Here is a 57,671-nt window from a genome sequence, read left to right as displayed (position 1 = left end):
GACAAGCGGCCCAACCCGAACGACGGGCGCGGGACGCTCGCCTCGATCACCGAGAAGGGTCGCGAGGTCGTCGAGGCGGCCACCCGCGACCTGATGGAGATGGACTTCGGCCTCGGCGCGTACGACGCCGAGGAGTGCGCCGAGATCTTCGCGATGCTGCGGCCGCTGCGGGTCGCGGCGCACGACTTCGAGGAGGGGTAGGCTCGTCGCGCGGGTCAGGCCGCTGTTCCCCGCTCCTGCGGGGATGATCCGATCACTCGGAACGTGCCCTTACGCTCGACGGCGTGCTCCCCGCGTCCGCGGGGATTTTTCGGGCGGTTACGCTCGTAGCCATGAAATCCAGCGTGCTGACCCGCTACCGCGTCATGGCGTACGTGACCGCCGTCATGCTCCTCATCCTGTGCGCGTGCATGGTCGCCAAGTACGGCTTCGACACCGGCGAGGATCTGACCTTCGCGGTCTCCCAGGCCCACGGCGTCCTCTACATCATCTACCTCGTGGTCGCGTTCGACCTGGGCTCCAAGGCCCGCTGGTCGTTCGGCAAGCTGCTGTGGATCCTGCTGTCCGGGACGATTCCGACGGCCGCCTTCTTCGTCGAGCGCAAGGTCGTCCGCGAGACGCTTCCGCTGGTCAGCGGCGCGCAGCCGGCTCCCGCCAAGGCCTGAGCCGAGGCTCACGGCGCACCTCCGCACGCATGTGCGGAGGTTTGCCATCGACATTTACTAGGACGTCCTAGTAAATTCGAAGCATGGACGCTGACGCCATCGAGGAAGGCCGCCGTCGCTGGCAGGCCCGTTACGACAAGGCCCGCAAGCGCGACGCCGACTTCACCACGCTCTCCGGGGACCAGGTCGACCCGGTCTACGGGCCCCGGCCGGGCGACACCTACGAGGGGTTCGAGCGCATCGGCTGGCCCGGTGAGTACCCCTTCACCCGTGGCCTGCACCCGACCGGCTACCGCGGCCGGACCTGGACCATCCGCCAGTTCGCCGGCTTCGGCAACGCCGAGCAGACCAACGAGCGCTACAAGATGATCCTCGCCGCCGGCGGCGGCGGGCTCTCGGTCGCCTTCGACATGCCCACCCTCATGGGCCGCGACTCCGACGACCCGCGCTCCCTCGGCGAGGTCGGCCACTGCGGCGTCGCCATCGACTCCGCCGCCGACATGGAGGTCCTGTTCAAGGACATCCCGCTCGGCGACGTGACGACCTCCATGACCATCTCCGGGCCCGCCGTGCCCGTGTTCTGCATGTACCTGGTCGCGGCCGAGCGCCAGGGCGTCGACCCGGCCGTGCTCAACGGCACGCTCCAGACCGACATCTTCAAGGAGTACATCGCGCAGAAGGAGTGGCTCTTCCCGCCCGAGCCGCACCTGCGTCTGATCGGCGACCTGATGGAGCACTGCGCGGCGGGCATCCCCGCGTACAAGCCGCTCTCCGTCTCCGGCTACCACATCCGCGAGGCCGGGGCGACGGCCGCGCAGGAGCTCGCCTACACCCTCGCCGACGGCTTCGGCTACGTCGAGCTCGGCCTCTCCCGCGGCCTCGACGTGGACGTCTTCGCGCCCGGCCTCTCCTTCTTCTTCGACGCGCACCTCGACTTCTTCGAGGAGATCGCCAAGTTCCGCGCCGCCCGCCGCATCTGGGCCCGCTGGATGAAGGAGGTCTACGGCGCGAAGACCGACAAGGCGCAGTGGCTCCGCTTCCACACCCAGACCGCCGGTGTCTCGCTCACCGCCCAGCAGCCGTACAACAACGTCGTGCGCACCGCGGTCGAGGCCCTCGCGGCCGTGCTCGGCGGCACCAACTCCCTCCACACCAACGCCCTCGACGAGACCCTCGCGCTCCCCAGCGAGCAGGCCGCCGAGATCGCCCTGCGCACGCAGCAGGTGCTGATGGAGGAGACCGGCGTGGCCAACGTGGCCGACCCGCTGGGCGGTTCCTGGTACATCGAGCAGCTGACCGACCGGATCGAGGCGGACGCCGAGAAGATCTTCGACCAGATCAAGGAGCGCGGGCTGCGGGCGCACCCCGACGGCAAGCACCCGATCGGGCCGATCACCTCGGGCATCCTGCGCGGCATCGAGGACGGCTGGTTCACCGGCGAGATCGCCGAGTCCGCCTTCCGCTACCAGCAGGCGCTGGAGAAGGGCGAGAAGCGGGTCGTCGGCGTCAACGTGCACCACGGCTCGGTCACCGGCGACCTGGAGATCCTGCGGGTCAGCCACGAGGTCGAGTGGGAGCAGGTCCGGGTGCTCGGCGAGCGCAAGGGCCGCCGCGACGAGGCGAAGGTCCGCGCGTCCCTGGACGCGATGCTGGCCGCGGCGCGTGACGGCTCCAACATGATCCCGCCGATGCTCGACGCCGTACGGGCGGAGGCCACCCTCGGCGAGATCTGCGACGTGCTCCGCGACGAGTGGGGCGTGTACGTCGAGCCGGCGGGCTTCTAGCCGCAAGGGAATCCTGCGCGCCGGCCGCTCGCAACGGCCGCGCGTATCCGGCCAAGACGCCCCCGTACGACCTGCCGGTCGTGCGGGGGCGTCGTCGTCGGTCGCTGCGACTGCGCGACGGCGGTCACGTGTCCACGGCTACGTGACGGCGGTCACGTGTCCACGGCTGCGTGTCCGGCGCTCGCCGCCTACAGTTCCGCCGCCGCCGTGAGGCCGCCGAGCAGCAGGGCCGTGAGCCGCCGCACCCACGCCTCGTCCACCGGCTCGGCGCTCACCAGGGCGCGGTGGACCACCGCGCCCGCGACCACGTCGAAGATGAGGTCGTCGACGGCCGCCACGGTGGCCGGATCGCGCTTGTCGGGGAGCTCGCCCCGCTCCTGCGCGCGCTGGCGGCCCTCCAGGACCAGGCGCTTCTGGCGGTCCACGATCGAGGCGCGGATGCGTTCGCGCAGCGGCTCGTCGCGGGTGGACTCGGCGACCACCGCCATCAGGGCCGTCCTGGTCTCGGGGCGTTCGAGGAGCGCGCCGAACTGCAGCACGACGTTTTCGATGTCGGCCTGGAGGGAACCCAGATCGGGCAGTTCGAGTTCATCGAAGAGGACGGCGACGGCGTCCACCACGAGTTCGTTCTTGTTGGCCCAGCGCCGGTAGAGCGTGGTCTTGGCGACTCCGGCCCTGGTCGCCACGTCGCCCATGCTCAGCTTGGACCAGCCCAGCTCCACGAGAACCGCCCGGGTCGCCTCCAGGATGGCCGTGTCGGCCTCCGCGGAGCGCGGTCGTCCGGTGCGGTTGCGGGAACGGGTGCGGCTACACATGGACGTCGACCATACCCGCCGGTAGGTATTGCGCCAGAGGCCGGTGATGTGAGGCAGTTCACGGCCCGACTCTCCCCGCGGGGCCGGGCTCGCCATTACGCTACGACCCGTAGCGAAAGGCTTGAGCGGCCCTCGCGACAACCACGGCGCCAGGTGGGGACCCGGCGCACACGAACAGCGGAACACGCAGGCGGAACCGTGCTGTCCGGCCACCGGGCGGCACGGTTCGGCCATGGCTTACCGGTTACGCGCGCGGAGGGGGGAGGATGTAGGCATGCAGCCCCGAAACATGTCCATGAGCGGCGTCGTCGACCTCGCCGCGGTGAAGGCGGCCGGCGAGGCCAAGGCGAAGGCCGAGGCGGCGCGCGCCGAGGCCGCCCGGCACGGCGGTACGCCTGCCGTCGCCCCATCCGCCCTGGTGATCGACGTCGACGAGGCGGGCTTCGAGCGCGACGTGCTCCAGCGCTCCGCCGAGGTCCCGGTCGTCATCGACTTCTGGGCCGAGTGGTGCGAGCCGTGCAAGCAGCTCGGCCCGCTCCTCGAGCGCCTGGCCGTCGAGTACAACGGCCGCTTCCTGCTCGCCAAGGTCGACGTCGACGCCAACCAGATGCTGATGCAGCAGTTCGGCATCCAGGGAATTCCGGCCGTTTTCGCGGTGGTCGCCGGTCAGGCGCTGCCGCTCTTCCAGGGCGCGGCCCCCGAGGCGCAGATCCGCCAGACCCTCGACCAGCTGGTCCAGGTCGCCGAGGAGCGCTTCGGCCTCACCGGCATCCAGGTCGACCCGGACGCCGCGGGCGCGCCGAGCGCCGGCGTCCCGGCCGGCCCGTACGACGCCCTCCTGGAGGCGGCCATGTCCGCGCTCGACGCGGGTGACCTGGCCGGTGCCGTCCAGGCGTACAAGAACGTGCTCGTCGACGACCCGGAGCACCCCGAGGCGAGGCTGGGGCTCGCCCAGGCGGAGCTGCTGTCCCGGGTGCAGGGCGTGGACCCGCAGGCGGTGCGGAAGAACGCGGCCGACAACCCGGCGGACGTCGCCGCGCAGATCGCCGCCGCCGACCTCGACCTGGTGGGCGGTCATGTCCAGGACGCCTTCGGGCGGCTCGTGGACGCGGTGCGCCGCACGTCCGGCGAGGACCGGGACGCGGCGCGGCTCCGGCTGCTCGAGCTCTTCGAGGTGATCGGTCCCGAGGACCCGCGCGTGACGGCCGCCCGGCAGGCTCTGGCGAGCGCTCTCTTCTGAGGCGTCCGCCGCTTGCCGCACGGGCTCCTGAGGGGCCCGCGGAACGGGACGATTTGGCGACACGGTGACATTCGGCGGCCGCGCTTTACCAAAACTTGGTAATCGCGGCCGCTGTTACTTGCAGTAAATCGAACCCGGAAATCTGTCCGTATTTCTCCGTCCTCATCATCCTTTGTCGCGTCACGCGGCGGCACCCTGCGTTGCCGGACGGTACCGGCCTGTCGTGCCGTGGTTATCAGGCCGTTACTAGCCAGTAACGAACCCCCTTGTGCGGGCGCCGGGAATGGACCACGATCGGCGACGCTCGGTCCGACACCGCACCAGCCCGGCCCACCCGCCGGCTGCGCGCGGCGGAGGGTCCCCACCGGGCGGGCCGGCGGCGACGTCGCCGGTCGTGGACAGGGGGGTTCCTGCTCTGATCGGCAGGGCCTGTCCAATCCGGCCGCGCGGACCGCGCGGCCAGTGGTTGTCGCTCGGGGGTGATCGCCGGTGATTCGGACGCGCGTCGTGCCGCCTGAGCCCTCGGCGCTCTCCTTCCCGAGGACGTAGCACTTCTCCCATCCCAGGACGGGCCCTGGGCCCATCCGGAGATGTACGTCCGAGAAGGAGGAATTCTCATGAAGTCCCAGGTTCGTGGCGGGACCAGATGGAAGCGGTTCGCCGTCGTCATGGTGCCGAGCGTGGCCGCGACGGCCGCGATCGGTGTCGGCCTGGCCCAGGGCGCGCTCGCCGCGTCCTTCAGCATCTCCGGCCAGGAGTTCAAGGTGAAGGCCGACAGCCTCGTCGGCAACGACTTCGTGCAGTACGGAAGCGTCGACGTCGGCAAGGACCTGGAGGGCAAGGACTTCGCCGCCCCGGTCGCCGTGTCCGGCTTCTCCGAGGCCTGGATCACCAAGATGTGCCAGTCCGTCGTGACGCCGAACGTCCCGTTCATCGGTGACGTGACGCTGCAGCTGACGGCCGGCACGGGCCAGGAGAAGGTCTACGCGAAGAACATCTACCTGGATGTCTCCTCGCTGAAGACCGACGCCGAGTTCGGCAACATCGACATCGGCGTGGCCGCCGGCGGCCTGGCGAAGGCCCCGGGCAAGCCGGGCATCCAGCCGGGCACCAAGGCCAACCCGTACGGCTTCGGCCAGCGCGCCGAGACCGCGAAGCTCTCCAACGTCGAGCAGAAGGCGTGGGCGACCACCGCCGGCACCTTCAAGCTGCCCGACCTCAACCTGTCCCTGCACCGGGGCAAGTCGGCCGAGTGCTTCTAAGGCAGACGTCCCTCCAGGACTGACGCCCCCAGGGTGAGGGGCCGTCGAGTGCGGCCCCCACCCGCTCCGGCTGTACGCCCTTTTCACCACTTCTCTCAGCAACACCGCTTTCAGGGAGCTGTTTCCATGAGCGCCGAGACCACTGCTTCCAGCGGAGTCCCCCACGAGAACCGGTTCCGGGTCTGGCGGCAGTCCCGGCCCTTCTGGGCGGGCCTGTTCACCATCATCGGCGGCATCCCGATCGCCTACCTCCCGTACGGGGACATGCGCCTCGGCAACGTCACGCTCGCCATGAAGACCACGGCCGGAGCCGGTGCGCTGATCATCGGCGCCCTGCTCATCACGCTCGGGCTCACGATGTGGTTCCAGCCCATCGTCCGGGTCTTCGCGGGTGTCGCGGCGATCGTTCTCGGGCTCATCTCCATCCCCGTCTCGAACTTCGGCGGCCTGGTCGTCGGCTTCCTCTTCGCGCTCGTCGGCGGAGGCATGTCCGTCTCGTGGGCACCGGCCGATCCGGCCGCGGCAGAGGCCGAGGCCGAGGAGCACGCCGGGGCGACCGTGCCGGAGCAGGCCCTCGCGGCGGGCCCCGTGGACGGCGCCGGGCAGCCGGAGACCGACCCGGGCGAGTACATGCACGACGGCACGACCGGCACGACGCAGCCCCTGATTCCCCAGCAGGGCTCCGAGGCACCGGTGGCCGGGAAGACGATCGAAGCCAACGGCGGGAGGAACAGTGCGGGGTGACGAGACACAGTCGGCGGCGCAGACGCCGAGAGGACCGCGCCACGCGGCCCCGCGCAAGTCGCTGCTGACCAAGATGGGCGTGCCCGCGGGCAAGGCGATGGCCCTCGCGGCCATGCCGACCGCGGTGCTCGTGGGCATGGGCCTGGCCCCCCGGCTCGCCCTCGCCGACGACGCCACGGACATCCCGTTCGCCCCCGGTCCGTGCGTGACCCGCTCGGACGAGCCGACGGCCGACGAGACCACCAAGCCCGCGCAGACCCAGAGCCCGAAGCCGACGGCGAGCGCGAGCGCCACCGAGAAGCCCGAGCCGGAGACCTCGGCCACCACCGAGCCCCGGCCGACGGCGACCTCCGGCGCGACCACGCAGCCGCAGGCGCCCGCGCCCAACGTGACCACCGCGGCGAGCCCGGCCCCGACCCCGACGGCGACGAAGTCGGCCAACCCGCTCGACCCGCTGGGCGTCGGCGACGCGCTCAAGGACCTCTTCGACGGACCGGACACGACCACGGCGGCGCCCACGCCGACCGCGACCACGTCCGCGCCCAGGCCGACGGCGACGGCGACGACCGGCACCCCGGACGCCCCGAAGGAGACGACGGCCCCGAAGACGGACACGGTCACCGACAAGACCAAGGAGGCCATCAAGGCCGCCGCGGACAAGGCCGGTGCCGCCACAGAGGAGCTGTCCGAGGACGCCAAGGGGCTCGACGCCAAGAAGGACGAGGACATCCCCGACGGCGCCAAGCCGCGCTTTCCGTGCCCCGAGGCCGACCCGGAGGCGCTCGCCGCCGCCGAGCTGGAGAGCGGCGTGCCGCTCCTCCCGGACGAGCCGTGGATCCTCCAGACCACCCGGCTGGAGCTGCGCGGCCTCAAGTACCACGGCATCGTCGAGGTGAAGACCGGCAGCGGAAAGATCAAGAAGGTCCTCAAGTTCACCGCGGACGAGGTGGACATCAAGGACCTGCACCAGCTGACGGTCCACTCCGACGGTCTGACCGGCCACGTCCGCTCGAACCCGGGCTCGACGTCGACCATGCGCGGCGGCACGGTGACCATGTACACGGAGGAGCTGAAGGGCAACCTCTTCGGCCTCATCCCGGTCACCTTCAGCCCCCAGACGCCGCCGCCGCTCGACGTGCCGTGGGCCGTGTTCACCAACGCCCGCATCGAGCAGGCCGGCCAGTTCGGCGGCACGCTCAAGGTCCCGGGTCTGCGCAACACCATCGAGCCGAGCTGACCGCCCGCTCACCAGGACCCTTCCGGGAGCCGCACATGACGAGGGCCCCCGTCCGGATCGGACGGGGGCCCTCGTCATGCCTCACTTCTTGTCGCCGCCACCGAGGTGGTGGACCCGCACCATGTTGGTGCTGCCGGGAACACCGGGCGGGGAACCGGCGGTGATGACCATCGTGTCGCCGGCGTTGTAGCGCTGGAGCTTGAGCAGCTCCGCGTCGACCAGGTCGACCATCGCGTCGGTGTTGTCCACGAACGGGACGAGGAAGGACTCGACGCCCCAGCTCAGCGTGAGCTGGTTGCGGGTGCTCTCGTCCGTCGTGAAGGCCAGGATCGGCTGGGACGCGCGGTAGCGCGAGAGCCGGCGGGCCGTGTCGCCGGACTGGGTGAAGGCGATCAGCGCCTTGCCGCCCAGGAAGTCGGCGATCTCGCAGGCCGCGCGGGCGACCGAACCGCCCTGGGTGCGCGGCTTCTTGCCCGGGACCAGCGGCTGCAGGCCCTTGGAGAGCAGCTCCTCCTCGGCCGCGGCGACGATCTTCGACATCGTCTTCACGGTCTCGATCGGGTACGCGCCGACCGAGGACTCGGCGGACAGCATGACCGCGTCCGCGCCGTCCAGGATCGCGTTGGCGACGTCGCTCGCCTCGGCGCGGGTCGGCCGCGAGTTGGTGATCATCGACTCCATCATCTGGGTGGCGACGATGACCGGCTTGGCGTTGCGGCGGCACATCTCGACGAGGCGCTTCTGCACCATCGGGACGCGCTCCAGCGGGTACTCCACGGCGAGGTCGCCGCGGGCCACCATGACGGCGTCGAAGGCGGCGACGACGTCCGCCATGTTCTCGACGGCCTGCGGCTTCTCGACCTTGGCGATGACCGGGACCCGGCGGCCCTCCTCGTCCATCACCTTGTGGACGTCCTTGACGTCGTCGGCGTCGCGGACGAAGGACAGGGCGACCATGTCGCAGCCCATGCGCAGCGCGAAGCGGAGGTCCTCGACGTCCTTCTCGGACAGGGCCGGGACGTTGACCGCCGCGCCGGGCAGGTTGATGCCCTTGTGGTCGGAGATGACGCCGCCCTCGACGACGATCGTCTTGACCCGCGGGCCCTCGACCTCGACGACGCGCAGCTCGACGTTTCCGTCGTTGATCAGGACCTGGTCGCCCTTGGAGACGTCGCCGGGCAGGCCCTTGTACGTGGTGCCGCAGACGGACTTGTCGCCGGGGACGTCCTCGGTGGTGATGGTGAACTCGTCACCGCGCACCAGCTCGACCGGCCCCTCGGCGAAGGTCTCCAGACGGATCTTGGGGCCCTGGAGGTCGGCGAGCACACCGACGGCGCGGCCGGTGTCCGCCACCGCCCTGCGGAGACGGTCGTACCGCTCCTGGTGCTCTGCCTGGGTCCCGTGGCTCATGTTGAATCGGGCCACGTTCATGCCGGCCTCGATGAGAGCCTTCAGCTGCTCATAGGAGTCGACGGCGGGGCCCAGCGTGCAGACGATTTTGGAACGGCGCATGAGGCGGATCCTATCGGTTTGTTTCACGGCGGAATATTCCGTCTGGTGGAAAGTACAAATGGGCGGGGTGCCGCTCAGGCGTTCACTCCTCCGGGCGACGGGCCGCTCACCTGTCGCTCACGAGCGCGTAGCTCTGCCGGGCGATCTCCAGCTCCTCGTCGGTCGGTACGACGGCCACCGCGACCCGTGCGTACTCCGGCGAGATGATCCGGGCCTCGTCCGACCGCTCGGCGTTGAGGCCGGCGTCCACCGCGAGGCCCAGCTCCTCCAGACCGGCGACGGCGGCCTCGCGCACGGGCGCCGCGTTCTCGCCGACACCGGCCGTGAACGCCACCGCGTCCACCCGGCCGAGCACCGCGTAGTAGGCGCCGATGTACTTCTTCAGCCGGTGGACGTAGATGTCGAAGGCGAGCGCCGCGCGCGCGTCGCCCTCGTCGATCCGCCGCCTGATCTCCCGCATGTCGTTGTCGCCGCACAGCCCGACCAGGCCGGACCGCTTGTTCAGCAGGACGTCGACGTCGTCCTCCGACATCCCCGCCACCCGCTTCAGGTGGAAGGTCACCGCCGGGTCGATGTCACCGGAACGGGTGCCCATGACCAGGCCCTCCAGCGGCGTCAGGCCCATCGAGGTGTCCACGCAGCGGCCGCCCGCCACCGCCGAGGCGGAGGCCCCGTTGCCCAGGTGCAGCACGATCACGTTCACCTCCTCCGGCGCCTTGCCCAGCAGCCTCGCCGTCTCCCGGGACACGTACGCGTGGGAGGTGCCGTGGAAGCCGTAGCGGCGGATCCGGTACGCGTCCGCGGTCTCCACGTCGATCGCGTAGCGGGCCGCCGCCTCCGGCATCGTGGTGTGGAAGGCGGTGTCGAAGACCGCGACCTGCGGCAGGTCGGGGCGCAGCGACATCGCCGTACGGATGCCCGTGAGGTTCGCCGGGTTGTGCAGCGGCGCCACCGGCACGAGCCGCTCGATCTCGGCGAGGACCTCGTCGTCGATGACCGTCGGCGCGGTGAAACGGAGCCCGCCGTGCACCACGCGGTGGCCGATCGCGGCCAGCTCGGGGGAGTCGAGGCCGAGCCCGTCCGCCGCCAGCTCCTCGGCGACCGCCTTCAGAGCCGCCGCGTGGTCGGCGATCGGGCCGCTCTTCTCGCGCTTCCCGCCACCGCCGCCCAGCAGCGGGGTGTGCACCAGGCGCGAGGTCTCCTCGCCGATCCGCTCGACCAGACCGACCGCGAGCCGGCCGCCGTCCTTCATGTCGAGCAGCTGGTACTTCACCGACGAGGAGCCGGAGTTGAGGACGAGGACGCGCGTGGGCGCCTGCGGGCCGGCGGTCGGGACGGGACGGGTCATGCGGTGGCCTCCTGACCCTCGGCGGGGACCTGGGACTGGATCGCCGTGATGGCGACGGTGTTGACGATGTCGCTGACGAGCGCGCCGCGCGAGAGGTCGTTCACGGGCTTGCGCAGACCCTGCAGGACCGGGCCGACGGCGACCGCGCCGGCCGAGCGCTGCACGGCCTTGTAGGTGTTGTTGCCGGTGTTGAGGTCCGGGAAGATCAGCACGCTGGCCTGGCCCGCCACCTCCGAGCCGGGCAGCTTGGTCGCCGCGACGGAGGGCTCGACGGCCGCGTCGTACTGGATCGGGCCCTCGATCTTCAGCTCGGGTCGGCTCTCCCGGACCAGCTTCGTCGCCTCGCGCACCTTGTCCACGTCGGCGCCGGAGCCGGAGGTGCCGGTCGAGTACGAGAGCATCGCGATCCGCGGCTCGACGCCGAAGCGGGCGGCGGTGGCCGCCGACTGCACGGCGATGTCGGCGAGCTGCTCGGCGTTCGGGTCCGGGTTGACCGCGCAGTCGCCGTACACGAGGACCTTGTCGGCCAGGCACATGAAGAAGACCGAGGAGACGATCGACGCGTCGGGCTTGGTCTTGATGATCTCGAAGGCCGGGCGGATCGTGGCGGCCGTCGAGTGCACCGAGCCGGAGACCATGCCGTCGGCCAGGCCCTCCTCGACCATCAGGGTGCCGAAGTAGTTCACGTCCGACACCACGTCGTACGCGAGCTCGACGGTGACGCCCTTGTGGGCGCGCAGCCGCGCGTACTTCTCGGCGAAGGCGTCGCGCAGCTCCGAGGTCTGCGGGTCGATCAGCTGGGTGTCGCCGAGGTCCACGCTCAGGTCGGCGGCCTTCTTGCGGATCGCCTCGACGTCGCCGAGCAGCGTCAGGTCGCACACGTCCCGGCGGATCAGCACGTCGGCGGCGCGCAGCACCCGCTCCTCGGTGCCCTCCGGCAGCACCACCCGGCGCCGGTCGGCCCGGGCCTGCTCCAGGAGCTCGTGCTCGAACATCATCGGGGTGACCCGGCCGCTGCGGGCGACCGAGAGCCGCCTGAGGAGGTCCGCGGTGTCGACGTGGCGCTCGAAGAGGCCGAGCGCGGTCTCCGCCTTGCGCGGCGTGGCCGCGTTCAGCTTGCCTTCCAGGGCGAAGAGTTCGGCGGCGGTCGGGAAGCTGTTGCCCGGTACGGAGATCACCGGGGTGCCGGGCGCGAGGCGGGCGGCCAGGGTGAGGATCTCGTCGCTCGGCCGCTCGTTCAGGGTCAGCAGCACACCGGCGATGGGCGGCGTGCCCGCGGAGTGCGCGGCGAGCGCGCCGACGACCAGGTCGGCCCGGTCCCCGGGCGTGACCACCAGACAGCCCGGCGTCAGCGCGTTGAGGAAGTTCGGCAGCATGGCGCCGCCGAAGACGAAGTCGAGGGCGTCACGGGCCAGGCCCGAGTCGTCGCCGAGGACGACGGTGGCGCCGAGCGCGTGGGTGATCTGGGAGACGGTCGGCGCGGCGAGGGCCGGCTCGTCGGGCAGCACGTAGCAGGGCACCGGCAGCCGGGCGGCCAGCCGCTCGGCGATCGCCGCCCGGTCGTCGCCCGCGACCCGGTTGACGACCATCGCGAGCACGTCGCAGCCGAGGCCGTCGTAGGCCCGGAAGGCGTTGCGGGCCTCGGCCCGCACGGACTCGGCGGGCTGGCCCTTGCCGCCGACGACCGGGATCACGGAGGCGCCGAACTCGTTGGCGAGCCGCGCGTTGAGCGCGAGCTCGTCGGGCAGCTGGGTGGCGGCGAAGTCGGTGCCGAGGACCAGGACCACCTCGTAGTCGCGGGCCACCGCGTGGAAGCGGTCCACCAGCCGGGAGACCAGCTCGTCGGTGCCCCGCTCGGCCTGGAGGGCCGAGGCCTCGTGGTAGTCCATGCCGTACACGCTGGCCGCGTCCTGGGTCAGCCGGTAGCGGCTGCGGAGCAGGTCGAACAGGCGGTCGGGTCCGTCGTGGACCAGCGGGCGGAACACTCCCACCCGGTCCACCTGGCGGGTGAGGAGCTCCATGACCCCCAGCTCGACGACCTGCCGGCCGTCCCCGCGGTCGATCCCGGTCACGTACACGCTGCGCGTCACGCCGTGCTCTCCTGTTCGCATCGCTACGGGTTGCCCGTCAAGCGAGTGTGTTCAAAAACCATCGATGGGGTGGCAATGCCCTCTTGACAATACCCCTGCGGCTGGATAGGGCGCCCGCTGGGCGAAAGGCCCGGAGGAGTGGGACCAAAGGCCCCGGAAGGCCCTTCCACGCCGGACGCGCGGAGCAGCAGCGAGCGCGCCCGCACCGCCGACCGTGTGAGAATCGACGCGGCTCACACGTACCACTACCGAGCAGGAGACAAGGCACGATGCGCATCGGAGTTCTGACAGCGGGCGGCGACTGTCCCGGCCTGAACGCAGTGATCCGGTCGATCGTCCACCGGGCCGTGACGCACTACGGAGACGAGGTCATCGGCTTCGAGGACGGCTACGCGGGCCTGCTCGACGGGCGTTACCGCCCCCTCGACCTGAACGCCGTCAGCGGCATCCTCGCCCGCGGCGGCACCATCCTCGGCTCCTCCCGCCTGGAGCGCGCCCGCTTCGCCGCCGCCTGCGACAACGCCAAGGAACTCATCGAGAAGAGCGGCTTCGACGCGCTGATCCCGATCGGCGGCGAGGGCACGCTCACCGCCGCCCGGATGCTGGCGGAGGCCGGCGTCCCCGTCGTCGGCGTCCCGAAGACCATCGACAACGACATCTCCTCCACCGACCGCACCTTCGGCTTCGACACCGCCGTCGGCGTCGCCACCGAGGCCATGGACCGGCTCAAGACCACCGCCGAGTCCCACCAGCGGGTGATGGTCGTCGAGGTGATGGGCCGGCACGCCGGCTGGATCGCCCTCGAGTCCGGCATGGCCGGCGGCGCCCACGGCATCTGCCTGCCCGAGCGCCCCTTCGACCCGGCCGACCTGGTCAAGATGGTCGAGGAGCGCTTCGACCGCGGCAAGAAGTTCGCCGTCATCTGCGTCGCCGAGGGCGCCCACCCGGCCGACGGCACCATGGACTACGGCAAGGGCGCGATCGACCAGTTCGGCCACGAGCGCTTCCAGGGCATCGGCACCGCCCTCGCCTACGAGCTGGAGAAGCGCCTCGGCAAGGAGGCCCGGCCCGTCATCCTCGGTCACGTCCAGCGCGGCGGCACCCCGACGGCGTACGACCGGGTGCTCGCCACCCGCTTCGGCTGGCACGCCGTCGAGGCCGTGCACCGCGGCGAGTTCGGCAACATGACCGCGCTGCGCGGCACGGACATCCAGATGGTCCCGCTCGCCGAGGCCGTCACCCAGCTGAAGACCGTCCCCGAGGACCGGATGCGCGAGGCCGAGTCCGTCTTCTGACGGCCGGAGGCGGCGGGAGGGCGGTCCGCGGCGGTACGGCCCTCCGGCCCGCGGTACGGGACCTCCGTCCCGAATCCGCCCGGTGATCCGCCCGGTGATCAGCCCCGTATTCCGTCCCGGGAAGCGCGCACACGACCAGCGGCCCCGATCGTCCCCCCGTGGACGATCGGGGCCGAATCCATGCTTGAGCCAGGCGCCGCGATCAACAAGGCTTGGGCCTGTCCCGGACATGTCGCAACCCCGTCCGGGCCGGTCGGACGAGGGGAGCGGGGCGCATGACGACGGGGGAGACGGCTCCCGGCCCGAGAGGGGCCCGGAACCCGGCCGAGTTCGTCGCGCGGCTGCAGCTGCTGAAGAACTGGTCCGGGCTCACCTACCGCGAGCTGTCCGCCCGCTCCGCCGCGCTCGGCGACGTGCTGCCCCGCTCGACCGTCGCGAACATGCTCGCCCGCGCCACGCTCCCGCGCGAGGAACTCCTCGCCGCCTTCGTACGCGCCTGCGGGGTGGACCCGGACGGACAGGCGGACTGGGAGGCGGTACGCAAGGAGCTCGCGGTGCGCGGGGCGTACGGGGCGGGGACGACCGAGGCGACCGCGGAGCCGACCGACACGGCCACGACGGCCGGCCCGCGCGCGGAGCCTGGCACGCGGGCCGCCGCGGGCGAGGCGACCGCGTGGGCGGGACCGCTTGAGGACGCGGGTCCTGGCGCGAGCACGCCACCCGGGGCCGAGGCGGCAGCGCACCCGGGAGCGGGACGGGACACCCACGGGGGAGCGCTCGCGGACGCGCGATCGGGCGCCGGCGGGCTGCCCCATGCGGCAGCGGGACCGGACACCGAGATGGGGGCGCACTCCGGCGCGCCACCCGGGGCCCAGGCGGCAGCGCACCCGGGAGCGGGACGGGACACCCACGGGGGAGCGCTCGCGGACGCGCGACCCGGCTCCGGCGGGCTGCCCGATGCGGCAGCGGGACCGGATACCGAGGCGGGGGCGCACTCCGGCGCGCCACCCGGGGCTGACACGGAAGTGCTCGCGGAGGCAGGGCTCGGCGCCGAGGGGGAAGCGCTCGGCGACGGCGGGCCCGGGGGCGGGGGCGGACCGCTCGTGTGGCCCGGCTCCGAGGGCCGTCCGGCGGCCGGGCCGCCGCCCCGCGAGGACGGGCCGGGCCCGGCCCTGGACCCGCGCTCCCGGCTGCGCCGCACCCTCGTCGGCGCGGTCGGTGTGGCCGCCCTCCTCCTCGCCGCCGTCAGCGTCATCGCCTTCGTACGCGAGGACGCCCCGACGCACGGCCGGGCACACGGCCACGCCCCCGCTCCCGCCCCGGCCCCCGAGCTCGCCGCTCCCGCCGAGGGGCCGGTCCGCATCCGGGTGATCGGCTCCGGGCTCTGCCTGGGCGAGCGGCGCGGCAGTCGCAGCGGCCAGATCCACCAGCGTGACTGCGCGGGCGCGGACGTGCCGCTCTACTCGCTGAAACGTCTCCCCGGCGACCGGTGGCGGATCGTCTCGGACCACCCCGACTACGGCCCCGGCTGCTCCGGGATACCCTCCGGCGGCCGGATGCCCGACGCCGCGCTGGAGGACTCCGAGTGCGGCGACCCCAGCCGCGTCGAGCGCTTCGCCCTGGAGCCGTACGGCACGCCGGTCGCCGGCTACCGCATCGTGCCGGCCGGTTCCGCGACCTCCGGCAGCTGCATCACGGTCACGGGCGACCGTACGGCCGAGTGGTCCCGGCTGGCCCAGGCGCCCTGCACTCCGGACGCCACGGGCCAGCTGTTCTCCTTCGACCGCCGCGCCTAGGCCGTTTCTTCCGGATCAGGGCCGGATAGGCCGCGGCGTCTGGTGCATGGGGTCTCCCCAGGCCCGCCAGGGCCGAGGGGAAGCATCGCAAGGCGCCGGAGCGTCGCGAATGGGGTCTCCCCTGCTCGAGCGAAGCCGAGAGCTTGGGGAAGGAGCTATCGGGGCGTTTCGGCAACGCGGCGAGGTGCCGTGCCAGGCGTCGCGGACCCGGCCAAGATCCGGAAGAGACGGCCTAGGGCCTGTCCGGCGACGGGAGCGCGCCGAGCTGGCGCAGCTGCGTGAGGACGTCGACGATGCCCCTGATCTCCGTGATCCGGCCGTCGACGACGCGGAAGATGAAGATCTCGCCGTAGCTGACGGTCCTGCCGGTGGGCGGCAGGTCCCGGTAGGGCCCGAGGTGGGTTCCGGTGACGGTGTTCCGTGAGACGACCGTGTCGCCTTCGGTCACCGTCTCCTCGACGGTGACGTGGATGTCCGGAAAGGCCCGCAGGAGCGCCTCCCACACCCGCTTCAAGGCCTCCGCCCCGGTCGCGCCCATGGGCACCGGCGCCCGGAAGTCCACGTCCGGTGCGACGAACTCGTCGATCGCCCGCGCGACGAGATGCGGGTCCCCGCTGTTCATCGCCGCGTGGAAACGGTCGAGCATCGCGATGTTCCTGCCGGCGGTTTCCGTTGCCGTCATGGCCTGTCTCCTCCTGTCGGATGGCGTCCCGGCATGAGGACGAGACAGCCATCCGATCTGTGACACGGGCTCAGGGGCCGACGGCGGCCCAGAAGTGCTCGGTGATCTCGTCGAGGTACGCCCTGCCCTCGTCGCCCGTCGCCCCCGAGGCGCCCCAGCTGCTCGTGGCCGCCATCCTGGCGTGGTAGTCGGTGTGCAGCCGCTGCAGCGCGTTCTCGACCGCCCGCCTGGGCAGCGGCAGCAGCTTCACGACGGGTTTCACGTAGGCCTGCCAGCGGGTGGTGGCGGCGTCGCGCAGCAGCTCGGCCAGTTTTCCGTCGCCGCCGGTCGCGGTGAGCAGCGCGCGCGGGTCCAGGCCGAGCGTCGCGGCGAGGGCGGCGGTCTGCCGTTCGTTGCCGCGCCAGGTGCCCGACTCCTCCATGCGGAGGTACGCGGCCGGGTCGAGGCCCACGCGGCGGGCCAGGTCCTCGGGGGCGAGGCCGCGGGCGATCCGGTGCTCGCGCAGGGTGGTCGCGGCGACGAGGAGGTCGACGGGCGAACACCACAGCACGCCGGCGAGGGCGCCGAGCTCCTGCGCGGTGGGCGCGAGGTGCCCGCGCTCCCAGCCGATGACGGTCTCGGGAGTGACGTACATGCCGTACTGGGCGCGGAGCCCGTAGGCGACGTGCTCGGGGGCCATGCCGAGCCCTTCGCGCAGTCGGCGCGCGGCGAGGGCGTTGAAGGGAGGGGAGGGTTGGTGCACCCGGCCACGGTAGGAGCGGAGGGTGACTCCTGGCTACGGTGCGTTCACCCAACGCTTCCGGTCGTAGGAACGTGGGAACCGCTCGGTAACCGCCGGACCGTCAGGCGCGCGGCGGACGACCGGGCGCGTCGAGCCAGCGGTACTGCAGCTCGGGGCGGCCGATCTGCCCGTACTGCGGGGCCCGGGCCGCCCGGCCCGCCGTGACCAGGTGCTCCAGGTAGCGGCGGGCGGTGATCCGGGAGATGCCGACGGCCGCGCCCGCCTCCGCAGCCGTGAGCCCGTCGGGCGCGGCCCGCAGCGACCGGGTCACCGCCTCCAGGGTGGGCCCGCTCAGTCCCTTGGGCAGCGCCGCCGGCTGCGGCGCGCGCAGCGTGGCGAGGGCCCGGTCCACCTCGTCCTGGCCCGAGGCCTCACCGGCCGCCGCGCGGAACTCCGCGTACCGGACGAGCCGGTCGCGCAGGGTCGCGAAGGCGAAGGGCTTGAGGACGTACTGGACGACGCCGAGCGACACGCCCTCGCGCACGATCGCGAGGTCACGCGCCGAGGTCACCGCGATGACGTCCGCCGCGTGGCCGGCGGCCCGCAGCGCCCGCAGCAGCTGGAGGCCGTGCCCGTCCGGCAGGTAGAGGTCGAGCAGCAGCAGGTCCACCGGAGTGCGGTCGAGCATCCGCACCGCCTCGGCGCGCGAGTGCGCCACCCCGACCACGCTGAAGCCGGGCACCCGCCCCGCGTACAGGGCGTGCGCGTCGGCGGCGACGGGATCGTCCTCGACCACGAGCACCCGGATGTCCCGGCCCGCCGTCGTCACGCGACCACCTCCGCGCGGGCCGGGGCCAGTGGCACCCGTACGGTGAACTCCGCGCCGCCCAGCGGGGACTGCGCCAGCGTCAGGGTGCCGGAGGCCCGGGTGACGGCCTGCTGGACCAGGGCCAGGCCGAGGCCCCGCCCCGGGCCGCGCGTCGACCAGCCCCGGTCGAGCACGGCGGCCCGGTCCTCGGGGCGCACCCCGGGCCCGCTGTCGCCGACCTGGAGCAGCAGCTCCCCGCCCTCGGCCAGCGCGGTCACCACCACACGGGCCCCCCGCGCCGCCACCTCGGCCCGCGGCTCGGCCGGCCCCCCGGCCGCACGACCGCCGACCGGCGCCACGCACGCCGGCGCCGGGATTCCGGGTGCCGAGGAAGTGTGCCCCGCGAGGGCCGGCTCCGCGTGGGCGGGTTCGGCGTGGGCCGGCGCCGGGATTCCGGGCTCCGCGTGGGCCGGCTCCGCGTGGGCCGGCTCCGGGAGGCCGGCTGCCGGGAGGCCGGGTGCCGTGGAGGTGGACTGCGCGAGGGCCGCTTCCGCGTGGGCGGGTTCGGCGAGGGCCGGCTCCGGGAGGCCGGGTGCCGTGGGTGTCGGCAGGTCGGGTGCCGTGACGGTCGGCGCCGCGAGGGCCGGCTCCGTCTGGGGCTGCGGTGCGAAGGCGGGGGCGCCGACCGCCGCCTCGACCGCGTTGTCGACGAGGTTGCCGAGGATCGTCACCAGGTCGCGGGCCGGCAGCGACACCGGCAGGACGCCGTCGTCTATGCGGCTGTCCTCCGTCAGGACCAGCTCCACGCCCCGTTCGTTGGCCTGGGCCGCCTTGCCCAGAAGAAGGGCGGCGAGGACCGGCTCGCCGACCGCGGTCACCACGCGGTCGGTGAGGGCCTGCGCCAGTTCCAGCTCGGCCGTCGCGAAGCCGACCGCCTCGTCGACGCGGCCCAGCTCGATCAGGGACACCACGGTGTGCAGCCGGTTCGCCGCCTCGTGCGCCTGGGAGCGCAGCGCCTCCGTGAAGCCGCGCTCCGAGTCCAGCTCGCCCGAGAGCGCCTGGAGTTCGGTGCGGTCCCGCAGGGTGACCACCGTGCCGCGACGCTCGCCGCCGACCACCGGGCGGGTGCTGAGCACCAGGACCCGCTCGTCCGTCAGATGCAGCTCGTCCACGCGGGGCTCCGAGGACAGCAGCGCCCCGGTCAACGGCGCCGGGAGCCCGAGCTCCGCCGCCGAGCGGCCCACCACGTCCTCCCCGGCCAGGCCGAGCAGCTCCCGCGCCCCGTCGTTGATCAGCGCGATCCGCCGCTGCCCGTCCAGCATCACCAGGCCCTCGCGCACCGCGTGCAGGGCCGCCTCGTGGTAGTCGTGCATCCGGCTCAGCTCGGTCGCGTTCATGCCCTTGGTGTGCCGGCGGAGCCGCGCGTTGATCACGTACGTGCCCGCCCCGCCGAGCGCCAGGGCCGCGCCCGCCATGCCGAGCAGCGCCGTGACCTGCTCGCGTACCTGCTGGCTGATCCGCTCGATGGTGATGCCGGAACTGACCAGGGCGATCACCCGGCCGCCGTCCCGGTCGTCGAAGACCGGCGCGACCGTGCGCACGGAGGGACCGAGCACGCCCATGTGGGTCTCGGAGAAGGTCTCGCCGCGCACCGCCCGGTCGATGTGCCCGAGGTACGTGCGGCCGATCTGCTCCGGCTCCGGGTGCGTCCAGCGGGTGCCGTCCGGCGCCATGATCACCACGTAGCTGACGCCCGCGTCGCGCCGCAGCGCCTCCGCGTACGGCTGGAGCGAGGCCGTCGGGTCCGTCGTGCCCGCCGCGCGTGCCGCCGCCACCACCGCCGGCGAGGCGGCGACGGCCGTCGCGGTCGCCGTCGACTGGCGGCGCGCGGTCTCCTCCGCCTGGGCGCGGTCCGTCACGTACGCGAAGACGGCGCAGCCGACGACGACCGCGGCCACGAGCACGACCTGCATCGCGAACAGCTGACCCGCGAGGCTGCGGGGACGGGGGAGGCGGAGACGCATGCGAGCAAGTGTGCCTGGGGCGGTGCACGAGCCCGTACGGCGTGCCCGAATCGTTCCGCTAACGAGACGAATGCCCTGCCCAGAGCCTGGCCGGCCGTCCGCCCGAGCCGGAACGGCCCTCCGCGGCCGGCCGGAACGGCAGTCCGCCCCGAGCCGGATTCGCGCCGTCGATCCGTCGGCCGTGAACGAAACGTACGCAAGCGTGACCCCGGTCACAGGCGTGATGGATAGTCGCGGGGATCCACCGGGACGTGGACACCCTGAGTACGAGGAGGACCCCGTGGCCGCAAGACGGGACCGCACCCACTATCTGTATCTGGCCGTGATCGGCGCCGTCCTGCTCGGCATCGTCGTCGGCTTCGTGGCTCCCGGCGTCGCCGTCGAGCTCAAGCCGCTCGGCACCGGCTTCGTCAACCTGATCAAGATGATGATCTCGCCGATCATCTTCTGCACGATCGTGCTCGGCGTCGGTTCCGTGCGCAAGGCCGCCAAGGTCGGCGCCGTCGGCGGCCTCGCCCTCGGCTACTTCCTGGTCATGTCGACCGTCGCCCTCGCCATCGGCCTGGTCGTCGGCAACATCCTGGAGCCCGGCTCCGGCCTCCACCTCACCAAGGACCTCGCCGAGGCCGGCGCCAAGCAGGCCGAGGGCGCGAGCGAGGGCACCGCCGACTTCCTCCTCGGCATCATCCCGAAGACGCTCGTCTCCGCCTTCACCGAGGGCGAGGTGCTGCAGACCCTGCTCGTCGCGCTCCTCGCGGGCTTCGCGCTCCAGGCGATGGGCTCGGCGGGCGAGCCGGTGCTGCGCGGCATCGGGCACATCCAGCGACTGGTCTTCCGCATCCTCGCCATGATCATGTGGGTCGCCCCGGTCGGCGCGTTCGGCGCGATCGCCGCCGTCGTCGGCGCGACCGGCGCCGCCGCCCTGAAGTCGCTCGCCGTCATCATGATCGGCTTCTACGTGACCTGCGCGCTGTTCGTCTTCGTGGTGCTCGGCACGCTGCTGCGGCTGGTCGCCGGCGTGAACATCCTGTCCCTGCTCAGGTACCTGGGCCGCGAGTTCCTGCTGATCCTGTCCACCTCGTCGTCCGAGTCGGCGCTGCCGCGCCTGATCGCGAAGATGGAGCACCTGGGCGTCTCCAAGCCGGTGGTCGGCATCACCGTCCCGACCGGCTACTCCTTCAACCTCGACGGCACCGCGATCTACCTGACGATGGCCTCGCTGTTCGTCGCCGAGGCGATGGGCGACCCGCTGTCGGTCGGCGAGCAGATCTCCCTCCTCGTCTTCATGATCATCGCCTCGAAGGGTGCGGCGGGCGTCACCGGCGCCGGGCTCGCGACCCTCGCGGGCGGCCTTCAGTCGCACCGCCCCGACCTGGTCGACGGCGTCGGCCTGATCGTCGGCATCGACCGCTTCATGAGCGAGGCCCGCGCCCTCACCAACTTCGCGGGCAACGCGGTCGCGACCGTCCTCGTCGGCACCTGGACCAAGGAGATCGACAAGGCGCGGGTCTCCGAGGTCCTGGCCGGCCGCGTCCCCTTCGACGAGACGACGCTGGTCGACGACGGCCACGGCGACCAGTCGGCCGTCCCGGACCAGCGGGCCGACGAGGGCGAGGAGAAGGCCCGCGCCGGCGTCTGACCTGACAGACCCCGGGTCCCGGGTCTTGAGCCGGATCCGGGCCCCGGCAGCGGAACGCCCCCCCGCGTGCGCGAGCGTGCGCAGGGGGCGTTCCGTGTGGCGGCGCCTGCCCGGCGGCGCCTGCCCGGCGGCGCCTGCCCGGCATCCGCCCGCCCGGCGTCCGCGCCGTCGCTCAGGCGTCCAGTTCCGCCAGCTCCTCGGCCGTGAGGGCGAGGTCGGCGGCCTGTGCCGAGTCGCGCGCGGTTTCCGGGCGGCTCGCGCCCGGGATCGGGAGGACGTGGCCGCCCGGGCGGGCCAGCAGCCAGGCGAGGGCGACGCGCTGCGGCGAGACGCCGTGGGCCCGCGCCACCCGGTGGAAGGCGCCGAAGCGCGGGTCCGCCTCCTGCGCGGAGCTTCCGTCGAGCGAGCTGCGGGAGATGCCGCCGAGCGGGCTCCAGGGCAGGAAGGCGAGTCCCAGTTCGGCGCAGAGCCGCAGTTCGGGCTCGCTGTCACGGACCGCCGGCGAGTACCGGTTCTGCACGGACACCAGGTGCTCGCCCAGGATCTCCCGGGCCAGCAGGATCCGGTCGCGGTCCACGTTGGAGACGCCCGCCATCCTGACCGTGCCCGCGTCGATCAACTCCCGTACCGCGCCGAGGGATTCGGCGTACGGAACGGCAGGGTCCGGCTTGTGCAGCTGGTAGAGGCCGATGGTGTCCCCGCCGAGCCGCCGGGCCGAGGCCTCGGCCGCGCGGCGCAGGTGTCCGGGCCTGCCGTCGACGGTCCAGCCTCCGTCGGCGCTCCTCCCGCGTCCGCCCTTGGTGGCGACGAGCACCGCGTCGCGGTCGCCGCCGTACGTGGCGAGGGCGCGGGCCACGAGCCGTTCGTTGGCGCCGGTCTCGCCGCCCGGCGGGTGGTACGAGTCGGCGGTGTCCAGCAGGGTCACGCCGGAGTCCAGGGCGGCGTGGACGGTGGCGAGGGCCCGGGCCTCGTCGGGGTGGCCCTCGATGGACAGCGGCATCGCGCCGAGTCCGATCGCGCCGACGGTCGTGCCGCCGAGCGTGCGGTACCGCATCACGCCTCCGCCTTCCGGTCCGCCGCGATCCCGGAGACCGTTTCGGAAATCGCCTGCCGCAGCCATTGCGAGGAATGCGAGAAGCGATATCCCAGGCTCTCCGCACGAGAATTGTCCATCGCGTACGAACGGGCGAAGGAGAACGGCGACACCTCGCCCACCTCCACCTCCTGGAAGACGGTCCGGCCGCCCACCAGTTCCTCGATCGCGGCGCAGATCTCCGCCGTCGTCAGCGGGCCGTGGGAATGCGCGTTCACCGGCCCGGTGAACGCGGCCTCCGCCGCCCACGCCAGGAACGCGGCGATCTCCTCCACGTACACATAGGTCGCCGCCCGGTTCGCCGCAGGCACCGCGATCGGCTCGCCCGCCGCGATCCGCCGCGCGTAGTGCCCGACCCGGCCGGTGAAGTCGTCCGCGCCGCCGAGGACGTGCGCCACCCGCACCGAGGCCCACGGGAACTCCGCGCCGGCCGCGAACACCGCCTCCGCCTGCCGCTTTCCCTCCCCGTAGTGCGCGTCGACGAACTCCGGGTCCTCCCACGGCAGTCCGAGGTCCACGGGGACGGTCGCCGGATCGACGGCGCCCTCGGCGACCGGAGCGGCCGAGTCCTCGTACTCGTACACCTCCACCGTCGAGGTCATCACATAACGCCGGGTCCTCCCCGCGAAGACCCGCCGCGCGATGTCCGCCTGGCGCGGGGTGTAGCAGACCTGGTCGATCACGACGTCGAATTCCCGCCCCGCGAGAACCCTTTCCAGCGCCGGTTCGTCATTGCGGTCGGCAATCAGCGGAACCGTCCCCGGCGGCGCGGGTACGGAACCGCGGTTGAGAACGGTCACGCGATGTCCGGCGGCGAGCAGCCGCGTGATCAGACGCTTTCCGAAATAGCGCGTCCCGCCGATGATCAGAATCTCCATGCCTCAAGTGTTACGTTGTCGCCTCGCCGACTGAAGGGGGAAACATGGGAGTCCAAGCGGTCGCACCGAAGGAACCACGGCCTGCGCGCCCGGCCACCGTCGAAACGACGGCAGGAGCCTTCGACCCCATCGACCGGCAGATCCTGGACCTCCTCCAGAGCGACGGCCGCATCAAGCTCAGCGAACTCGGCCGCCGCGTCCGGCTCAGCCCGGCCGCCGTCACCGAACGGGTCCGCCGCCTGGAGGCCTGCGGCGCGATCACCGGATACGGCGCGCAGATCGCCCCCGCCCGCCTCGGTTACGGCATCCAGGCCTTCATCCGCGTCAACCCGCACGGCGGCTACAACCTCAAGCACCCGCGCACCCTCGAACTGATCGCCCGCCCCGAGATCCGCGAGGTGCACCACGTGGTGGGCGAGGACTGCTGGATCCTCAAGGTCGCGGTGACCGACACCGTCCACCTGGAGGAGATCCTGGAACAGTCCTCCGCCCTGGGCCGGACCACGACGTCGATCGTGCTGTCCTCACCGGTGGAACGGAAACCGCTGCTCCCGCCCGGGACCTGAGCCCGCCGACGTCCCGGGAATCCCGCGGGGAGTTCGCCGCTTGCCCTGACGCGGACGTCAAGGCTTACGTTCGGAGGCATGCGAATCGGCGAGCTTGCCGAGCGGGCGGGCACGACCACGCGGACTCTGCGCTACTACGAGTCCCGGGGCCTGCTCACCGCCCGGCGTACGGAGAACGGCTACCGCACCTACGACGAGGACGACCTGCGGCTGCTCCAGCAGATCAGGACCCTGCAGGACTTCGGGTTCGAGCTGGAGGAGACGCGGCCGTTCGTGGACTGTCTGCGCGCGGGCCACCCGGCGGGCGACGCGTGCCCCGCGTCCCTCGCCGTCTACCGGCGCAAGCTCGCCGAACTCGACGGGCTCATCGACCAGCTGCAGCGCGTGCGCGCCCAGGTCGGGGCGCAGTTGCTGCGCGCCGAGGCGGAGCTGGCGGGCGGGCCCGAGCCGCGGTGCGAACTCGCGCCCGGACACGACGAGCGGACCGAAACGGGAGGGTGAGGAAGATGATCGCAGCAAAGGGTGTGGCCGAGGTGACCGACGCCGACTTCGAGGCGGAGGTGCTCGGCGCGGACCTGCCGGTCCTCGTGGAGTTCACGGCGGACTGGTGCGGCCCGTGCCGCCAGCTGGCGCCGGTGCTGAGCGCGGTCGCGCAGGAGGAGGCCGGCCGGCTGAAGGTCGTCCAGATCGACGCGGACACCAACCCGGAGACCGTCACCAGGTACGGCGTCCTGTCGATGCCGACCATGCTGGTCTTCCGGGCCGGCGAGCCGGTGAAGTCGATGGTCGGCGCCCGCCCGAAGCGCCGGCTCCTGGAGGAGCTGTCGGATCTGCGCTGACCCCATAACCCGGGTGAGGCGGCGCGGCCGTTCTGCCAGAATCGCTCCGGTGTACGAGACGCATGTGACGGTCCGGTGCCGGACCGAGGCCGAGCGGGACCGGCTCGCCGGCTGGGCCGCGGACCGGGGCCTGAAGCTCACCACCATCGTCCTGGCCCGCGGCCGGACGCCCGTCCAGCCGATGCTGACCCTGCCCGACCGCACCGGTCACCCGCAGGTCGTGGCGGGGCTGCGGGACGCCGGCTTCGAGCCGGTGCGGGTCAAGGTCGAGACGGTGCCGTGGAGCGCGGAGCCCGCGGGCCCGGGCGGCGGCTACTACGAGCACCATCTGAAGCTGGCGCTGCCCGCCGCCTACGACCGGGGCGGGCTCGAAGCCCTCGTCGTGCCGCACGGCGCGCACGTCTCGTGGAACGCCCGCCGGGTCCTCCCGGGCCCGGGCGGACGGCACGAGCGCTTCGTCACCCAGCGGCACCCGGGGCCGGCGGACGCGGCGGGCGTGGCGTGCGACGGGCTGGTGGCCGCGCTGGCCGGGGCGGGGTACGAGGTGGTCGCGGAGGAGCGGGAGTTCGTCCTCTCCGACAGTGACCTGTCGTTGGACGAGGGCTGGCTGGAGGAGGCCGTATGAGCGGGACACAGGACGGGACGCAGGGCGGGCCGGCGGCGGGACTGCCGGGCACGCGGGGCGAGTCCCGCGCCGACTACGAGCGCCGCAGGGACGGGCTGCCGCGCACCCTGACCGCCGGTATCGGCGACGCCGCCCTGCGGCACCAGGTCTTCGACCCGGCTCTCAAGCACTTCGACCGGGCCTTCGGGCCCGGCGACATGGTGATCGAGGACCCGGCGCTGCGGGCCCGCTGGCAGAAGGCCCGCGTCGCGGCCCTCGACCTGGTCCTCGCGGCGGTCGCCGGCTCGCCGTGGGCGGACTCCCTGGTGCTGCGCGGCAGCATGCTGATGTCCGCCTGGTTCGGCGAGGCCGCCCGTACGCCCAAGGACATCGACTTCGTCGTGGTCCCCGAGACCTGGCGCATCGAGGAGCCCCGTACCGCGGACATGCTCGCCGGCATCGCCGAGGCCGCCGAGCGGCTCGCCGAGGAGCGGGGCACGAACCTCTCGATCTCGGCGACCGGCGCCGCCTCCGAGTACATCTGGACGTACGAGCGGGTGCCGGGCCGCCGTCTGGTCGTCCCCTGGACGGCCCCCGGCCTGCCCGGCGGCCAGGTCCAGCTCGACTTCGTCTTCCAGGAACGCCTCCCGACCCCGCCCGGCCCGACCGAGGTCGCCGGGGTCCGACTGATGGCGGCGGACCGCGAACTGTCCCTGGCCTGGAAGCTCATGTGGCTGAGCTGCGACATGTATCCCCAGGCCAAGGACTTGTACGACGCGGTCCTGCTGGCCGAGACGTGCACGATGCCCCTCGCCCTCCTGGAGACGGTGCTGCGCGAGGCGGACGAGTGGCCGGGTTACCGGAACGAGCCGCTGAACCTGGGCATGTTCGAGTCCGTCCTCGGCGAGGTGGACTGGGACGGTTTCGACGACGCCGGGGACCCCGAGGCCCGTCGGGCCCTCGGCACCCGCCTCCTCACCGCGCTCGCCCCGCTCTTCGAGGCGCCCTAGCCGGCCCACAGCGCGGTCGCGTGGCCGTCCACCAACTCCCGCACCCGGTCGAGGAGTTCCCCGACCGGCATCGGGTCCAGCCGTCGTCCGTCCCGCAGCCGTACCGACACCCGGTCGTCGGCCGCCTCCTTCGCGCCGATCACCGCCTGGTACGGGACGAGCCGGGCCGCGCGGACGCGGGCGCCGAGGGTGCCCTGTCCGTGGTCCACGAGCTCGGCGCGCAGGCCGAGTTCGGCGGCGCGGGCGACGAGGCGGGCGGCGGCGTCGTGCTCGTCGTCCGAGACGGGCAGTACGGCGAGCTGGACCGGCGCGAGCCAGGCGGGGAAGGCCCCGGCGTGCTGCTCGACGAGGTGGGCGACGGCGCGTTCGACGCTGCCGATCACGGAGCGGTGGATCATCACGGGGCGGTGCCGGGCGCCGTCGGGGCCGACGTAGTGCAGGTCGAACTGCTCGGGCTGGTGGAAGTCGATCTGGACGGTGGAGAGGGTCGACTCGCGGCCGGCCGGGTCGGCGACCTCCACGTCGATCTTGGGCCCGTAGAACGCGGCCTCGCCCTCCGCCTCCTCGTAGTCGAGCCCGGAGGCGTCGAGGACCTCCCGCAGCAGGGCGATCGACCGCTCCCACTTCTCGGGCGCGGCGACGTACTTGCCGCCGGGACCGGGCAGGGAGAGCCGGTGACGGACCGGCGCGATGCCCATCGCCGCGTGCGCCTTCCGGATCAGTTCGAGGGCGCCGGCGGCCTCCTCGGCGACCTGGTCGAGGGTGCAGAAGATGTGGGCGTCGTTGAGCTGGATGGCCCGCACCCGGGTGAGCCCGCCGAGGACACCGGACAGTTCGGACCGGAACATCCCGCCCAGTTCGGCCATGCGCAAGGGCAGTTCGCGGTAGCTGTGCGCGCGGGAGCGGAAGATGACGGCATGGTGCGGGCAGAGGCTGGGCCGCATCACGAACTGCTCCCCGCCGACGTCCATCGGCGGGAACATGTCCTCGCTGTAGTGCGCCCAGTGTCCGGAGATCTCGTACAGCTCGCGCTTCCCGAGCACGGGCGAGTACACGTGCCGGTACCCGGCCCGCCGCTCGGCCTCGCGTACGTACTCCTCCAGCGCCTGCCGTACGGCGGCCCCGTCGGGCAGCCAGTACGGCAGCCCGGCGCCGATCAGCGGATCGGTGTCGAACAGCTCCAGCTCGCGGCCGAGCCTGCGGTGGTCGACGGCGTTCGGGGACTCGCTCATGGTCGTTCCTCGTTTCGACGGGTGGGCGAGTCCCCGGCCGGCACGACGAAGCCCCGGGGCACTCGCCCCGGGGCTTCGGACAAAGACAGCTGTCAGCGCGCCGGGACACTCTCCGGCGTCGTCGTGAGATCGGCAGCGCGCTTCATGCCCCGGACGCTAGCAGGGCCCCGGCCGCCCCCGCATCCGGTTATCCGCGCGGTGCGAGCACGTTCCGTACGTCGGCGAAGGCCGCCTCGCTCAGCAGCGGCCGCCAGCGGGTGAAGAGCCGCAGCAGCGGGTCTCCCCAGCGGGTGCGGAATTCGGGGTTCACCGCCGCCAGGTCCAGTTCGTTGGCCGCGGTGATTTCGGCGAAGTCCGCCCGCTGCCGGTCGGTCGGGGTGAAGGTCTCGTCCGTGAAACGGTCGCGGAAGGGGCCGGCCGGGTCGGGCAGTGCGGGGTACGAGAAGTCGCGGTCGCAGCTCGCGTAGAAGTGGACCAGGTTCTCCGCCTCCTCGCCGATCGCTGCCGCCAGCTCCGGCCGGCGCTCCAGGGGGAGCAGGCTTTCGGCGAAGCCGTCCGTATGGGGACACGAAAACACCCCGGACTAGAATTGACAGCCGGGGTGATGTTCCACGTATATTAGTGAGTTCCGTTTCCGGGCGCACCGGAAACGCGGAGCACTTCACTAAAAGTACCGTATCGCGCCGGGAGTCGAATTGTCAACCGAAGAATTTCGGAACGAGCAGAAATTCATCACCGAGCTTTACGCACGACTCGACGACCTGCGGGACCAGGCCGAGGCCGGTGTCGCGGCGGCGCTCGGCACGCCCGGTGCGGGCAACGCCCAGGCGCGGCTCGAGCGCGATGTGCTCGTCGCCGAACAGTCCGGCCTGCTCGCCGCCCTGAACGCGGGCGAGAGCGGCCTCTGCTTCGGGCGGCTCGTCTTCCGGGACGGGCGCGACCACCACATCGGGCGGATCGGGATCCGCGAGGACGACGCCCACCGCACGCCCCTCGTCGTCGACTGGCGCGCCGACGTCGCCCGGCCCTTCTACCTCGCCACCGGCTACGAGCCCATGGGCCTCCGGCGCCGCCGGCACATCACCACCCAGGGCCGCGAGGTGGTCTCGCTCCACGACGAGGTGCTCGACCTCCACGACTCCACCCGCACCGGCCACGAGAACCGCGACGCCGACGAGGTCCTGCTCGCCGCCCTCGACGCCGCCCGCACCGGCCGCATGCACGACATCGTGCAGACCATCCAGGCCGAGCAGGACGCCATCATCCGCTCCCCGCACCGCGGCGTCCTCGTCGTCGAGGGCGGGCCGGGGACGGGGAAGACCGCGGTCGCCCTGCACCGTGCCGCCTATCTGCTCTACGCGCACCGCGAGCAGCTCGCCCGGCGCGCCGTGCTCATCGTCGGCCCCAACCCCGCCTTCCTCGGCTACATCGGCAACGTCCTGCCCTCCCTCGGCGAGACCGGCGTGCTGCTCACCACCCCCGGCGAGCTCTTCCCCGGCGTCCGCGCCACCGGCACGGACACTCCCCGCGCCGCCGCCGTCAAGGGCTCGCTCCGCATGGCCGAGGCGCTGGCCGCCGCCGTACGCGACCGGCAGCAGGTGCCCGAGCGCGGCGAGCCGCTGATCGTCCCGCACGAGGACGGCGACCTGGTCATCGACTGGGACATGGCCCTGGAGGCCCGCCACAAGGCCCGCGAGACCTTCCTGCCGCACAACCTGGCCCGCCCCTACTTCGTCTTCGCGATCCTCGACGCGCTCGCCGAACAGCTCGCCGACCGCATCGGCGCCGACCCCTACGGCGGCCCCAACTTCCTCGGCCCCGACGACCTGGCCCTCCTCGCCAAGGGCGTCGCCGCCAACCCCGAAGTGCACGCCGCCCTCGACACCCTCTGGCCGCCGCTCACCCCGCAGGAGTTCCTGGCCGACTACCTCGCCGAGCCCACCCACCTCGACGACGAGGAGGACCTGGCGGCCATCCGGCGGGCCGACGGCGCGGCCTGGACGGCCGCGGACGTGCCGCTGCTCGACGAGGCAGCCGAGCTGCTCGGCGAGGACGACTCCGCCGCCCGCGCCGCCCAGGAGGCCGAGCGGCAGAAGCAGATCCAGTACGCGCAGGGCGTCCTCGACGTGTCGTACGCCTCCCGCACCTACGAGTTCGAGGACAAGGAGGAGGTCGACAAGGACGCCTCCGAGGTGCTGTCCGCGCACGACATCATCGACGCCGAGCGCTTCGCCGAACGGCACGAGGAGGCCGACCACCGCAGCGCCGCCGAACGCGCCGCCGCCGACCGCACCTGGGCCTTCGGGCACATCATCGTCGACGAGGCCCAGGAGCTCTCCGCGATGCTGTGGCGGCTCCTCATGCGCCGCAGCCCCACCCGCTCCATGACCCTGGTCGGCGACCCGGCGCAGACCGGCGACCCGGCCGGTGTCGGCGCGTGGGACGAGATCCTCGCGCCGTACGTGGAGGACCGCTGGGAGCTGGTCAGGCTCGGCGTCAACTACCGCACCCCGGCCGAGATCATGGCCGTCGCCGCGGACGTGCGCCGGGAGGACGACCCGGAGTTCGAGCCGCCGAGCTCCGTCCGCTCCACGGGCGTGGCGCCCTGGGACCGCGCCGTGGAGGACCCGGTGAAGGAGACCGCCGACGCGGTGGCGGCGGAGCTGCGGCCCGAGGGCCGGCTCGCCGTCATCGCGCCCGCCGCGCTGCACCCGGAGCTGATCGCCGCCCTGCCCGGCGCCTCCTACGGGCCGAAGCCCGACCTGACCCGGCCGCTCGTCCTGCTCGACCCGCGCCAGGCCAAGGGCCTCGAGTTCGACACGGTCCTCGTCGTCGACCCGGACGGCATCCGGGCCGGCGCCACGCACGGCACCAACGACCTGTACGTGGCGCTGACCCGGGCCACCCAGCGCCTGGGCGTGATCAGGCGGGCCTGAGCCTCATGCCGGCCTGAGCCACACGGTCGCCAGCGGCGGCAGCGTCATCCGCACGCTCGCCGCCCGGCCGTGCCACGGCACCGACTCGGTCTTCACCGGGTCGGTGGCCACCACGCCGCTGCCGCCGTACCGCACCGCGTCCGTGTTCAGCACCTCCGACCAGGCCGCGAAGGTGTCCGGCACCCCCAGCCGGTAGTCGTGCCGCACCACCGGCGAGAAGTTGCACACCGCGAGCAGCGGCGAGCCGATCGCGTCGAAGCGCAGGAACGCGAAGACGTTGTCCTCCACCGCGTCGCCCGCGACCCACTGGAAGCCCTCCGGCGAGGTGTCCCGCTCCCACAGCGACGGCGTCGCCGTGTACACCGTGTTCAGGTCGCGCACCAGGTCCCGTACGCCCCGGTGGTCGCCGGCCGAGTGGTACGTCTCGTCCATCAGCCACCACTCGGGGCCGTGCTCCGCCGACCACTCCGCGCCCTGCGCGAACTCCTGCCCCATGAAGAGCAGTTGCTTGCCGGGATGGGCCCACATGAAGCCCAGGTAGGCGCGGTGGTTGGCGCGCCGCTGCCACCAGTCGCCCGGCATCTTCGACACCAGGGCCTGCTTGCCGTGCACGACCTCGTCGTGGGAGATCGGCAGGATGTAGTTCTCGCTGTACGCGTACACCATCGAGAAGGTCATCTCGTGGTGGTGGTACTTGCGGTGCACCGGGTCCTTCGCGACGTAGCCGAGGGAGTCGTGCATCCAGCCCATGTTCCACTTCATGCCGAAGCCGAGCCCGCCGAAGCCGCCCGGTCCCACCTGGTCGGTCGGCCGGGTCACGCCGTCCCAGGCGGTCGACTCCTCGGCGAAGGTGATCACTCCGGGGCAGCGCTTGTACACGGTGGCGTTCATCTCCTGGAGGAAGGCCACCGCGTCCAGGTTCTCCCTGCCGCCGAACTCGTTCGGCAGCCACTCGCCGCCCTCGCGCGAGTAGTCCAGGTACAGCATCGACGCGACCGCGTCGACCCGCAGGCCGTCGAGGTGGAACTGCTCGCACCAGTACACCGCGTTGGCGACGAGGAAGTTCCGCACCTCCTTGCGGCCGTAGTCGAACTCGAGCGTGCCCCAGTCCGGGTGCGCCGAACGGCGCGGGTCCTCGTGCTCGTACAGCGGACGCCCGTCGAACTCGGCGAGGGCCCAGTCGTCGCGCGGGAAGTGCGCCGGCACCCAGTCCATCAGGACGCCGATCCCGGCCCGGTGCAGCGCGTCCACCAGGTGGCGGAAGTCGTCCGGGGTGCCCAGGCGGGCCGTCGGCGCGTAGAAGCCGGTGACCTGGTAGCCCCACGAGCCGTGGAAGGGATGCTCGGCGACGGCCATGAACTCCACGTGCGTGAAGCCGAGATCGCGGACGTACGCGGGCAGCTGCTCGGCAAGCTGGCGGTACGTCAGGCCGGGCCGCCAGGAGGGCAGGTGGACCTCGTACACGGACAGCGGCGCCTCGTGGTGCGGCCGCGCGCCGCGCCGCGCCATCCACTCCGCGTCCTGCCACACGTGGTGGTCGGCGGTGACGACGGAGGCGGTGTTCGGCGGGCACTCGGTGCGGCGGGCCATCGGGTCGGCGCGCAGCGTGTGCGAGCCGTCCGGGCGGGCGATGTCGAACTTGTAGACCGCGCCCTCTCCGATGCCCGGCACGAACAGCTCCCACACGCCGGTCGCGCCGAGGGAGCGCATCGGCAGCGCGGTGCCGTCCCAGTACGTCCAGTCGCCGGTGACGCGGACGCCGCGGGCGTTCGGCGCCCACACCGTGAACCGGGTGCCGGTCACCCCCTGGTGGGTCATGACCCGGGCGCCGAGCGCCGTCCACAGCTCCTCGTGGCGGCCCTCGCCGATCAGGTGCAGGTCGAGCTCGCCGAGCGCGGGCAGGAAGCGGTACGGGTCGTCGACGGCCAGCTCGTCGCCGTCGTAGCGGACGCGGAGCTCGTACGCGGGAACCTTGCGCAGCAGCGGGACGAGGGCGGAGAAGATGCCGTCGCCCTCGTCGTGGAGCTCGACGCGCCGCCCCTTGGGGAGCAGCACGGCGACCGACTTCGCCCACGGGCGCAGCACCCGCACGGCGATCCCGCCCTTCACCGGGTGCGCGCCGAGCAGCCCGTGCGGGTCGTGGTGCTCACCGGCGAGCAGCCGGGCCCGGTCGCCCGGGTCGAGCGGGGGCGCCTGGCGCACGGCGGCCCGGTCCGGCGTGGCCTCCGCCCGGGGAGCGGGCGTCTTCGGCTTGCGGGCTGTCCTGCCTGCGGATCGGGCGGTCACGGGGATGCCTCCTGGAGGGGGGAGAGGGGGATGGGCAGAGGGGGGTGGGTGGAGTCCACCGGGCGCACCCGGCGGATTCCACGCAAGCGCAACGGCGCCGGAAGCGCACCGGACACTCGGCCGAACGGGCCCCGTCCGGTGCCCCGCAGGCGGGACGCGGCCGCGTCCCGGCCGGGACTGGGCCGAACGGGGGATGCCCGCCGGACGGGTGACCGCCCGGCGGGCGCCGTGGTCATGCGCGGGTCGCCAGGCGCTCGATGGCCGCCATCGGGACCGGCAGCCAGTCCGGGCGGTGGCGGGCCTCGTACACGACCTCGTAGACCGCCTTGTCGGTCTCGTAGGCGTGCAGCAGCGCCGGGTGGTCGCGCGGGTCCGTGCCCGCGGCCTCGGCGTAGCCGGTGCAGTAGGCGGCCCGGCAGCGGGCCGCCCACTCGGCGTTCCAGGGCCGGTGGGTACGGGCCGCGTAGTCGAAGGAACGGAGCATGCCGGCGATGTCGCGGACCGGCGGCTGCGGGCTGCGCCGCTCGTCCAGCGACTTCGCCGGCTCGCCCTCGAAGTCGATCACCGCCCAGGCCCCGTCGGAGCCGCGCAGCGTCTGTCCGAGGTGCAGGTCGCCGTGGATCCGCTGGAGCGGACCCGCGCCCAGCGCGTCGCCGGCCGCCGCGAACACCGCCCGCAGCCCCGGCACGTACGGCAGGAGCGCCGGCACCGCCTGGGCGGCGGCGTGCAGCCGGGCGTCCATCGCGGCGGCCAGGTGCGCGGCCCGGTCGCGCCGGATCCGTTCGGTGGGCAGGGCGGTGGCGAGGGCGAGATGGACCTCGGCCGTGGCCCGGCCGAGCGCGCGGGCCTCGGTGGTGAACTCCCGCCCGTCGGCGAGCGCGTCGAGGGCGAGCCGCCACCCGTCGCGCGAGCCGCGCAGGTACGGCTGCAGGACGCCCAGGGTGGCGGCGCCCGTCTCGAACCAGGCCACCGGCGCCGGGACCCGTTCGCAGCCCGCCCCGGCGAGGGCGAGCGGCAGTTCCAGGTCCGGATTGGCGCCCGGGCTGACCCGTCGGAAGATCTTGAGGATGAACGAATCTCCGTAGACCAGCGACGAGTTCGACTGTTCCGCGTCCAGCATCCGGGGCGCGAGCGCCGGTGGCAGCGGGGCCGTGGCGTGGAAGCGCAGCGGGCCGGTCCGGCCGGGGCTGCGCAGCCGTTCGTAGAGCAGGCCGGCGAGGCGCGGGTCGCGCAGTCCCTCGTAGACGGCCCGTCCGGCGAGCGGGCCCTGGCGGATCCGCCCGATCAGGGCGGGGGCCAGGCGCGGCGGCAGCTGGGGCCGTACGCCGAGGAGCAACTGGTAGCAGTCGGCGGGTGTTCCGGCCGGGCGGCCCGGCTGTTCGACCCGTACGAGCAGATGGAGGAGTCCGGGTCCGGTGCCGTCCAGCGGCAGCAGCTCGGTGGCCGCGTCCAGGGTGAACCCGGTGACCCGGCGGCCCTTGCCGGCGAACCAGCGCTGCCGGGGCAGCCAGGTGTGCAGCAAGGGTGTGAGCGAGGCGAGGAGGGCGTCCGGGGCCCGGGTGGTGGATGCGGTCTCCGGCATGGCATCGCGTCCTTTCCCCGGGGTGCGCAAGGGGTATCCGTAAGCGTTCAAATGCGCAGAGTGTCCCGGATGGCGGCTTCGGCTGTCCGGCTGTGCGGGACGTGTCGGAAGGGGAAGATCCGTATGGGCCCGACAAGAAGGCCCGTATGGACCTGAGGTGACCTGAATCGTGTGTGGGACACAGTTCCCGGTGTGGGGCGGCGGAAACCGCCCCACACGGGACAGAACACAACTGACGGTACTTCAGGATCGCTTGAGGCGGAACCAGTAGAACCCGTGCCCGGCCAGCGTGAGCAGATACGGCCACTGGCCGATGGCCGGGAACTTCACCCCGCCGATCAACTCCACCGGTTTCACGCCGTCGAAGCGGCGCAGGTCGAGTTCGGTCGGCTGCGCGAAACGGGAGAAGTTGTTCACGCAGAGGACCAGATCGGCGTCCAGTCCCTCTTCGGGGGCGGCCTCGCGGAGGAAGGCGAGCACCGCCGGGTTGGACGAGTGCAGTTCGGTGTACGAGCCGGTCCCGAAGGCACGGTTCTGCTTGCGGATCTCGATCATCCGCTTCGTCCAGTGCAGCAGTGAGGACGGCGAGGCCATCCCCGCCTCCACGTTGGTCACCTGGTAGCCGTGGACCGGGTCCATGATGGCCGGCAGATAGAGCCGTCCCGGATCGCAGGAGGAGAAGCCCGCGTTGCGGTCCGGGGTCCACTGCATCGGGGTGCGCACGCCGTCCCGGTCGCCGAGCCAGATGTTGTCGCCCATGCCGATCTCGTCGCCGTAGTACAGCACCGGCGAGCCGGGCAGCGAGAAGAGCAGCGCGGTGAACAGCTCCATCTGCTTGCGGTCGTTGTCGAGGAGCGGGGCGAGGCGTCGCCGGATGCCGATGTTGGCCCGCATCCGCGGGTCCTTGGCGTACTCGGCGTACATGTAGTCGCGCTCTTCGTCCGTGACCATCTCGAGGGTGAGCTCGTCGTGGTTGCGCAGGAAGATGCCCCACTGGCAGCCCGCAGGGATCTCCGGGGTCTTCGCCAGGATCTCGGAGACCGGGTAGCGGGACTCGCGCCGCACGGCCATGAAGATCCGCGGCATCACCGGGAAGTGGAAGGCCATGTGGCACTCGTCGCCGCCCGAGCGGAAGTCGCCGAAGTAGTCGACCACGTCCTCGGGCCACTGGTTGGCCTCGGCGAGCAGCACCCGGTCCGGGTAGTGCTCGTCGATCTCCCTGCGGACCCGCTTCAGGAAGGCGTGGGTGGCGGGCAGGTTCTCGCAGTTGGTGCCCTCCTCCTGGTAGAGGTACGGCACGGCGTCGAGCCGGAAGCCGTCGATGCCCAGGTCCAGCCAGAAGCGCAGCGCGGACAGGATCTCCTCCTGGACCGCCGGGTTCTCGTAGTTGAGGTCCGGCTGGTGGGAGAAGAAGCGGTGCCAGTAGTACTGCTTGCGGACCGGGTCGAAGGTCCAGTTGGAGGTCTCGGTGTCGACGAAGATGATCCGGGCGTCCGGGAACTGCTTGTCGTCGTCGGCCCAGACGTAGTAGTCGCCGTAGGGTCCCTCGGGGTCGCTCCGGGACTCCTGGAACCACGGGTGCGCGTCGCTCGTGTGGTTCATGACGAAGTCGATGATCACGCGCATGCCCCGCGCGTGGGCCGCGTCCACGAACTCCACGAAGTCGGCGAGGTCGCCGAACTCCGGGAGCACCGAGGTGTAGTCGGCGACGTCGTAGCCGCCGTCCCGCAGCGGGGACTTGAAGAACGGCGGCAGCCAGAGGCAGTCCACGCCCAGCCACTGCAGGTAGTCGAGGCGGGACGTGATGCCCTTGAGGTCGCCGACTCCGTCGCCGTTGCTGTCCTGGAAGGAACGGACCAGGACCTCGTAGAAGACCGCCCGCTTGAACCACTCGGGGTCGCGGTCCTTGGCGGGGGTGTCCTCGAAGGTGTCGGGGACGGGTTCGTTGACTGTCATGATGTGGGTGACCCTCCGGTCTGCGGGGACGGTCGCAGGACGAGTACGTGTGCGGGCGTGACACCCGGCTCGAGGCGCACGTAGTTGGCCCTGCCCCAGTGATAGGTCTCGCCGGTGAGCTCGTCGCGCACCGGCACGGTCTCGTGCCACGCGAGGCCGAGTTCCGGCATGTTCAACGAGACCGTGGCCTCCTGGGTGTGGTGGGGGTCGAGGTTGGCGACCACCAGAACGGTGTTCGGACCCGAGCGCTTGGCGTACGCGATGACGGCGTCGTTGTCCGTCGCGTGGAAGGTCAGGTTCCGCAGCCGGCGCAGGGCCGGGTTCCGGCGCCTGACCCGGTTCAGGGTGGTGATGAGCGGGGCGATGGAGGCACCCGAGCGCTCCGCCGACTCCCAGTCCCGTGGCCGGAGTTGGTACTTCTCCGAGTCCAGGTACTCCTCGCTGCCCTCCCGCAGCGGGGTGTTCTCGCACAGTTCGTAGCCGGCGTAGAGGCCCCAGGTCGGCGAGAGGGTCGCGGCGAGCACCGCGCGCACCTCGAAGGCCGGCCGGCCGCCGTGCTGGAGGTAGGCGTGGAGGATGTCCGGAGTGTTCACGAAGAGGTTGGGCCGCATGTGCGCGGCGGCGTCCCCGGACAGCTCCGTCAGGTACTCGGTCAGTTCCGCCTTGGTGTTGCGCCAGGTGAAGTACGTGTACGACTGCTGGAAGCCGACCGCTCCCAGCGTGTGCATCATCGCGGGCCGGGTGAACGCCTCCGCCAGGAAGATCACGTCCGGGTCGGTCTTGTTGATCTGGCCGATCACCCGCTCCCAGAACACCACCGGCTTGGTGTGCGGGTTGTCCACGCGGAAGATCCGCACCCCGTGGTCCATCCAGTGCCGCAGCACCCGCACGGTCTCCGCGACGATTCCGTCCATATCGTTGTCGAACGCGATCGGATAGATGTCCTGGTACTTCTTCGGCGGGTTCTCGGCGTACGCGATCGAGCCGTCCGGGCGGCGGGTGAACCACTCCGGGTGCTTCTCCACCCACGGGTGGTCGGGCGAGCACTGCAGGGCGAAGTCGAGGGCGATCTCCAGGCGCAGCTCGCGCGCCCGCGCCACGAACGCGTCGAAGTCCTCGATCGTGCCCAGGTCCGGGTGGACCGCGTCGTGCCCGCCCTCCGGCGAGCCGATCGCCCACGGCACGCCCACGTCCTCCGGGCTCGCCGACAGCGAGTTGTTCGGGCCCTTGCGGTGCGTGACGCCGATCGGGTGGATCGGCGGCAGGTAGACGACGTCGAAGCCCATCGCGGCGATCGCCGGCAGCCGCTCGGCCGCCGTGCGGAACGTGCCGGACACGGTCCGCCCGCGGACCTTCCGCACGCCCTCGGAGCGCGGGAAGAACTCGTACCAGGACCCGAAGAGCGCCCGCTCCCGCTCCACCCGCAGCGGCAACGCCGGTGACTTCGACACCAGTTCGCGCAGCGGATGGCGCTCCAGCGTCTCCAGGACCCGGGGCGTGAGGGCCGCCGCGAGCCGGACCGCGGCCGGCCGGGACTCGTCGCGCAGCGTGTCCGCGACGGCGAGCACCGCCTCCCGGCCGCCGCCCTTCTTCGGCACGCCCTTGGCGGCCCGCTCGTGCAGGTCGGCGCCCTCGGCGAGGACCAGTTCCGAGTCGATCCCGGCCGGGATCTTGATCTTCGCGGTGCGCCGCCAGGTCGTCAGCGGGTCGCTCCAGGCCTCGACGGCGTACGTCCACGAGCCTTCGGCGTCCGGGGTGACCTCGGCGCCCCAGCGGTCGGTCCCGGGCGCCAGCTCGCGCATCGGGATCCACGGGCCCGACCGGCCCGACGGGCCGCGCAGCACGACATTGGCGGCGACGGCGTCATGCCCCTCACGGAAGACGGTGGCCGTGACCTCGAAGGTCTCGCCCACCACCGCCTTCGCGGGGCGGCGGCCACAGTCGACCAGCGGGCGGACGTCCAAGACGGGAATACGTCCCATGAGCGGATTCACGGCATCACCTGACGGTTCGCGAGGGTGCGGGTGGTGTGCGCTCTTTCTAGCTCCGTCGGCGGCCGGTTAGTTGCGGGCATGGCCGCTCCTGTGCGCGTTCACTCGAATGGCGGGTCTAGAGGGAGTACGAAGGGGTACGGAAAGGAGCCTTCCCCCGGTTTTCGGGTGGGCAATCCGGCGCTTTGTTAACTACTAGGGCGTAGCCGGACCGGCAAGAACTCCTCCCGGACAAGAAACCGGCCCCGTCCTTGTGGGACGGGGCCGGTGGTGTCCCGGGTCCGGTCCGTGGCTCCGGACCCGGGAGGTGTGCGGGGCCGCGCGACCGGCGCGCGGCGGGGCGGTCACGCCGCTGGGCGGACTCCTGCCCGACGGAAGGTCAGGCGTCCGACGGGCGGTCAGGCGGCAGGCCGGGCGGTCGGACGGCCCGACGGAAGGTCAGGTGGTCGGGGCAGGCGGTCAGGCGGGCTGCTCCTCCGTGTCGCTCGACCACACCTGCCAGGGCTGACGGGTCACCCACTCCTCCACCGGGGCCGGCGTCACGCCCAGCGCCTCCGCCGACACCCCGTCGTCGCCCGCCATCAGCAGCGGGTCGCCGCCCGTCGCCATGTAGTGGTAGATGCCCGCCACCCCGGCCGCCGTCTCCGGCCCGAGGAGCTGCGCCAGCCCCCGCTCGAAGTGCTCGGGCCGCAGCGGCACGTAGCGCACCGAGCGCCCCAGGCCCCGCCCGAACGCCGCCGCCAGGTCGGCGCCCGTCAGCGAGAGCGCCCCGCCGATGTCGAAGACCCTGCCCTCCAGGCCCTCCCGGGTCAGCGCGCCGTACGCCGCCTCCGCCAGGTCCCGGTGCGAGATCCACGCGGTCGGCGTCGCCGACGGCAGCGGATAGGCCAGCACGCCCTCGTTCACCAGGCCCGGCCCGTTCCACGGCGAGAACAGGTTGTCCAGGTACACCGGCGGCCGGACGACCACCAGCGGCAGGTCACGGCCGCGGAAGACCTCCTCCGCGGTCCGGCGGGTCTCGAACGCCGCCACCGTCGTCGGCGCCTGCGGCACCCGGGTGTTGGTGTTGAGGACCAGCCGCTCGACGCCCGCGTCGAGCGCCGCGTCCGCGATGTGCGTCGCGTACGCGCGGACCCGCTCGGCCTCGTACACCAGGGGCAGGGTGACGAACGCGTGCGTGACGCCCTCGAACAGCCGGTGCACCGCACCCGCGTCCGCGAGCTCGCCCGGCACGAACTCCGCCCCGGGCAGCGGCGGCCGGTCGCCCTCCGGGCGCCGCGTCAGCGTACGGACCCGATGGTGCCGCTCGGCGAGCAGCCGCGCCACGGCACCGCCCTGGAAACCGGTCGCTCCCACGACCGCCACCCGCATCGGATTCTGACTGGACATGTGTCGATGAGGCCCTTCGATAGGCTGTGACCGCTGCCGGTTCCGGTTCCCTTCCAGGCTGGTCCCGGCTTTTCATCCGTTCAATTAACAAACAGGGGCGGAAGTTGAGGGATCGTCCATGGCCACCGTGGGAACCCAGGGCACTGACCGTCAGGCCGACCGCGCCACCTTGTCCGAGCGCAGCGAGGCCGAGCACGAGGACCTCCTGAGCGAACTCCTCAAGCCGCTCCGCCTCACCGGAGTCTTCGACAGCCGCTGGCACGTCAGCGCGCCCTGGGCCATCGAGGGCGACGCCGAGCAGAGCTGTGCCGTGCTCCATTACATCGTCGAGGGCGGCTGCTGGATCACCGGCGACGGCCACACGCCGATCGAACTGCGGGCCGGCGACCTCATCGTCTTCCCCACCGGTGTCGCCCACCGGCTCTCCGACTGCCCCGACCGTCAGGGCATCCCGCTCAAGGCCGTGCTGCCCGAGCGCAAGGCCGGCACCTCGGGCGAGATCCGCATCGAGGGCACCGGGGCCGAGAGCCGGCTGCTCTGCGCCGGACTCCACTATGACGCCAGCGCCGCCACCGGCCTCTACCGCGCGCTGCCCTGGGCCCTCGTCCTCGACCGTGCCCAGGTCGACCGCGAGCCGCTGCTCCGCGACACCCTGCGGCTGCTGGCCTCCGCCGACCGGCCCGTGGAACCCGGCGACCGGCTCATCACCCTGCGCGCCTTCGAGATGGCCCTGGTCCTCGCACTGCGCCCGCTGCTCCGCGAACTCGCCGGGAACCCCGCCTCGCTGCCGGTGCTGCGGCACCCCGGTATCAGCCGGGCCCTGGTGATGATCGCGACCCGGTTCGCCGAGCCCTGGACCATCGACTCGCTCGCCCGCGAGGTCGGCATGTCCCGCTCGGCGTTCACCGCCGCCTTCCGCGAACTCGTCGGCGAGTCGCCCGCCCGGCACCTCACCGCCCGCCGTATGCAGGAGGCCGCCCGGCTGCTGACCGAGACCTCGCTCCCGCAGTCGGCGGTCCCGGCCAGGGTCGGCTACCAGAGCGCCGTCGGGTTCCACCTCGCCTTCCGCAAGTGGTACGGCATGACACCGGGCGAGCACCGGTCCGGGGTCGCCAACGCCGCCTGACCGGGGCCGCCGCGCGGCCACCGTCCGAAGCGGGCGTTTCCTCCCGTCGGCCTGGCCGGTTCTTAAGGAGCCCTGGACGGACGTTCATTGCTCTCGGGGGCACGCGCCGGGAGGCTCGGGACGGCACAGCCGCACCACCACCCCCGTGCACCCCGAGGAGAGGCGACCACCGGTGACCAGGTCCGGGCAGGAGTATCTGGAGGCCCTGCGCGACGGGCGGGAGGTGTGGCTGGACGGCGAACGCGTCAAGGACGTCACCGTCCATCCCGCGTTCCGTTCGGCGGCGGCCTCCTTCGCCCGGCTCCACGACCTCGCCGCCGACCCCGCCCACGGCTCCGTCCTGCGCGCCGGCGGCGTGCACCGGGCCTACGCCGTGCCCCGCTCGTACGAGGACCTGGTCGCCCGGCGCCGCGCCTACAAGCTGTGGGCGGAGGCCAGTTACGGCTTCCTCGGCCGCACACCGGACTACATGGCCTCCGGCGCCGCCGGGTTCGCCGCCGTCCCGGACGTCTTCACCGGAGAGGGCTTCGACGGCGCCCCGAACGCCCTGGCCTTCCACCGCCGGCTCGCGGAGTCCGACCTCTTCTGCGCCTTCACCATCACCAACCCGGCCTCCGGCACGGGAGAGGACGACCTGCTCGTCCGGGTGGTCGAGGAGCGCGACGACGGGATCGTGGTGCGCGGCGCGAAGACCGTCGGCACCGGTGCCGTCTTCGCCGACGAGATCCTCGTGGGCACCATCGAACCGCTCGCGCCCGACGACACCGAGCACGCCCTCACCTTCTCCGTGCCCGTCGACACCCCGGGCCTCCGGCTGGTCTCCCGCACCTCCTACGAGCAGCGCGCCCGCTCCGTCTTCGACCAGCCGCTGTCCGCCCGCTACGACGAGAACGACGCACTGCTCGTGTGCGACGACGTCTTCGTGCCGTGGGAGCGGGTGCTCACCTACCGGGACCCGGCCACCACCGCCGGCATGTGGTGGCGCACGCCCGCCTACCTCAACTTCACGCACCAGTCCGCCACCCGCTTCTGGACCAAGCTGGAGTTCCTCACCGGCCTCGCGATCCTGATCATCCGCTCCAACGGCACCGACAAGCTGCCCGCCGTCACCCAGGCCGTCGGCCGGCTCCTCGGCATGGTCGCCCAGGCCAAGGCCTTCGTGCTCGGCGCCGAGGCCTCCTGGGAGGAGGTCGACGGCGGGCGCGGCGGAGTGCGGCCGGGGCAGGAGATCTCCTTCGCCCAGCGGATCATGGCGGGCGAGATCCACCCCAGGGCCGTCGCGGACATCCGGCTGCTCGCGGGCGGCGCGCTGATCCAGCTCCCGGCGAGCGGCCGCGACCTGCTCCACCCCGAACTCGGTCCGCTGCTGCGGAAGTACGTCCGCACGCCCGGCGAGACCGCCGAGGACCGGATCAAGCTCCTCAAGCTGGCCTGGGACGCGCTGGGCTCCGAGTTCGCCGGCCGGCACGAGCACTACGAGCGCTTCTACCAGGGCGCCCCGCACGTCTACCTCACCATGCAGACCTGGGCGGGCGGCGCCGACGACTGCGAGGCGCTGGCCCGCGCCTGCCTCGACGGCTACGACCTGGGGACCGTCCGGTGAGCCCCGCCGCAGCGCCCCGGGGCGCCCTGGGCGTGCTCGCCGCCACCCAGCTGCTGCTGATCATGGACACCGCGATCGTCAACGTCGCGCTGCCCTCGGTCGGCGCCGACCTGGGTTCGGGAGCGGCGGGCCTCTCCTGGGTCGCCAACGCCTACCTCATCACCTTCGGCGGGCTGCTGCTCCTCGGCGGGCGCGCCGCCGACCTGCTCGGCCACCGGCGGCTCTTCCTCGCCGGACTGGCCCTCCTCGCCACCGCCTCCGCGGCCGGCGGGCTCGCCCCGAACCCGGCCGCCCTGGTCGCCGCCCGGGCCGCGCAGGGCATCGGCGCGGCGCTCGCCGCGGCCGCCGCCTTCGCCCTGCTGCTCGTCCTCTTCCCCGACGGGCCCGCCCGCCACCGGGCGCTCGGCGTCTTCGCGGCGATGGGCGGCCTGGGCGGCGTCCTCGGCACGGCCCTCGGCGGCGCCCTCACCGCCCTCCTCGGCTGGCGCTCCACCTTCTGGCTCAACGTCCTCGCGGCGGCCACCCTGGCGGCCCTGACCCCCGCGGTGCTGCGCGGAGCGCCGCAGCGCCCTGACGACTCCGCCGGCTCCGCCGCTCCCGCCCGCCGGCCCGGGTTCGACCTGGCCGGTGCCGTCACCGGCACCGCCGGACTCGGGCTCCTCGCGTACGCGCTCGTCGGCGGCGGCGGGCACGGGTGGCTCGCTCCCGTGACCCTCGCCACCGCCGCCGGCGGGCTCCTCCTGCTCGCGGCGTTCGGTCTCGTCGAGCGGCGGGCCGCCGCGCCGCTCGTACCGCCCGAGGTGCTGCGCAGGCCCGTCCTGCGGCGGGCCAATCTGCTGGCGGGGCTGGCCCAGACGGCGCTGTTCCCGATGTTCTTCCTGGTCAGCCTGTACCTGCAGCACGTGCTCCACCACTCGCCGCTCGGCGGCGGACTCGGGCTCCTGCCGCTGTCCCTGGTCGTCGTCGCCGTCGCCCCGCAGACCGGGCGGATCGTCTTCCGGCTCGGGCTCGCCCGCACCATGACCCTCGGCTTCGTGCTGCTCGCCGCCGGCACGGCCTGGCTCGGGCTCGCGCTCTCCGCCGACGGCGGCTTCGCCGGGACCGTGCTCGCGCCCAGCCTGGTCCTGGGCCTCGCGCTGCCGCTCGTCGTCGTCACCACCAACGTCGCCGCCACCGCCGACGCCCTGCCCGAGGAGACCGGGCTCGCCTCCGGACTCGTCAACACCAGCCAGCAGTTCGGCTCGGTGCTCGGACTCGCCGTCCTCGTCGCCGTCGCCACCGCCGTCACCGGCACCCCCGGCACCACCGGAACCCCCACGCCCGCCGCCGAGACCGGCGGCTTCCGCGCCGCGCTGCTCTGCGGCGCGGCCCTCGCAGCCGTGGCCGCACTCCTCGCCGTACGGCTGCGTCCGCCCGCCCCCGTCACGGCGCCACCGCGCCGCGAGCGGGTGGGCGAGCCGCGCTGACCGCCGCCCCAGCGGTCAGGGCCCACCCCGACACCTCACCTACCTCTCCCGAGGGGGCTTCCGTGACGCTGTACGAACTCGTCGTGCCCGGACTCGACGAACGAACCGACCCGCGCTACCGGGTGGCCGACATCCGCGCCGCCGACCCGCTCGGCGCGGACGCCGTGATGGCCGCCGTACCCGCGATGAACGCCGACGCCGACACCGCCGCGCTCGCCGTCGCCCTGCGCGCCCTCGTCCCCGACCCGGAGCTCGCCGCCGGCTGGAGCGTGGTCGACGCGCTCGCCGCGATGCGCGACCTGGGGGTCCTCCTCGGCTCGCTGAAACGTCACGGCATCCAGCCCGTCACCGCCGTCCCCGAGGTCCTGCCGGTCCTGGAACTCCTCGGCCGGCGCACCGACATGGTGCCCCGCGACACCGTCCACCACTACACGGCCTGGAACCCGCCCGGACCCCGCCGCCGCACGTACACCGGACACCCGATGGAGGCCCACCTCCAGGAAGCCGTACGGATGTCCTTCCCGGCCCTCGTCGCCGCCCTCGACGCCTGCGCCAGGACCGCCCGGCTCGAACCGTACGACCCCGGCTTCGCGCTCGCCCTCGACCGCACCGCCCACCACGTCCAGTCCCTGGTCGACGCCATCGACCTCACCGTCGCCCACGTGACGCCCGAGTACTTCGCCCGCACCCTGCGCCCCTACTTCGAGGAGATCGACGTGGCCGGGCGCGCCTACCTCGGCCCCGCCGCCGCCCAGGTCCCGCTCTGGCTGGTCGACCTGACCCTCTGGCAGTGCGACCGCTCCGACCCGGCCTACGACGCCTTCCTCGCCGAGTCGCTCCCCTACGCCCTGCCGTCCTGGCGCGAGTTCCACGCCCGGCACCACGGCGGCGTCTCGGCCGTCAGCAAGCTCTCGGCCGCCCTCAGCTGGGAGAGCGGCGACCGCATCCCGCCGCAGCTCGCCGCCTCCGCCGACTCGCTCGCCCGCGTCCTGCGCATCCTCAAGTCCTTCCGCGCCCGCCACTTCACCCTGGCCCGCAAGGCCTACCGCGACGACCTGCGCCTGTACGAGGAGGGCAGCGGCGGCGCCCCCGTCGCCCTGCTCCGCACGCTCCTCGACCTCACCCGCGCCAACGAGACGCTGGTACGCCACACCCTCTGACCCCCGGAGAACCCCCATGGCCCCCCACACCCCGCACGTCGTGATCGCCGGCGGCGGCATCGCCGGGCTCACCGCCGCGCTCGCCCTGCACACCGTCGGATTCCCCCGGATCACCGTCGTCGAGGCCGCCCGCGCGCCCCGGCCGGCCGGCGCGGGACTCAACCTCATGCCGGGCGCCGTCCGCGAACTCGACGCGCTCGGCCTGCTGCCCGCCCTGGAGTCGGGCGCCGCCCTGCGCACCCGGGAGCTGCGCTACTACCACCGCTCCGGCGGCCTGATATCCCGCGAACCGCGCGGCCTCGGCGCCGGATACCGCTGGCCCCAGCTCTCCGTCCACCGCGCCCACCTCCAGCGCGTGCTCGGCGACGCCGTACGCGAGCGGCTCGGCCCCGCCGCCGTCCTCACCGGCGTCCGCGTGACCGGCGTGGACGTCCGCCCCTGCGGGCAGCCGCTGCTGCGCCTCGAGCACCGCGACCACGTCGGCCGGCACGGCCGGGCCTCGCTCGAACCCGACGTGCTCGTCGGCGCCGACGGCATCCGCTCCGCCGTCCGCGCCGCGCTCAACCCCGGCGAGGGCCGCCCGCCGTGGAACGGCATGCTCATCTGGCGCGGTGTCTCCCGGATGCCCGCCCGCACGGCCCCGCCCTTCATGCTCATCGCCGGCGACGACCGCCAGAAGGCCGTCGTCTACCCGATGAGCCCCCCGGCCGACGGCCGCGTCCTCGTCAACTGGGCGCTCGCCCGGCCCGCCGGTACCGCGCCCGATCCGGGCGACCTCGGCGACTGGAGCCGCGCCGTCGACGTGGAGACCTTCCTGCACCACTACGACGGCTGGGAGTTCGACGGCGTCCGCGTCACCGACGTGCTGCGCGCCGCCGACACCGCCCACGCCTACCCGATGGTCGACCGCGACCCGCTCGACCGGTGGAGCCACGGACGCACCACGCTCATCGGCGACGCCGCCCACGCCATGTACCCGATCGGCTCCAACGGCGCCAGCCAGTCGGTCGTCGACGCCCGCGCCCTCGCCCGCGCCCTCGCCGCCCACCGCGACCCCGCCGAGGCGCTGCGCGCCTACGAGGCGGACCGGCGGCCCGTCACCACCGCGCTCCAGGAGGCCAACCGGCGACAGGGCCCCGAGGTCGTCATCGACCTCGCCCACCGGCGCGCCCCGCACGGCTTCACCGACATCCACCAGGTCATCCCCGCCGAGGAACTGGCCGCCATCGCCCGCCGCTACGCCGCCACCGGCGCCTTCGACCCGGCCACCGTCAACCAGGGCTCCCCCTACGGGCCACCGGACACGCCCCAGCGCGCCGTGGTGGGACCCGCGGGCGTCGCCTAGGCTCCAGGGCGGAACCGCGGAGGCACAGCGTGGTGCTTCCGCTCCGCTCCGTCACGGCCTGCGAAGGTGGAACACGTGAAGGCAATCCGTCGATTCACCGTGCGTCCCGTCCTCCCCGACACCCTTCGACCCCTCGCCGACCTGGCGCACAACCTGCGCTGGTCCTGGCACGACCCCACCCGCGAACTGTTCCGGAGCGTGGACCCGGAAGGGATCCGCGCCGCCGACGGCGACCCCGTCCGCGCGCTCGGCGCCATCGGCACCGGGCGGCTCGCCGCACTCGCCGCCGACCAGGACTTCCTGGACCGGCTGCGCGCCGCGGCCGAGGACCTCGACCGCTATCTGACCGAACCCCGCTGGTACCAGGAGCAGCCGGGCGAGCCGCCCGCCTCGGTCGCCTACTTCTCGCCCGAGTTCGGCATCACCGCGGCCCTGCCCCAGTACTCCGGCGGCCTCGGCATCCTGGCCGGCGACCACCTCAAGGCCGCCAGCGACCTGGGCGTCCCGCTCATCGGCGTCGGACTGCTCTACCGCCACGGCTACTTCCGGCAGTCGCTCTCCCGGGACGGCTGGCAGCAGGAGCACTACCCGGTGCTCGACCCGGGCGAGCTGCCGCTCACCCTGCTCCGCGAGCCCGACGGCACTCCCGCCCGGGTCACCCTCGCGCTGCCCGGCGGACGCAGTCTGCACGCCCACGTCTGGATCGCCCAGGTCGGCCGGGTCCCGCTGCTGCTGCTCGACTCGGACGTCGAGGAGAACGCGCCCGGCGAACGCGAGGTCACCGACCGCCTCTACGGCGGCGGCAGCGAGCACCGGCTGCTCCAGGAGATGCTGCTCGGCATCGGCGGCGTCCGCGCCGTCCGTACGTACTGCCGGCTCACCGGCGCCCCGCAGCCGGAGGTGTTCCACACCAACGAGGGCCACGCCGGCTTCCTCGGGCTCGAACGCATCCGCGAGCTCGGCGAGCGGCAGGGTCCCGGAGGACTCGGGCAGGGGCTCGACTTCGACGCCGCCCTGGAGGCGGTACGGGCCGGGACCGTGTTCACCACCCACACGCCCGTCGCCGCCGGCATCGACCGCTTCGACCGGGCGCTCGTCGCCCGCCACTTCGGCGAGGACGGCGCGCTGCCCGGCGTCGACACCGGCCGGATCCTCGCGCTCGGCGACGAGACGCCGCTCGGCGGGGAGCCCGGACTGTTCAACATGGCCGCCATGGGGCTGCGGCTCGCCCGCCGCGCCAACGGCGTCTCCACCCTCCACGGCTCCGTCAGCCGCGCCATGTTCGCCGGCCTCTGGCCCGGCTTCGACGCCGAGGAGATCCCGCTCACCTCGGTCACCAACGGCGTCCACGCCCCCACCTGGACCGCACCGGAGGTCGCCCGGCTCCGCCCGGACGCGAGCGACCACGAGCTGTGGGAGCTGCGCCGCACCCTGCGCGAACGGCTCGTCCTCGACGTGCGGCAGCGGCTGCGGGCCTCGTGGCGGCAGCGCGGCGCGGCCGCCGCCGAACTCGGCTGGACCGACGGCGTCCTCGACCCCGACGTCCTCACCATCGGCTTCGCCCGCCGGGTCCCCTCGTACAAGCGGCTCACCCTGATGCTGCGCGACAAGGACCGGCTGCGGTCGCTGCTGCTGCACCCGGAGCGGCCGGTGCAGCTGGTCGTCGCGGGCAAGGCGCACCCGGCGGACGACGGCGGCAAGAAGCTGGTGCGGGAGCTGGTGCGGTTCGCCGACGACCCTCGGGTGCGCCACCGGATCGTGTTCCTGCCGGACTACGGCATGGGCATGGCCCGCGGCCTGTACCCGGGCTGCGACGTGTGGCTCAACAACCCGCTGCGGCCGCTGGAGGCCTGCGGCACCAGCGGGATGAAGGCCGCGCTCAACGGCTGTCTGAACCTGTCGGTCCTGGACGGCTGGTGGGACGAGTGGTTCGAGCCGGACTTCGGCTGGGCCATCCCGACCGCCGACGGTGCCGCCGCGCTCGACGAGGAGCGCCGCGACGACCTGGAGGCCGCCGCGCTCTACGAGCTGATCGAGCGCCGGGTCGCGCCCCGCTTCTACGACCGGGGCCCGGACGGCGTGCCGGCCGGATGGACCGCCATGGTCCGGCGCACCCTCGCCGACCTGGGCCCCAGGGTGCTCGCGGACCGGATGGTGAAGGAGTACGTGGAGCGGCTCTACGCCCCGGCCGCCGCGGCCCACCGGGCGCTCGGCCCGGACGCGGCGCGCTCGCTCGCGGCCTGGAAGGCCCGGGTGCGCGGGGCCTGGCCGAAGGTGTCGGTCGACCACGTGGAGGTGGGCGACGACCTCCAGGACGCGGAGCTCGGCGCGACGCCGGCCGTCCGGGTCCGGGTGTCGCTGGGCGAGCTGCGTCCCGAGGACGTCGAGGTGCAGGCGGTGACCGGGCGGGTGGACGCGGACGACCGGCTGCTCGATCCGCAGATCGTGGTCCTCAAGCCGGCGGGCGGGCCCGACCTGGAGGGCCGGCTGCCGTACGCGGGCGCGCTGTCCCTGGACCGCACCGGCCCGTTCGGCTGCACGGTCCGGGTGCTGCCCTCGCACCCGCTGCTCGACCACCCGGCGGAGCCGGGCCTGGTGGCACTGCCGACGGAGACGACGGGGGAGGGGGCGGGAGTCCTGATGCGCTGAACTCCCGTGAGGGAGCGACGCGTTGATTGGTCTGGACCGGGGTATTGACGCGTTCATGGGGTGCCTCTACGTTCCACGCTCGACGCGGAGTTCATTCTCCCGACCTGCGTTCACATGACGGAACATCAGCGAACGAAAGGCACCCCCCACATGCGCCTGCGATCCCTGGTCCTGACCGTGACGGCGGCCGTCGCGCTCATAGCGGCCCCGACGGCCGCCGCCGGTCCCGCCGCCGGTCCGTCCGCCCCCGCGGCCGGCCGCCCCGCCCCCGCCGCGGCGGAGGCGCCCGCGGCCTTCACCCACCCCGGCGTCCTCGTCAGCGCCGCCCAGCTCGACTTCGTACGGTCCAAGGTCCAGGCCGGGGCCCAGCCCTGGAAGAGCGCCTTCGACCAGATGATGGCGAGCCCCTACGCCTCGCTCACCCGCACGCCCAGGCCCCGCGAGATCGTCGAGTGCGGCTCCTCCTCCAACCCCAACTACGGCTGCACCGACGAACGCCAGGACGCCGTCGCCGCGTACACCCAGGCCCTCGCCTGGTACCTCACCCGGGACGCCCGGCACGCCAGGAAGGCGATCGAGATCATGGACGCCTGGTCGGCCGTGATCAAGGACCACACCAACTCCAACGCCCCGCTCCAGACCGGCTGGGCCGGCTCCTCCTGGCCCCGCGCCGCCGAGATCGTCAAGTACACCTACAGCGGCGGCTGGCCGAACGCCGGACGCTTCGCGACCATGCTCCGCAACGTGTACCTGCCGGAGGTCTCCGGCGGCGCCGCCCTCACCAAGAACGGCAACTGGGAACTCATCATGACCGAGGCGGCCATCGGCATCGCCGTCCACCTGGAGGACCGCGCCGCCTACGACAAGGCCGTCGCCACCTACCTCGGCCGCGTCCCCGCCTACGTCTACCTCGCGGGCGACGGCGCCCTGCCCGAGCCGCCGCCGAACAGCTCCGTCGACACCCGCGACGAGATCGTGAAGTACTGGCAGGGGCAGACCACCTTCGTCGACGGCATCTCCCAGGAGACCTGCCGCGACTTCGGCCACACCGGCTGGGGCCTGGCCGCCGCCGTCCACACCGCCGAGACCAGCCGCATCCAGGGCCAGGACCTCTACCCGCGGGTCTCCGAACGGCTCCGGCACGCGCTCGGCTTCCACACCAGGTACGAGAACGGGACCGCGGTCCCGTCCTGGCTGTGCGGCGGCACGGTCAGGACGGGCCTCGGCCCGGTCACCGAGGTCGGCTACAACGCCCTGCACCTCCGCCTGGGCATCGGCATGACCAACACCGGGATCTACACCGAGGCGCGCCGCCCCGCCGGGACGGACAACTACTTCGTCTCGTGGGAGACCCTGACCCACGCCGAGAACCCCAGCTGAGCCCTCCGCCCGGCTACGGGACCCGCGCCTTGTCCGCCAGGCGCCCGTCCGCGTAGCACAGCCGGTACACCGGGATCGCCGCCAGCATGGTCGAGCGGTAGTACAGACACTCGTCCATGCCGGGCGGCTCCGCCGGGGCCCGCTGCGGGCGCCCGTCGAGATGACGGTCCGGCAGGTGCCCGGCGACCTCCGTACGCGACTGGCCGACGCGGATCCGGGCGTAGTCCTCCGGCTCCAGGAACGTCTGGTGCTGGGTGTACAGGGCGACGCCCGCCATCAGCAGCCCCAGCCCGGCGAGCAGGGCCAGCGGGATCCAGATCGCCCGGGCGAGCCCCCGCCGCACCTGCCGCCGCGCCAGGTCCAGCTCCCGCGCCGACCGGGGCGCGGCGGGCCGCGGGGACGGCCGCCGCAGCGGCAGCACGGCGGACAGCTCGAACCCGCCCTCGGCGGTGACCCGGTGCCGCAGCGAACCGCCCGCGAGCCGCACCCGCTCGTCGAGCCCGACGAGCCCCGTACCGCCGGACACCGGCCGGGAGCCCTCCGCCGGGCGGCGGCCGTCGCCGTCGGGGACCGGGCCGTCGCCGTCCGGCCCGCGGCCGGCGCCGTCCGGGCCCGCCGGCCCGCTGGTGACCCGCACCCGCACGGTGCTCGCGTCGCGCGTCACCGCGACCGCCACCGGCGCTCCCGGCGCGTGCTTGGCCGCGTTGGTCAGGCCCTCCTGCACCACACGGCGCAGGGCGCGGGCGGCCATCTCCGACGACGGCTCCGCCGCGTCCTCCAGGGTGACCGCCATGCCGGAGGCGCGGGCCCGGGCCACCAGCTCGCCCACCGACTCGTCCGGCGGCGCGACCGGAGCCTCCTCACCGTCCTCGCGCAGCACGCCGATGATGTCCCGCAGCCGGGCCGTGGCGTCCGCCGCCGCCCGCCGCAGCTCGCCCGCCGCGCGCTGCTGGTCGGGTCCGAGGGCCGGGTCGAGTTCGAGCGCGCCCGCGCGCAGCGCGAGGAGCGCCAGGTCGTGACCGAGGGAGTCGTGCATGTCGCCCGCGATCCGGGACCGCTCGCGCAGCCGCTCCCGGTCGGCGACCGCCTTCTGCTCGCGCTCCATCCGGTCGGCCAGTTCCCAGCCGCTGCGCACCAGCCGGTCGTACTGCCGCACGTAACGCCCGATCAGCCAGGGAGCGACGACGGCCAGCGCCATCGAGAGCAGCAGCGCGAACCAGTGCACCAGGGCCACGCCGGTCACCAGGACCAGGACGAGCCCCGCGACCGGAACCGCCGCGAACAGCCACAGGGCCGTGCGGGTCCGCGCCTCCCGGCGCCCGGCGAGATAGCCGAAGGCGACCAGCGGCAGCACCGACGAGGGAGTGAAGAGCTCGGGCGCCAGCGCGAGCGACACCGCGACGGTGAGGGCGAGCGGCGCCACCGGCCACCGCCGGCCCATTGCCACGCACACCGCGAGCAGCGCCACGCCCACGGCCACCGCGGTCCACGAGCCGCCGTCGTTCGGATCGGACTTCAGCAGCACCGGTACGCACAGCAGCAGCCACAGCAGGACGTCGAAGGTCCGCTCCAAGCCCTGCCCGAAGCCCCGCTGACCGGGCCCGTCGGCGCCCGGCCGGGCGGCCGGCTCACGCATCGGGGACCAGACCCGCCTCGTACGCGAGGATCGCCAGCCGCACCCGGTTGCGCAGCCCGGTCCGGCCGAGGACCGCGCTCACATGCGCCTTGACCGTGGCCTCCACGACGTGCAGCCGCGCGGCGATCTCCTGGTTGGACAGACCCGCGCCGACCAGGCCGACGACCTCCCGCTCCCGGCCGGTGAGCGAGGCGAGCCGGTCGCGTGCCTCGGCGGCCCGGCTGAACCGCGCGCCGCCCAGTGTGTCGATGACCCGCCGCGCGACGGCCGGTGAGAGGAACGCGGCGCCCCCGGCGACCGCCCGCACCCCGGCGATCAGCTCGCGCGGATCGCCGGACTTCAGCAGGAAGCCGCTCACGCCGCTGCCGAGGGCCCGCTCGATGTACGCGTCCTCGGAGAAGGTGGTGAGCACCACCACCGCCGCGCCGGGCGCGGCCCGCCGCAGTTCCTCGGCGGCGCCGAGGCCGTCGAGCCGGGGCATCCGGATGTCGAGGAGGACGACGTCGGGCCGGTGGGTGAGGGCGAGTTCGACGGCCTCGTGGCCGTCCCCGGCCTCGGCGACCACCTCGATCCCGGGATCGGTGGCGAGGATCGCCTTCACTCCGGCCCGGATCATCGCCTCGTCGTCCGCGAGCAGCACCCTGATCATCCGGCCAGCCTACGCAGACGCGCGGACGCCCGGAGGGAACGTTCCCTCCGGGCGTCCTTCGGATCACTTCCGGTGCGACCCGCCCCTTACGGGAAGGTCAGCTTGAAGCTGTTGATGTAGCCGGTGTCGATCGCGGCCTTGTCCTGGACGCGGAGCTTCCAGACGCCGTTGGCGACCTCGGAGGAGGCGTTTACGGTGTAGGTCTGGTTGATGTTGTCGGCGCTGCCGCCGGAGCGGTTGTGCAGGTTGTAGACCGAGCCGTCGGGGGCGACGAGGTCGACGACGAGGTCACCGATGTAGGTGTGGACGATGTTCACGCCCACGGAGAGGTTGCTCGGCGCGTTGCCGCTGATGCCGGACACCGTCAGGGACGAGGTCACCGCGGTGCTGTTGTCCGGGATCGAGACGTCGGCGTCGTTGGTGAACACCGTGCCGCCGCCGGGGCCACCGGGACGGGAGCCGACGTTGATGGCGGCCCAGGCGTTCTCGACGGCCGTGACCTCGGCGCTGCCCGCGCCGTAGAGCTCGGTCGCCGCCGCGACGGTGCCCGTGCGGGCGCCGGCGTAGTTGGTGTTGGAGCTGAACTTGGTGGTGAGCGCCTTGAACCAGATCAGCGAGGCCTTGTCACGGCCGATGCCGGTGACGGGCAGACCGTCGGAGGTCGGCGAGTCGTAGTTCACGCCGTTGATGGTCTTGGCGCCGCTGCCCTCGGAGAGCAGGTAGTACCAGTGGTTCGCCGGGCCCGAGGAGTAGTGGACGTCGATCGAGCCGATGCCCGAGTACCAGGCGTCCTTGGACGAGCCGTCCTTGCTCGGCTTGTCCATGTAGCGCAGCGGGGTGCCGTTGCCGCGGATGTCGATCTTCTCGCCGACGAGGTAGTCGCCCTTGTCGTTGGCGTTGTTGGCGTAGAACTCGACCGCCGCCGCGAAGATGTCCGAGGTGGCCTCGTTGAGGCCGCCGGACTCGCCGCTGTAGACCAGGCCGGCGGTGTTGGAGGTGACGCCGTGCGTCATCTCGTGCGCGGCCACGTCGATGGAGGTCAGCGGCTTGGAGTTGTTCGAGCCGTCGCCGTAGGTCATGCAGAAGCAGGAGTCCGACCAGAAGGCGTTGACGTACGCGTTGCCGTAGTGGACCCGGGAGTACGCGCCGACGCCGTCACCGCGGATGCCGGAACGGCCGTGCACGTTCTTGTAGTAGTCCCAGGTGAGCGCGGCACCGTAGTGCGCGTCGGCGCCGGCGGTCTCCTTGTTGGAGGGCAGTCCGTTGCCCCAGACGTCGGTGCTGTTGGTGAACAGCGTGCCGGTGCCGGAGGTGCCGCCGTTGAGGTTGTACGTCTTGTGGTTGCCGCGGCCCGTGTCCGTCAGGGTGTAGGACGGGGCGGTGCCGAGCGTGACCTGGCCGCTGTACATGGTGTTGCCGGTGCCGGTGTGGACACCCTCCCACTCGTACAGCTTCTGGCCGGTCCTGGCGTCGGTGACGACGTGCAGCTCGCTCGGCGTGCCGTCGTGCTGGATGCCGCCGACGACCGTCTCGTACGCGAGGACGGGCGTGCCGTTCGCGGCCCAGACGACCTTGCGCGGGGCGCGCTCGGCCTTGGTGCTCTTGGAGCCCTCGGCGTTCGCGAGGCCGACCGCCTGCTTCTCGGCGGCGGCCGGGGCGACGGTCGCCGCGGCGGTGTCCACCTTCGTGATGTCGGCGCGGGTGGCCTTGGAGACGGAGGTGGTCGCGCCGGCCTTGGTCTCGGCGACGATCAGGTCACCGCCGAGGACGGGCAGCCCGTTGAGCGTGCGCTCGTAGCGCGTGTGCGTCGTGCCGTCGCGGTCCTGGACCACGTCGCGGACGACCAGCTTCTCCTGCGCGCCGAGGCCGAGCTGCCGGGCCGTCTCGGCGGTGTCCGCCTGCGCGGCCTTGATGAGCGCGGCGCGCTGGGCCGGGGAGAGGTCGGCCGGCAGCTTGCCGGGGTTGGCCTTGCCGGCGGCCTGCGCCTTGGGCGCGGCGCCGAACTGGTCGGCGGTGGCGGTGCCGGTCTGGACGCCGACGGCGATCATGGCGGCGGCAGCGATCAGGGCGCCGGTCGCGGTGGCGCGACGGCTGGGCGTGGATCTCACGCAGACTCCTTTTGCGAGGGGGGTACCGGGTGGCTGGGTGGGCCGCCCGGGCAGAGCAAGCAGAGCTGTGGAGCACGTACGGGTGAACTCGTGAACGCGATTGCGAAGAGCCGGGGGAGAGAGTGACAGGTGTGGACGGTGCCTGTCAGGAGCGCGTCAACAAGTTGACCGGAAATCGTCCGTTGCCCGAAAGGGCGTGTTCGTTAAGCGGACGTTTCACCGGCCATGACCGCGACGCCGTCCGCCGCTCTCCGCAGGCCGAACGCGAAGAGTGACTCCAGGTCCGGCCCGAAGTCGCACTCGTCGACCAGGGAATCGAGCGGGGGAGCGGAACCAGCCGACCGGATCACGCCGCACCGTGGCTTGTTCCTTTCCCTCCGCCCGCCACCGGAGGGGTCCGTCCTCCGGCACGCCCGCACCCCGAAGTCGCCCGCCGGTCCCACCCCTTGGACATGCGGCTGCCAAGGCACGGGCCGTCGGTGCCGATCTCCGGGGCCGCGAGGACGGCAGGGTGCGGGAGCGGCCTCAGCCCACCAGGCTGTCCCGCCAGGCCCGGTGCAGACCCGCGTAACGGCCCTCGCCGCCCACCAGTTCGGCCGGCGAACCGTCCTCCACGACCCGGCCCGCCTCCATCACCAGCACCCGGTCGGCGACCTCGACCGTGGACAGCCGGTGCGCGATGACCACCGCCGTACGGCCCGCGAGCACCGTGTCCATCGCGCGCTGCACCGCCCGTTCGCCCGGCACGTCCAGCGAACTCGTCGCCTCGTCCAGGATCAGGACGGCCGGATCGGCCAGCAACGCCCTGGCGAAGGCGACGAGTTGCCGCTGACCGGCCGAGATCCGGCCGCCGCGCTTGCGGACGTCCGTGTCGTAGCCGTCCGGCAGGCCCGCGATGAAGTCGTGCGCGCCGATCGCCTTCGCCGCCTGCTCGATCTCCGCGCGGCTCGCGTCCGGCCGGCCGATCGCGATGTTCTCCGCGACCGTCCCCGAGAACAGGAACGCCTCCTGCGTCACCATCACCACGCCCCGCCGCAGCTCGGGCGTCGACAGGTCCCGCAGGTCCACGCCGTCGAGCAGCACCCGGCCCTCCGTCGGGTCGTAGAAGCGGGCGAGCAGTTTCGCCAGCGTCGACTTGCCCGCGCCCGTCGCGCCGACCACCGCGACCGTCTGGCCCGCCGGGACCGTCAGGTCGAAGCGCGGCAGCACCTCGCCACCCGTCCGGTACGCGAACCGGACGCCCTCGAAGACCACCTCGCGACCCGGCGCGCCCCCGCTCCGCTCCGGCAGCGGGCGCGGCGCCGCCGCCTCCGGGACGCCCGGCTCCTGCGCGAGCAGGCCCGCGATCTTGGCGAGCGAGGCCGCCGCGGACTCGTACGAGTTGAGGAACATGCCGAGCCGGTCGATCGGGTCGTAGAGCCGCCGCACGTACAGCACGGCCGCCGCGAGCACACCCAGCTCCAGACTGCCGTCCGCCACCCGCCACGCGCCCCACAGACACATCCCGGCCACCGCCGTGTTGGCGACGAGCCGCGAGCCCACCACATAGCGGGCCATCTCGAGCAGCGCGTCGCCGTTGCTCCGCGCGTGCCGGTCGTTCAGGACGGCGAACTCGGCGTCGTTGGCCCGCTCCCGGCGGAAGGCCCGCACCGGCCGGATGCCGTTCATCGTCTCCGCGAACTTCACGATCACCCCGGCGATCGCCGTCGAGCGCTCCGCGAAGACCACGGCCGAGCGGCACCGGTAGAGCCGCACGAGCAGGTACAGCGGCCCGAAGGAGGCCACCGCGACCGCGCCGATGCCCAGATCGAGCCAGAGCAGCACGAGCGAGATCGACACGAAGGACAGGACGACGCCGATGAGTTCCTGCAGACCCTCGGCGAGAAGCTCGCGCAGCGACTCGACGTCGGTGGTGGACCGGGAGATCAGCCGGCCGGAGGTGTAGCGCTCGTGGAAGTCCACGCTGAGCGCCTGCGCGTGCCGGAAGATCCGCCCGCGCAGGTCGAGGAGCACGTCCTGGTTGATCCGGGCCGCGGCCCGCACGAAGACGTACTGCAGCAGTGCGCCGCCCGCCGCGCACAGCAGATAGCCGAGGGCCACGACGACCAGCGGCCCGTGGTCGCCGTCCCGGAAGGCCGGCACGCCCCGGTCGATCGCGTACGCCACCAGCAGCGGACCCGCCTGGAGCGCGGCCTGCTGCACGAGCAGGACGAGCGCGGCGACCGCGACCCGCGCCTTGTGCGCGGCCAGCAGCGAGCGCAGCAGCCGACCGGTGGCGCCGGGGGCGACGGGCAGGTCGTCCTGGTCGAAGAGGTCCGGCCGGTGGGCGGTGCCGGGGTCCGGGGCCTGGGCGGTGCCCGGGTCCGGGGTCTTCGCGTCCGGGCGGTGGGCGGTGCCGGCGTCCGGGGCCTCCGCGTCCGGGCCGTGACCGGTGCCGGGGTCCGGGGCCTGGGCGGTGCCCGGGTCCGGGGTCTTCGCGTCCGGGCGGTGGGCGGTGCCGGCGTCCGGGGCCTCCGCGTCCGGGC

General features: G+C 73.0%; 44 protein-coding genes (1 of these 44 only partly in view). 23 read left to right on the top strand and 21 right to left on the bottom strand.

Features of this window, described 5'->3' with window-relative positions; all coding sequences use genetic code 11:
- From ACFVGS_RS13410 to ACFVGS_RS13400, 3 genes are all read left to right on the top strand, one after another.
- Positions 1-201, top strand: the end of a protein-coding gene (locus tag ACFVGS_RS13410) for a MarR family winged helix-turn-helix transcriptional regulator (RefSeq protein ID WP_384413549.1). The gene continues 309 nt to the left of window position 1, outside the view; 201 of the gene's 510 nt are visible here — the last part of the coding sequence; its start codon lies beyond the left edge, outside the window; the stop codon is at positions 199-201.
- Between the two features lie 131 nt (positions 202-332).
- A complete protein-coding gene (locus ACFVGS_RS13405; RefSeq protein WP_384413546.1) occupies positions 333-665 on the top strand; it encodes a DUF3817 domain-containing protein in 333 nt (110 codons plus the stop codon).
- Between the two features lie 83 nt (positions 666-748).
- Positions 749-2,449 carry a methylmalonyl-CoA mutase gene (locus tag ACFVGS_RS13400; RefSeq protein ID WP_384413543.1) on the top strand — a complete coding sequence of 567 codons (1,701 nt, stop codon included), beginning with the start codon at positions 749-751 and terminating at the stop codon, positions 2,447-2,449.
- A 188-nt stretch (positions 2,450-2,637) separates the two neighbouring features.
- Here ACFVGS_RS13400 and ACFVGS_RS13395 read toward each other — a convergent pair whose 3' ends face one another.
- The gene (locus ACFVGS_RS13395; protein WP_384413540.1) at positions 2,638-3,264 is read right to left on the bottom strand and encodes a TetR/AcrR family transcriptional regulator; all 627 of its coding nucleotides are present in this window, start codon (positions 3,262-3,264) and stop codon (positions 2,638-2,640) included.
- A 274-nt stretch (positions 3,265-3,538) separates the two neighbouring features.
- Here ACFVGS_RS13395 and ACFVGS_RS13390 point away from each other — a divergent pair, with 274 nt between their 5' ends.
- From ACFVGS_RS13390 to ACFVGS_RS13375, 4 genes are all read left to right on the top strand, one after another.
- Positions 3,539-4,504, top strand: coding sequence for a tetratricopeptide repeat protein (locus ACFVGS_RS13390; protein ID WP_384413538.1), 966 nt, complete (start codon positions 3,539-3,541; stop codon positions 4,502-4,504).
- A gap of 617 nt (positions 4,505-5,121) precedes the next feature.
- The gene (locus tag ACFVGS_RS13385; RefSeq protein ID WP_384413535.1) at positions 5,122-5,766 is read left to right on the top strand and encodes a DUF6230 family protein; all 645 of its coding nucleotides are present in this window, start codon (positions 5,122-5,124) and stop codon (positions 5,764-5,766) included.
- A gap of 126 nt (positions 5,767-5,892) precedes the next feature.
- The gene (locus tag ACFVGS_RS13380) at positions 5,893-6,510 is read left to right on the top strand and encodes a DUF6114 domain-containing protein (RefSeq protein ID WP_384413532.1); all 618 of its coding nucleotides are present in this window, start codon (positions 5,893-5,895) and stop codon (positions 6,508-6,510) included.
- The gene (locus ACFVGS_RS13375) at positions 6,500-7,747 is read left to right on the top strand and encodes a hypothetical protein (RefSeq protein ID WP_384413529.1); all 1,248 of its coding nucleotides are present in this window, start codon (positions 6,500-6,502) and stop codon (positions 7,745-7,747) included. The genes ACFVGS_RS13380 and ACFVGS_RS13375 overlap by 11 nt, the downstream gene beginning before the upstream one ends.
- Before the next feature lie 81 nt (positions 7,748-7,828).
- Here the strand turns inward: ACFVGS_RS13375 and pyk are convergent, their stop codons facing one another.
- The 3 genes from pyk to pta form a co-directional block, all read right to left on the bottom strand.
- On the bottom strand, positions 7,829-9,259 hold the full coding sequence (gene pyk, locus ACFVGS_RS13370; RefSeq protein WP_384413526.1) for a pyruvate kinase: 1,431 nt from the start codon (positions 9,257-9,259) through the stop codon (positions 7,829-7,831).
- A 106-nt stretch (positions 9,260-9,365) separates the two neighbouring features.
- The gene (locus ACFVGS_RS13365) at positions 9,366-10,607 is read right to left on the bottom strand and encodes an acetate kinase (protein WP_384413524.1); all 1,242 of its coding nucleotides are present in this window, start codon (positions 10,605-10,607) and stop codon (positions 9,366-9,368) included.
- On the bottom strand, positions 10,604-12,697 hold the full coding sequence (gene pta, locus ACFVGS_RS13360; protein WP_384413521.1) for a phosphate acetyltransferase: 2,094 nt from the start codon (positions 12,695-12,697) through the stop codon (positions 10,604-10,606). The genes ACFVGS_RS13365 and pta overlap by 4 nt, the downstream gene beginning before the upstream one ends.
- Positions 12,698-12,966: 269 nt before the next feature.
- Here pta and ACFVGS_RS13355 point away from each other — a divergent pair, with 269 nt between their 5' ends.
- Together ACFVGS_RS13355 and ACFVGS_RS13350 are read left to right on the top strand one after the other, a co-directional pair.
- Positions 12,967-13,992 (top strand): 6-phosphofructokinase, encoded by a 1,026-nt coding sequence (locus ACFVGS_RS13355; RefSeq protein WP_384413518.1) that lies wholly within the window; start codon positions 12,967-12,969, stop codon positions 13,990-13,992.
- A gap of 275 nt (positions 13,993-14,267) precedes the next feature.
- Positions 14,268-15,788, top strand: coding sequence for a helix-turn-helix domain-containing protein (locus ACFVGS_RS13350; protein ID WP_385692537.1), 1,521 nt, complete (start codon positions 14,268-14,270; stop codon positions 15,786-15,788).
- Positions 15,789-16,020: 232 nt separating this feature from the next.
- Here ACFVGS_RS13350 and ACFVGS_RS13345 read toward each other — a convergent pair whose 3' ends face one another.
- The 4 genes from ACFVGS_RS13345 to ACFVGS_RS13330 all read right to left on the bottom strand — a co-directional run bounded on the left by ACFVGS_RS13345 (position 16,021) and on the right by ACFVGS_RS13330 (position 20,023).
- Positions 16,021-16,470 (bottom strand): ester cyclase, encoded by a 450-nt coding sequence (locus tag ACFVGS_RS13345; RefSeq protein WP_384413513.1) that lies wholly within the window; start codon positions 16,468-16,470, stop codon positions 16,021-16,023.
- 70 nt (positions 16,471-16,540) lie between these two features.
- The gene (locus tag ACFVGS_RS13340) at positions 16,541-17,149 is read right to left on the bottom strand and encodes a helix-turn-helix domain-containing protein (protein ID WP_384413627.1); all 609 of its coding nucleotides are present in this window, start codon (positions 17,147-17,149) and stop codon (positions 16,541-16,543) included.
- A gap of 163 nt (positions 17,150-17,312) precedes the next feature.
- Positions 17,313-18,020 (bottom strand): response regulator, encoded by a 708-nt coding sequence (locus tag ACFVGS_RS13335; RefSeq protein WP_385692536.1) that lies wholly within the window; start codon positions 18,018-18,020, stop codon positions 17,313-17,315.
- Positions 18,017-20,023 (bottom strand): ATP-binding protein, encoded by a 2,007-nt coding sequence (locus ACFVGS_RS13330; protein WP_385692535.1) that lies wholly within the window; start codon positions 20,021-20,023, stop codon positions 18,017-18,019. The genes ACFVGS_RS13335 and ACFVGS_RS13330 overlap by 4 nt, the downstream gene beginning before the upstream one ends.
- Positions 20,024-20,246: 223 nt before the next feature.
- Here ACFVGS_RS13330 and ACFVGS_RS13325 point away from each other — a divergent pair, with 223 nt between their 5' ends.
- Positions 20,247-21,662 carry a cation:dicarboxylate symporter family transporter gene (locus tag ACFVGS_RS13325; RefSeq protein ID WP_385692534.1) on the top strand — a complete coding sequence of 472 codons (1,416 nt, stop codon included), beginning with the start codon at positions 20,247-20,249 and terminating at the stop codon, positions 21,660-21,662.
- Positions 21,663-21,834: 172 nt separating this feature from the next.
- Here the strand turns inward: ACFVGS_RS13325 and ACFVGS_RS13320 are convergent, their stop codons facing one another.
- The gene (locus tag ACFVGS_RS13320) at positions 21,835-22,716 is read right to left on the bottom strand and encodes an aldo/keto reductase (RefSeq protein WP_384413504.1); all 882 of its coding nucleotides are present in this window, start codon (positions 22,714-22,716) and stop codon (positions 21,835-21,837) included.
- On the bottom strand, positions 22,716-23,633 hold the full coding sequence (locus ACFVGS_RS13315) for an NAD-dependent epimerase/dehydratase family protein (RefSeq protein WP_384413501.1): 918 nt from the start codon (positions 23,631-23,633) through the stop codon (positions 22,716-22,718). The genes ACFVGS_RS13320 and ACFVGS_RS13315 overlap by 1 nt, the downstream gene beginning before the upstream one ends.
- Positions 23,634-23,677: 44 nt before the next feature.
- On the opposite strand from ACFVGS_RS13315, the gene ACFVGS_RS13310 reads away from it, so the two are divergent.
- The 5 genes from ACFVGS_RS13310 (at position 23,678) to ACFVGS_RS13290 (ending at position 26,652) form a co-directional block, all read left to right on the top strand.
- Complete coding sequence (locus tag ACFVGS_RS13310; protein WP_385692533.1) at positions 23,678-24,199, top strand: Lrp/AsnC family transcriptional regulator; 522 nt, start codon at positions 23,678-23,680, stop codon at positions 24,197-24,199.
- 78 nt (positions 24,200-24,277) lie between these two features.
- Positions 24,278-24,700 carry a MerR family transcriptional regulator gene (locus tag ACFVGS_RS13305; protein ID WP_384413495.1) on the top strand — a complete coding sequence of 141 codons (423 nt, stop codon included), beginning with the start codon at positions 24,278-24,280 and terminating at the stop codon, positions 24,698-24,700.
- Positions 24,701-24,705: 5 nt separating this feature from the next.
- Positions 24,706-25,038, top strand: coding sequence for a thioredoxin (trxA, locus tag ACFVGS_RS13300; RefSeq protein WP_384413493.1), 333 nt, complete (start codon positions 24,706-24,708; stop codon positions 25,036-25,038).
- Between the two features lie 49 nt (positions 25,039-25,087).
- Positions 25,088-25,663, top strand: coding sequence for a hypothetical protein (locus ACFVGS_RS13295; protein ID WP_384413490.1), 576 nt, complete (start codon positions 25,088-25,090; stop codon positions 25,661-25,663).
- Positions 25,660-26,652, top strand: a complete 993-nt coding sequence (locus tag ACFVGS_RS13290; RefSeq protein ID WP_385692532.1) for a nucleotidyl transferase AbiEii/AbiGii toxin family protein — start codon at positions 25,660-25,662, stop codon at positions 26,650-26,652. The genes ACFVGS_RS13295 and ACFVGS_RS13290 overlap by 4 nt, the downstream gene beginning before the upstream one ends.
- Here the strand turns inward: ACFVGS_RS13290 and thrS are convergent.
- Both thrS and ACFVGS_RS13280 read right to left on the bottom strand, forming a co-directional pair.
- Positions 26,649-27,884 carry a threonine--tRNA ligase gene (thrS, locus tag ACFVGS_RS13285; RefSeq protein ID WP_385692531.1) on the bottom strand — a complete coding sequence of 412 codons (1,236 nt, stop codon included), beginning with the start codon at positions 27,882-27,884 and terminating at the stop codon, positions 26,649-26,651. The two genes, ACFVGS_RS13290 and thrS, sit on opposite strands and share 4 nt — an antisense overlap.
- A 187-nt stretch (positions 27,885-28,071) precedes the next feature.
- Entirely contained in the window at positions 28,072-28,461 is a 390-nt protein-coding gene (locus ACFVGS_RS13280; protein ID WP_385692530.1) for a DUF6817 domain-containing protein, read from the bottom strand.
- A 118-nt stretch (positions 28,462-28,579) separates the two neighbouring features.
- On the opposite strand from ACFVGS_RS13280, the gene ACFVGS_RS13275 reads away from it, so the two are divergent.
- Positions 28,580-30,820 carry a HelD family protein gene (locus ACFVGS_RS13275; RefSeq protein WP_384413479.1) on the top strand — a complete coding sequence of 747 codons (2,241 nt, stop codon included), beginning with the start codon at positions 28,580-28,582 and terminating at the stop codon, positions 30,818-30,820.
- Between the two features lie 3 nt (positions 30,821-30,823).
- Here the strand turns inward: ACFVGS_RS13275 and glgB are convergent, their stop codons facing one another.
- The 5 genes from glgB to ACFVGS_RS13250 form a co-directional block, all read right to left on the bottom strand.
- A complete protein-coding gene (glgB, locus tag ACFVGS_RS13270) occupies positions 30,824-33,106 on the bottom strand; it encodes a 1,4-alpha-glucan branching enzyme (RefSeq protein WP_384413476.1) in 2,283 nt (760 codons plus the stop codon).
- A gap of 232 nt (positions 33,107-33,338) precedes the next feature.
- Entirely contained in the window at positions 33,339-34,688 is a 1,350-nt protein-coding gene (locus tag ACFVGS_RS13265) for a maltokinase (protein ID WP_384413473.1), read from the bottom strand.
- Between the two features lie 243 nt (positions 34,689-34,931).
- Positions 34,932-36,644, bottom strand: a complete 1,713-nt coding sequence (gene treS, locus ACFVGS_RS13260; RefSeq protein WP_384413470.1) for a maltose alpha-D-glucosyltransferase — start codon at positions 36,642-36,644, stop codon at positions 34,932-34,934.
- The gene (locus ACFVGS_RS13255; RefSeq protein ID WP_385692529.1) at positions 36,641-38,626 is read right to left on the bottom strand and encodes an alpha-1,4-glucan--maltose-1-phosphate maltosyltransferase; all 1,986 of its coding nucleotides are present in this window, start codon (positions 38,624-38,626) and stop codon (positions 36,641-36,643) included. The genes treS and ACFVGS_RS13255 overlap by 4 nt, the downstream gene beginning before the upstream one ends.
- A 468-nt stretch (positions 38,627-39,094) precedes the next feature.
- On the bottom strand, positions 39,095-40,024 hold the full coding sequence (locus tag ACFVGS_RS13250; protein WP_384413464.1) for an SDR family oxidoreductase: 930 nt from the start codon (positions 40,022-40,024) through the stop codon (positions 39,095-39,097).
- A gap of 127 nt (positions 40,025-40,151) precedes the next feature.
- Between ACFVGS_RS13250 and ACFVGS_RS13245 the strand changes: the two genes are divergently transcribed.
- The 7 genes from ACFVGS_RS13245 (at position 40,152) to ACFVGS_RS13215 (ending at position 50,753) form a co-directional block, all read left to right on the top strand.
- Positions 40,152-41,150, top strand: a complete 999-nt coding sequence (locus ACFVGS_RS13245; RefSeq protein WP_385692570.1) for an AraC family transcriptional regulator — start codon at positions 40,152-40,154, stop codon at positions 41,148-41,150.
- Positions 41,151-41,322: 172 nt separating this feature from the next.
- Positions 41,323-42,753: a 4-hydroxyphenylacetate 3-hydroxylase family protein gene (locus ACFVGS_RS13240; protein WP_385692528.1), complete on the top strand. Its 1,431-nt coding sequence runs from the start codon at positions 41,323-41,325 to the stop codon at positions 42,751-42,753.
- A complete protein-coding gene (locus tag ACFVGS_RS13235; protein ID WP_385692527.1) occupies positions 42,750-44,219 on the top strand; it encodes an MFS transporter in 1,470 nt (489 codons plus the stop codon). Before ACFVGS_RS13240 ends, ACFVGS_RS13235 begins: the two co-directional genes overlap by 4 nt.
- 62 nt (positions 44,220-44,281) lie before the next feature.
- A complete protein-coding gene (locus ACFVGS_RS13230) occupies positions 44,282-45,379 on the top strand; it encodes a monodechloroaminopyrrolnitrin synthase PrnB family protein (protein WP_385692526.1) in 1,098 nt (365 codons plus the stop codon).
- A 16-nt stretch (positions 45,380-45,395) separates the two neighbouring features.
- On the top strand, positions 45,396-46,724 hold the full coding sequence (locus ACFVGS_RS13225) for an FAD-dependent monooxygenase (protein WP_385692525.1): 1,329 nt from the start codon (positions 45,396-45,398) through the stop codon (positions 46,722-46,724).
- 75 nt (positions 46,725-46,799) lie between these two features.
- Positions 46,800-49,373 (top strand): alpha-glucan family phosphorylase, encoded by a 2,574-nt coding sequence (gene glgP, locus ACFVGS_RS13220; protein WP_385692524.1) that lies wholly within the window; start codon positions 46,800-46,802, stop codon positions 49,371-49,373.
- A 150-nt stretch (positions 49,374-49,523) separates the two neighbouring features.
- Positions 49,524-50,753, top strand: a complete 1,230-nt coding sequence (locus ACFVGS_RS13215; RefSeq protein ID WP_384413449.1) for an alginate lyase family protein — start codon at positions 49,524-49,526, stop codon at positions 50,751-50,753.
- 13 nt (positions 50,754-50,766) lie between these two features.
- Here ACFVGS_RS13215 and ACFVGS_RS13210 read toward each other — a convergent pair whose 3' ends face one another.
- The 4 genes from ACFVGS_RS13210 to ACFVGS_RS13195 all read right to left on the bottom strand — a co-directional run.
- Positions 50,767-52,389: a histidine kinase gene (locus tag ACFVGS_RS13210; protein ID WP_385692523.1), complete on the bottom strand. Its 1,623-nt coding sequence runs from the start codon at positions 52,387-52,389 to the stop codon at positions 50,767-50,769.
- Positions 52,382-53,038 carry a response regulator gene (locus ACFVGS_RS13205; protein WP_384413444.1) on the bottom strand — a complete coding sequence of 219 codons (657 nt, stop codon included), beginning with the start codon at positions 53,036-53,038 and terminating at the stop codon, positions 52,382-52,384. The genes ACFVGS_RS13210 and ACFVGS_RS13205 overlap by 8 nt, the downstream gene beginning before the upstream one ends.
- An 86-nt stretch (positions 53,039-53,124) precedes the next feature.
- Complete coding sequence (locus ACFVGS_RS13200; protein WP_385692522.1) at positions 53,125-55,146, bottom strand: M4 family metallopeptidase; 2,022 nt, start codon at positions 55,144-55,146, stop codon at positions 53,125-53,127.
- Between the two features lie 525 nt (positions 55,147-55,671).
- Positions 55,672-57,671: ATP-binding cassette domain-containing protein (locus tag ACFVGS_RS13195; RefSeq protein ID WP_385692521.1), on the bottom strand; the 2,000-nt coding region annotated here is incomplete at its 5' end.

It is taken from the genome of Streptomyces sp. NPDC127114 (genome assembly GCF_042677525.1).
In the GTDB taxonomy this organism is placed as follows: Bacteria; Actinomycetota; Actinomycetes; order Streptomycetales; family Streptomycetaceae; genus Streptomyces.
This window is presented reverse-complemented; position numbering and strand designations above follow the sequence as displayed.

Excerpts from the sequence above, each read along its gene's own strand:
- ACFVGS_RS13405 (WP_384413546.1), top strand. The coding sequence starts at position 333 with ATGAAATCCAGCGTGCTGACCCGCTACCGCGTCATGGCGTACGTGACC.
- ACFVGS_RS13400 (WP_384413543.1), top strand. The coding sequence starts at position 749 with ATGGACGCTGACGCCATCGAGGAAGGCCGCCGTCGCTGGCAGGCCCGT.
- ACFVGS_RS13395 (WP_384413540.1), bottom strand. The coding sequence starts at position 3,264 with ATGTGTAGCCGCACCCGTTCCCGCAACCGCACCGGACGACCGCGCTCC.
- ACFVGS_RS13390 (WP_384413538.1), top strand. The coding sequence starts at position 3,539 with ATGCAGCCCCGAAACATGTCCATGAGCGGCGTCGTCGACCTCGCCGCG.
- ACFVGS_RS13385 (WP_384413535.1), top strand. The coding sequence starts at position 5,122 with ATGAAGTCCCAGGTTCGTGGCGGGACCAGATGGAAGCGGTTCGCCGTC.
- ACFVGS_RS13380 (WP_384413532.1), top strand. The coding sequence starts at position 5,893 with ATGAGCGCCGAGACCACTGCTTCCAGCGGAGTCCCCCACGAGAACCGG.
- pyk (WP_384413526.1), bottom strand. The coding sequence starts at position 9,259 with ATGCGCCGTTCCAAAATCGTCTGCACGCTGGGCCCCGCCGTCGACTCC.
- ACFVGS_RS13365 (WP_384413524.1), bottom strand. The coding sequence starts at position 10,607 with ATGACCCGTCCCGTCCCGACCGCCGGCCCGCAGGCGCCCACGCGCGTC.
- ACFVGS_RS13355 (WP_384413518.1), top strand. The coding sequence starts at position 12,967 with ATGCGCATCGGAGTTCTGACAGCGGGCGGCGACTGTCCCGGCCTGAAC.
- ACFVGS_RS13350 (WP_385692537.1), top strand. The coding sequence starts at position 14,268 with ATGACGACGGGGGAGACGGCTCCCGGCCCGAGAGGGGCCCGGAACCCG.
- ACFVGS_RS13345 (WP_384413513.1), bottom strand. The coding sequence starts at position 16,470 with ATGACGGCAACGGAAACCGCCGGCAGGAACATCGCGATGCTCGACCGT.
- ACFVGS_RS13340 (WP_384413627.1), bottom strand. The coding sequence starts at position 17,149 with ATGGCCCCCGAGCACGTCGCCTACGGGCTCCGCGCCCAGTACGGCATG.
- ACFVGS_RS13330 (WP_385692535.1), bottom strand. The coding sequence starts at position 20,023 with ATGCGTCTCCGCCTCCCCCGTCCCCGCAGCCTCGCGGGTCAGCTGTTC.
- ACFVGS_RS13325 (WP_385692534.1), top strand. The coding sequence starts at position 20,247 with ATGGATAGTCGCGGGGATCCACCGGGACGTGGACACCCTGAGTACGAG.
- ACFVGS_RS13320 (WP_384413504.1), bottom strand. The coding sequence starts at position 22,716 with ATGCGGTACCGCACGCTCGGCGGCACGACCGTCGGCGCGATCGGACTC.
- ACFVGS_RS13315 (WP_384413501.1), bottom strand. The coding sequence starts at position 23,633 with ATGGAGATTCTGATCATCGGCGGGACGCGCTATTTCGGAAAGCGTCTG.
- ACFVGS_RS13310 (WP_385692533.1), top strand. The coding sequence starts at position 23,678 with ATGGGAGTCCAAGCGGTCGCACCGAAGGAACCACGGCCTGCGCGCCCG.
- ACFVGS_RS13305 (WP_384413495.1), top strand. The coding sequence starts at position 24,278 with ATGCGAATCGGCGAGCTTGCCGAGCGGGCGGGCACGACCACGCGGACT.
- trxA (WP_384413493.1), top strand. The coding sequence starts at position 24,706 with ATGATCGCAGCAAAGGGTGTGGCCGAGGTGACCGACGCCGACTTCGAG.
- ACFVGS_RS13290 (WP_385692532.1), top strand. The coding sequence starts at position 25,660 with ATGAGCGGGACACAGGACGGGACGCAGGGCGGGCCGGCGGCGGGACTG.
- thrS (WP_385692531.1), bottom strand. The coding sequence starts at position 27,884 with ATGAGCGAGTCCCCGAACGCCGTCGACCACCGCAGGCTCGGCCGCGAG.
- ACFVGS_RS13265 (WP_384413473.1), bottom strand. The coding sequence starts at position 34,688 with ATGCCGGAGACCGCATCCACCACCCGGGCCCCGGACGCCCTCCTCGCC.
- treS (WP_384413470.1), bottom strand. The coding sequence starts at position 36,644 with ATGACAGTCAACGAACCCGTCCCCGACACCTTCGAGGACACCCCCGCC.
- ACFVGS_RS13255 (WP_385692529.1), bottom strand. The coding sequence starts at position 38,626 with ATGGGACGTATTCCCGTCTTGGACGTCCGCCCGCTGGTCGACTGTGGC.
- ACFVGS_RS13250 (WP_384413464.1), bottom strand. The coding sequence starts at position 40,024 with ATGTCCAGTCAGAATCCGATGCGGGTGGCGGTCGTGGGAGCGACCGGT.
- ACFVGS_RS13225 (WP_385692525.1), top strand. The coding sequence starts at position 45,396 with ATGGCCCCCCACACCCCGCACGTCGTGATCGCCGGCGGCGGCATCGCC.
- ACFVGS_RS13215 (WP_384413449.1), top strand. The coding sequence starts at position 49,524 with ATGCGCCTGCGATCCCTGGTCCTGACCGTGACGGCGGCCGTCGCGCTC.
- ACFVGS_RS13210 (WP_385692523.1), bottom strand. The coding sequence starts at position 52,389 with ATGCGTGAGCCGGCCGCCCGGCCGGGCGCCGACGGGCCCGGTCAGCGG.
- ACFVGS_RS13205 (WP_384413444.1), bottom strand. The coding sequence starts at position 53,038 with ATGATCAGGGTGCTGCTCGCGGACGACGAGGCGATGATCCGGGCCGGA.